General features: G+C 60.6%; 50 protein-coding genes and 1 pseudogene (1 of these 51 only partly in view). 22 read left to right on the top strand and 29 right to left on the bottom strand.

The features are described from left to right. Both ODQ19_RS19295 and ODQ19_RS19290 read right to left on the bottom strand, forming a co-directional pair. Positions 1-548, bottom strand: the 5' portion of a protein-coding gene (locus ODQ19_RS19295; RefSeq protein ID WP_330210957.1) for a TonB-dependent receptor. The gene continues 1,579 nt to the left of window position 1, outside the view; 548 of the gene's 2,127 nt are visible here — the first part of the coding sequence; its start codon is at positions 546-548; its stop codon lies off the left edge, out of view. A gap of 91 nt (positions 549-639) precedes the next feature. After that, a complete protein-coding gene (locus ODQ19_RS19290; protein WP_116665688.1) occupies positions 640-1,029 on the bottom strand; it encodes a DUF2946 domain-containing protein in 390 nt (129 codons plus the stop codon). 93 nt (positions 1,030-1,122) lie between these two features. Between ODQ19_RS19290 and ODQ19_RS19285 the strand changes: the two genes are divergently transcribed. The 6 genes from ODQ19_RS19285 (at position 1,123) to ODQ19_RS19260 (ending at position 9,941) form a co-directional block, all read left to right on the top strand. Further along, entirely contained in the window at positions 1,123-1,560 is a 438-nt protein-coding gene (locus tag ODQ19_RS19285) for a DUF3995 domain-containing protein (protein WP_116665687.1), read from the top strand. A gap of 310 nt (positions 1,561-1,870) precedes the next feature. After that, positions 1,871-3,037, top strand: a complete 1,167-nt coding sequence (locus tag ODQ19_RS19280; protein WP_330210956.1) for an efflux RND transporter periplasmic adaptor subunit — start codon at positions 1,871-1,873, stop codon at positions 3,035-3,037. After that, positions 3,034-6,210, top strand: coding sequence for an efflux RND transporter permease subunit (locus ODQ19_RS19275; protein WP_116665685.1), 3,177 nt, complete (start codon positions 3,034-3,036; stop codon positions 6,208-6,210). Before ODQ19_RS19280 ends, ODQ19_RS19275 begins: the two co-directional genes overlap by 4 nt. After that, entirely contained in the window at positions 6,207-7,658 is a 1,452-nt protein-coding gene (locus tag ODQ19_RS19270; RefSeq protein ID WP_330210955.1) for an efflux transporter outer membrane subunit, read from the top strand. The genes ODQ19_RS19275 and ODQ19_RS19270 overlap by 4 nt, the downstream gene beginning before the upstream one ends. A 519-nt stretch (positions 7,659-8,177) precedes the next feature. Next, complete coding sequence (gene zapE / locus ODQ19_RS19265) at positions 8,178-9,284, top strand: cell division protein ZapE (RefSeq protein ID WP_330210954.1); 1,107 nt, start codon at positions 8,178-8,180, stop codon at positions 9,282-9,284. A gap of 165 nt (positions 9,285-9,449) precedes the next feature. After that, positions 9,450-9,941, top strand: coding sequence for a GNAT family N-acetyltransferase (locus ODQ19_RS19260; RefSeq protein WP_116665681.1), 492 nt, complete (start codon positions 9,450-9,452; stop codon positions 9,939-9,941). A gap of 102 nt (positions 9,942-10,043) precedes the next feature. Here ODQ19_RS19260 and ODQ19_RS19255 read toward each other — a convergent pair whose 3' ends face one another. The 4 genes and pseudogenes from ODQ19_RS19255 to ODQ19_RS19240 form a co-directional block, all read right to left on the bottom strand. After that, on the bottom strand, positions 10,044-10,256 hold the full coding sequence (locus ODQ19_RS19255; protein WP_330210953.1) for a hypothetical protein: 213 nt from the start codon (positions 10,254-10,256) through the stop codon (positions 10,044-10,046). Between the two features lie 141 nt (positions 10,257-10,397). Then, positions 10,398-12,657 (bottom strand): annotated as a pseudogene (locus ODQ19_RS19250) (TonB-dependent siderophore receptor). A gap of 128 nt (positions 12,658-12,785) precedes the next feature. Then, positions 12,786-14,528 carry a phosphoethanolamine transferase CptA gene (locus ODQ19_RS19245; protein WP_116665678.1) on the bottom strand — a complete coding sequence of 581 codons (1,743 nt, stop codon included), beginning with the start codon at positions 14,526-14,528 and terminating at the stop codon, positions 12,786-12,788. A gap of 157 nt (positions 14,529-14,685) precedes the next feature. Further along, complete coding sequence (locus ODQ19_RS19240) at positions 14,686-14,862, bottom strand: DUF6026 family protein (RefSeq protein ID WP_256660388.1); 177 nt, start codon at positions 14,860-14,862, stop codon at positions 14,686-14,688. A 259-nt stretch (positions 14,863-15,121) separates the two neighbouring features. Here ODQ19_RS19240 and gnd point away from each other — a divergent pair, with 259 nt between their 5' ends. Genes gnd through ODQ19_RS19225 form a run of 3 tightly spaced genes read left to right on the top strand, consistent with a single transcriptional unit; the run spans position 15,122 to position 18,446 of the window. Continuing rightward, entirely contained in the window at positions 15,122-16,105 is a 984-nt protein-coding gene (gnd, locus tag ODQ19_RS19235; RefSeq protein ID WP_057702872.1) for a phosphogluconate dehydrogenase (NAD(+)-dependent, decarboxylating), read from the top strand. Beyond that, entirely contained in the window at positions 16,102-17,625 is a 1,524-nt protein-coding gene (gene zwf / locus ODQ19_RS19230; protein WP_073525153.1) for a glucose-6-phosphate dehydrogenase, read from the top strand. The genes gnd and zwf overlap by 4 nt, the downstream gene beginning before the upstream one ends. After that, positions 17,622-18,446 (top strand): HAD family hydrolase, encoded by an 825-nt coding sequence (locus ODQ19_RS19225; RefSeq protein WP_330210952.1) that lies wholly within the window; start codon positions 17,622-17,624, stop codon positions 18,444-18,446. Before zwf ends, ODQ19_RS19225 begins: the two co-directional genes overlap by 4 nt. 66 nt (positions 18,447-18,512) lie before the next feature. On the opposite strand, the gene ODQ19_RS19220 is transcribed toward ODQ19_RS19225, so the two are convergent. Then, positions 18,513-18,773 (bottom strand): hypothetical protein, encoded by a 261-nt coding sequence (locus ODQ19_RS19220; RefSeq protein ID WP_116665677.1) that lies wholly within the window; start codon positions 18,771-18,773, stop codon positions 18,513-18,515. Positions 18,774-19,117: 344 nt separating this feature from the next. Here ODQ19_RS19220 and ODQ19_RS19215 point away from each other — a divergent pair, with 344 nt between their 5' ends. After that, complete coding sequence (locus tag ODQ19_RS19215; protein WP_116665676.1) at positions 19,118-20,440, top strand: sigma-54 dependent transcriptional regulator; 1,323 nt, start codon at positions 19,118-19,120, stop codon at positions 20,438-20,440. A gap of 146 nt (positions 20,441-20,586) precedes the next feature. Here ODQ19_RS19215 and ODQ19_RS19210 read toward each other — a convergent pair whose 3' ends face one another. From ODQ19_RS19210 to ODQ19_RS19180, 7 genes are all read right to left on the bottom strand, one after another. Further along, complete coding sequence (locus ODQ19_RS19210; protein WP_330210951.1) at positions 20,587-21,894, bottom strand: hypothetical protein; 1,308 nt, start codon at positions 21,892-21,894, stop codon at positions 20,587-20,589. A 49-nt stretch (positions 21,895-21,943) separates the two neighbouring features. Next, on the bottom strand, positions 21,944-22,687 hold the full coding sequence (locus ODQ19_RS19205; protein ID WP_116665674.1) for a hypothetical protein: 744 nt from the start codon (positions 22,685-22,687) through the stop codon (positions 21,944-21,946). 37 nt (positions 22,688-22,724) lie between these two features. Beyond that, positions 22,725-23,405, bottom strand: coding sequence for a C39 family peptidase (locus ODQ19_RS19200; protein WP_019817800.1), 681 nt, complete (start codon positions 23,403-23,405; stop codon positions 22,725-22,727). A gap of 62 nt (positions 23,406-23,467) precedes the next feature. Continuing rightward, positions 23,468-24,202, bottom strand: coding sequence for a hypothetical protein (locus tag ODQ19_RS19195; protein WP_330210950.1), 735 nt, complete (start codon positions 24,200-24,202; stop codon positions 23,468-23,470). A 68-nt stretch (positions 24,203-24,270) separates the two neighbouring features. After that, complete coding sequence (locus tag ODQ19_RS19190) at positions 24,271-24,822, bottom strand: adhesin (RefSeq protein ID WP_330210949.1); 552 nt, start codon at positions 24,820-24,822, stop codon at positions 24,271-24,273. Continuing rightward, positions 24,822-25,280: a hypothetical protein gene (locus ODQ19_RS19185; protein WP_116665671.1), complete on the bottom strand. Its 459-nt coding sequence runs from the start codon at positions 25,278-25,280 to the stop codon at positions 24,822-24,824. The genes ODQ19_RS19190 and ODQ19_RS19185 overlap by 1 nt, the downstream gene beginning before the upstream one ends. A 314-nt stretch (positions 25,281-25,594) precedes the next feature. Further along, positions 25,595-26,593, bottom strand: a complete 999-nt coding sequence (locus tag ODQ19_RS19180) for a FecR family protein (RefSeq protein ID WP_330210948.1) — start codon at positions 26,591-26,593, stop codon at positions 25,595-25,597. A 149-nt stretch (positions 26,594-26,742) separates the two neighbouring features. On the opposite strand from ODQ19_RS19180, the gene ODQ19_RS19175 reads away from it, so the two are divergent. Further along, a complete protein-coding gene (locus tag ODQ19_RS19175; RefSeq protein WP_014718736.1) occupies positions 26,743-27,012 on the top strand; it encodes a PepSY domain-containing protein in 270 nt (89 codons plus the stop codon). 195 nt (positions 27,013-27,207) lie between these two features. Continuing rightward, complete coding sequence (locus tag ODQ19_RS19170; protein WP_116665667.1) at positions 27,208-28,233, top strand: Ldh family oxidoreductase; 1,026 nt, start codon at positions 27,208-27,210, stop codon at positions 28,231-28,233. A gap of 41 nt (positions 28,234-28,274) precedes the next feature. Here ODQ19_RS19170 and ODQ19_RS19165 read toward each other — a convergent pair whose 3' ends face one another. Continuing rightward, positions 28,275-28,595, bottom strand: a complete 321-nt coding sequence (locus tag ODQ19_RS19165) for a DUF883 family protein (RefSeq protein ID WP_019817806.1) — start codon at positions 28,593-28,595, stop codon at positions 28,275-28,277. A 164-nt stretch (positions 28,596-28,759) separates the two neighbouring features. On the opposite strand from ODQ19_RS19165, the gene ODQ19_RS19160 reads away from it, so the two are divergent. Next, positions 28,760-29,014: a hypothetical protein gene (locus tag ODQ19_RS19160; RefSeq protein ID WP_003190904.1), complete on the top strand. Its 255-nt coding sequence runs from the start codon at positions 28,760-28,762 to the stop codon at positions 29,012-29,014. Here the strand turns inward: ODQ19_RS19160 and ODQ19_RS19155 are convergent. Then, complete coding sequence (locus tag ODQ19_RS19155; RefSeq protein ID WP_330210947.1) at positions 28,986-29,906, bottom strand: LysR family transcriptional regulator; 921 nt, start codon at positions 29,904-29,906, stop codon at positions 28,986-28,988. The genes ODQ19_RS19160 and ODQ19_RS19155 overlap by 29 nt on opposite strands. Before the next feature lie 91 nt (positions 29,907-29,997). Between ODQ19_RS19155 and ODQ19_RS19150 the strand changes: the two genes are divergently transcribed. Continuing rightward, entirely contained in the window at positions 29,998-30,924 is a 927-nt protein-coding gene (locus ODQ19_RS19150) for a carbon-nitrogen hydrolase family protein (protein ID WP_330210946.1), read from the top strand. Positions 30,925-31,098: 174 nt separating this feature from the next. On the opposite strand, the gene ODQ19_RS19145 is transcribed toward ODQ19_RS19150, so the two are convergent. Together ODQ19_RS19145 and ODQ19_RS19140 are read right to left on the bottom strand one after the other, a co-directional pair. Further along, the gene (locus ODQ19_RS19145) at positions 31,099-31,560 is read right to left on the bottom strand and encodes an LEA type 2 family protein (protein WP_116668210.1); all 462 of its coding nucleotides are present in this window, start codon (positions 31,558-31,560) and stop codon (positions 31,099-31,101) included. A gap of 12 nt (positions 31,561-31,572) precedes the next feature. Beyond that, positions 31,573-33,003: a nucleobase:cation symporter-2 family protein gene (locus ODQ19_RS19140; RefSeq protein ID WP_003190912.1), complete on the bottom strand. Its 1,431-nt coding sequence runs from the start codon at positions 33,001-33,003 to the stop codon at positions 31,573-31,575. A 233-nt stretch (positions 33,004-33,236) separates the two neighbouring features. Here ODQ19_RS19140 and ODQ19_RS19135 point away from each other — a divergent pair, with 233 nt between their 5' ends. Beyond that, on the top strand, positions 33,237-34,862 hold the full coding sequence (locus ODQ19_RS19135) for a methyl-accepting chemotaxis protein (RefSeq protein WP_330210945.1): 1,626 nt from the start codon (positions 33,237-33,239) through the stop codon (positions 34,860-34,862). A gap of 123 nt (positions 34,863-34,985) precedes the next feature. Here ODQ19_RS19135 and ODQ19_RS19130 read toward each other — a convergent pair whose 3' ends face one another. The 5 genes from ODQ19_RS19130 to ODQ19_RS19110 all read right to left on the bottom strand — a co-directional run bounded on the left by ODQ19_RS19130 (position 34,986) and on the right by ODQ19_RS19110 (position 40,160). Continuing rightward, positions 34,986-35,963, bottom strand: a complete 978-nt coding sequence (locus ODQ19_RS19130; RefSeq protein WP_330210944.1) for a 2-hydroxyacid dehydrogenase — start codon at positions 35,961-35,963, stop codon at positions 34,986-34,988. Continuing rightward, positions 35,960-37,252 carry an MFS transporter gene (locus ODQ19_RS19125; protein ID WP_330210943.1) on the bottom strand — a complete coding sequence of 431 codons (1,293 nt, stop codon included), beginning with the start codon at positions 37,250-37,252 and terminating at the stop codon, positions 35,960-35,962. The genes ODQ19_RS19130 and ODQ19_RS19125 overlap by 4 nt, the downstream gene beginning before the upstream one ends. Positions 37,253-37,297: 45 nt before the next feature. Then, positions 37,298-38,239 carry a sugar kinase gene (locus tag ODQ19_RS19120; RefSeq protein WP_330210942.1) on the bottom strand — a complete coding sequence of 314 codons (942 nt, stop codon included), beginning with the start codon at positions 38,237-38,239 and terminating at the stop codon, positions 37,298-37,300. Beyond that, positions 38,232-39,014, bottom strand: coding sequence for a sugar phosphate isomerase/epimerase family protein (locus ODQ19_RS19115; protein WP_330210941.1), 783 nt, complete (start codon positions 39,012-39,014; stop codon positions 38,232-38,234). The genes ODQ19_RS19120 and ODQ19_RS19115 overlap by 8 nt, the downstream gene beginning before the upstream one ends. An 84-nt stretch (positions 39,015-39,098) precedes the next feature. Beyond that, complete coding sequence (locus tag ODQ19_RS19110) at positions 39,099-40,160, bottom strand: LacI family DNA-binding transcriptional regulator (protein WP_330210940.1); 1,062 nt, start codon at positions 40,158-40,160, stop codon at positions 39,099-39,101. Positions 40,161-40,421: 261 nt separating this feature from the next. On the opposite strand from ODQ19_RS19110, the gene ODQ19_RS19105 reads away from it, so the two are divergent. The 4 genes from ODQ19_RS19105 to ODQ19_RS19090 all read left to right on the top strand — a co-directional run bounded on the left by ODQ19_RS19105 (position 40,422) and on the right by ODQ19_RS19090 (position 46,384). Beyond that, positions 40,422-41,666 carry a hypothetical protein gene (locus tag ODQ19_RS19105; RefSeq protein WP_330210939.1) on the top strand — a complete coding sequence of 415 codons (1,245 nt, stop codon included), beginning with the start codon at positions 40,422-40,424 and terminating at the stop codon, positions 41,664-41,666. Between the two features lie 178 nt (positions 41,667-41,844). Further along, complete coding sequence (locus tag ODQ19_RS19100; RefSeq protein ID WP_330210938.1) at positions 41,845-42,714, top strand: hypothetical protein; 870 nt, start codon at positions 41,845-41,847, stop codon at positions 42,712-42,714. Next, entirely contained in the window at positions 42,662-43,846 is a 1,185-nt protein-coding gene (locus tag ODQ19_RS19095; protein WP_330210937.1) for a hypothetical protein, read from the top strand. Before ODQ19_RS19100 ends, ODQ19_RS19095 begins: the two co-directional genes overlap by 53 nt. A 273-nt stretch (positions 43,847-44,119) precedes the next feature. Then, entirely contained in the window at positions 44,120-46,384 is a 2,265-nt protein-coding gene (locus tag ODQ19_RS19090) for an autotransporter outer membrane beta-barrel domain-containing protein (protein WP_330210936.1), read from the top strand. Between the two features lie 60 nt (positions 46,385-46,444). On the opposite strand, the gene ODQ19_RS19085 is transcribed toward ODQ19_RS19090, so the two are convergent. The 6 genes from ODQ19_RS19085 to ODQ19_RS19060 form a co-directional block, all read right to left on the bottom strand. Then, a complete protein-coding gene (locus ODQ19_RS19085) occupies positions 46,445-46,906 on the bottom strand; it encodes a hypothetical protein (protein WP_330210935.1) in 462 nt (153 codons plus the stop codon). A gap of 251 nt (positions 46,907-47,157) precedes the next feature. Next, entirely contained in the window at positions 47,158-47,757 is a 600-nt protein-coding gene (locus ODQ19_RS19080; protein WP_148853729.1) for a LysE family translocator, read from the bottom strand. Positions 47,758-47,811: 54 nt separating this feature from the next. Further along, the gene (locus ODQ19_RS19075) at positions 47,812-48,651 is read right to left on the bottom strand and encodes an AraC family transcriptional regulator (RefSeq protein ID WP_116668200.1); all 840 of its coding nucleotides are present in this window, start codon (positions 48,649-48,651) and stop codon (positions 47,812-47,814) included. A 72-nt stretch (positions 48,652-48,723) separates the two neighbouring features. After that, complete coding sequence (locus ODQ19_RS19070; RefSeq protein WP_330210934.1) at positions 48,724-49,365, bottom strand: DUF1345 domain-containing protein; 642 nt, start codon at positions 49,363-49,365, stop codon at positions 48,724-48,726. Between the two features lie 179 nt (positions 49,366-49,544). Continuing rightward, positions 49,545-52,643 carry an efflux RND transporter permease subunit gene (locus ODQ19_RS19065; protein WP_330210933.1) on the bottom strand — a complete coding sequence of 1,033 codons (3,099 nt, stop codon included), beginning with the start codon at positions 52,641-52,643 and terminating at the stop codon, positions 49,545-49,547. Between the two features lie 6 nt (positions 52,644-52,649). Beyond that, a complete protein-coding gene (locus ODQ19_RS19060; RefSeq protein ID WP_330210932.1) occupies positions 52,650-53,792 on the bottom strand; it encodes an efflux RND transporter periplasmic adaptor subunit in 1,143 nt (380 codons plus the stop codon). A gap of 171 nt (positions 53,793-53,963) precedes the next feature. Between ODQ19_RS19060 and ODQ19_RS19055 the strand changes: the two genes are divergently transcribed. The 3 genes from ODQ19_RS19055 to ODQ19_RS19045 all read left to right on the top strand — a co-directional run bounded on the left by ODQ19_RS19055 (position 53,964) and on the right by ODQ19_RS19045 (position 56,899). Next, positions 53,964-54,665, top strand: coding sequence for a response regulator transcription factor (locus ODQ19_RS19055; protein ID WP_003190934.1), 702 nt, complete (start codon positions 53,964-53,966; stop codon positions 54,663-54,665). Positions 54,666-54,668: 3 nt separating this feature from the next. After that, positions 54,669-55,970 carry an ATP-binding protein gene (locus ODQ19_RS19050; protein ID WP_116668196.1) on the top strand — a complete coding sequence of 434 codons (1,302 nt, stop codon included), beginning with the start codon at positions 54,669-54,671 and terminating at the stop codon, positions 55,968-55,970. A gap of 143 nt (positions 55,971-56,113) precedes the next feature. Continuing rightward, positions 56,114-56,899, top strand: coding sequence for a sulfite exporter TauE/SafE family protein (locus tag ODQ19_RS19045; protein ID WP_330210931.1), 786 nt, complete (start codon positions 56,114-56,116; stop codon positions 56,897-56,899). Positions 56,900-57,000: the final 101 nt, after the last annotated feature.

Raw genomic sequence — 57,000 nt, 5'->3', positions numbered from 1 at the left:
GCCATGCCCGCGGTGTCATAGCTACCATAGCTCAGTTGGCCTTCGACAGCCTGTTCCTCGCGGGTCGCAAGCTTTGTCACGTAGTTCAGCGAGCCACCCACGGAACCTGCACCGTTGATCAAGGAGGAGGGACCGCCCACCAGCTCGACGCGGTCGTAGATCCATGCATCCACCGGCCGTGCCAGGCCCGTGGCGACATTGATGCCGTTGAACATCTGGGTAATCTGGCTGCTGGTAAACCCTCGATACGAGACAAAACCACCAAACCCAGGTGGTGCGCTGGCGTTGACGCCGGGCAGGGTATTGGCCGCATCGCGAAAGGTCTTGGCGCCGTGGCGCTCGATATCGTTGCGGTTGGCGATGGCCACCGACGCCGGGGTTTCCCGCACGCTCAGGCCCAGACGCGAGGCCATGCCGCTGGATTGGTCCAGGACCAGACCTGGCTCGGCACTTTGCTCGCCGTCAATGGTGGTCGGCGCCAATTCAAGGGCTGAGGCGCAAACAGGCAGGCAGCCGAACAGGCCCGCCAGCAGGGGTAAATGTTTCATGGTTGAATCCTGAAAACTTGGCTCGAAAACAACGCACAGCTACCCGTACTCCTGACGGAAACGAGGCGATGCAGATCAGTAAGCGCAGGGATCAGGCAAGGGCAGGTGGCGCGCGCGGATTAGCCGCAGGCCAGGTGAAGCGGGCGGGAATGTCGGCGGCAAGCACCACCGCTGCGGGCGGCGCATGGGGTTGCGGCAGGACTGCCACATTCAGGTGGGAGTTGAGCGCCGGGCCCATGCCGCCGGTAGAACACAGCGGGCAACCAAACGCCTTCGACAGCGTTGGCAGGTTCTCGTCCGTCGAGTTGCTGGGCAGCGGGGCCTGGGTACGTGGGTCGACCGTACAGAACTGGCCGCTGATGCCGTTGAGCTGCATCCCCACCATTTGCCCATGACCAATGCTGCAGGCGAACACATTGAACAGGACGCAGCAATAGAGCATCCAGGCAATGAGTGAGCGGTCGGCACGGGCGAGTTTCATGGGGCGGCACTTTATCATCAGCGACCGACGAAATGCCTGCAAAAAATCTCAGGGCGACTATCCTCATTCGCACATTTTTGTGGAGCGCCGACCATGAGCTTTGTCATTGCGCGATGGATCGTCGGGGTATTTACCTTCATCAGCATGGTGCATCTGTATTGGGCTGCGGGTGGCAAGCTCGGCAGCCTGGCCGCTATGCCGCAACTGCCCGGAGAGTTTGCCAGCGGGCCCAGGCCGGCGTTCAAACCGTCGGCGCTGGGCACTTTTCTGGTGGCGATGGGGCTGGTGGCGATTGCCTTGCTTGTGTGCCTGCGCGCCGGGCTGTATTTCTCGCCGGTGTCCCACGGGGCGTTGCAGTGGGGCATCAGTGCGATTGCCGTGCTGATGTTTGCCCGAGCGATAGGGGATTCGGAGCTGGTGGGGTTTTTCAAGAAGGTCGGTGGCTCGAGGTTTGCTCGCCTGGACACCTATTTCTATTCGCCATTGTGCCTGGTGTTGGGCGCCGGCTTGCTGGTGGTGGCGTGGAGCTGAGCCCACAGATACCTGGCTGACACTGCGCATCCAAATGTGGGAGCTGGCTTGCCTGCGATGCAGACACCTCGGTCTATCAGCCAAACCGGGTTGATCCCTTCGCAGGCAAGCCAGCTCCCACCTTCAACCACGCTCGACAGGTAACCCCGAGCGCCACCAGGCCCCTCTGGCCGCCATTTGATTCCCCTCCAAGTATTTCCCAGACAAAAACACACCCCCCGGTTTTATAGCGCTTGACCTTCCCAGTATGGCAAGCCGGATAAAAACCCCAAGTGTCGGTTTGTCTTGAAAATTCCAAGGAGGGTGAACGATGTACACCAGACCAGTAAGCCTGATCACCGGGGCGTTGGCCGTAGCGTTGACGCTGGGCGGATGCTCGGACAATTCACCGCCAGCCGCAGCCGCCAAGCCCCCTGGCGTGCCAGTGGCCCAGGTGGTGGCGCGGGCGGTGACGCCATTTGTGGAGTACACCGGTTCGTTGACCGCCATCGACCAGGTTCAATTGCGCCCGCGAGTCAGTGGTTATCTGCAAAGTGTCAGCGTGCCCGAAGGTCAGTTCGTGGCTAAGGGCAGCCCGTTGTTTGTGATTGATCCGCGCATGTTCCAGGCGGCAGTGAACGCAGCCAAGGCGCGTTTGCGCGAGGCGCAGGCCAATGCATTACTGGCCCAGGCCGAGCATGGCCGCGCCGAGCAGTTGTTTGCCAAGAAGGTGGTGGCGCGTGATCGTCTCGACACCGCCACTGCCTCGTTGAATGCCGGCAGGGCCCAGGTCGAGGCTGCCAGGGCGGCATTGGATACGGCGCAATTGGACCTGAGTTATACCCACGTCACCGCGCCTATCAGCGGGCGTATCGATCGTGCCCTGGTGACTGAAGGCAACTATGTGACCCGTGGGGAAACAGCGCTGACCACGATTGTCTCCATCGACCCCTTGCATGTGTACTTCGATGTGGATGAACGCACTTACCTGCATTCGTTGGCAGCGACGCGGCAGCACGCCGGGTCCAAGGGCGAACAAGCCGCCAAGGTCATGGTGGCGATGCTCAACGATACGACCTATGCGCGGGCGGGTCGCGTGGACTTTCTGGCCAACTCGGCCGACCGCAAGACCGGCACGGTGCGCGTGCGTGCGGTGGTCGAAAACCCGGATGGGCGCTTGACGCCGGGGCTGTTCGCCAAGGTCAAGCTGGACACCGGCGCGGCGCAATCGCGGGTGTTGATTGCCGACCATTCCATCGGCACCGACCAGGGCCGCCGCTATGTGCTGGTAGTCGGTGAAGGCGACAAGACCGAATACCGCCCGGTCGAACTGGGCCCTGTGGTCGACGGCCTGCGGGTCATCGAACAGGGCCTGCAACCGGGCGAGCGCATTGTCGTCAAAGGGCTGGTGCGCCCCGGCATGCAGGTGACGCCGCTGGCTGCCAGTATTGAGGGCAAGCCGCTTGAAGCTCCGCTGGCGGTGGGGGGCGTGCAATGAGCTTCCCACGCTTTTTCATTGACCGACCGATCTTCGCCATCGTCCTGTCGGTATTGATGATGATTGGCGGCATCGTGGCTTTCTTTCACCTGCCGTTGAGCGAATACCCTGCCGTCACGCCGCCCACCGTGCAAGTGACCGCGTCTTACCCAGGGGCCAACCCGCAGGTGATTGCCGAGACGGTGGCGGCGCCGCTGGAACAGGTGATCACCGGGGTCGAAGGCATGCTTTACATGACCTCGCAGTCGGCCACCGATGGCCGCATGATCCTGACTGCGACCTTCGCCCAGGGCACCAACGCGGACATGGCGCAGATTCAGGTGCAGAACCGTGTCTCGCGGGCTTTGCCGCGCTTGCCCGAAGAGGTGCAGCGCCTGGGCGTGGTCACGCAGAAGACCTCGCCGGACATCCTCATGGTGGTCCACCTGCTGTCCCCCGACCAACGTTATGACCCGCTCTACATCTCCAACTATGCCTACCTGCAGGTGCGCGATGAGTTGTCGCGCCTACCGGGGATCAACGATGTGCTGGTGTGGGGCGCGGGTGAATACAGCATGCGCCTGTGGCTCGACCCGGACCTGATCGCCGCCCGTGGCTTGACCGCCGGTGATGTCATCACCGCCGTGCGCGAGCAGAACGTGCAAGTGGCGGCCGGCTCGGTCGGCCAGGCGCCGGATTCCACTGCCGCCTTCCAAGTCACGGTCAATACCCTGGGGCGCCTGACGGATGAAGAGCAGTTTGGCGACATCATCATCCGCACCGGCGATAACGGCCAGGTCACGCGCCTGCGTGATGTGGCCCGTATCGAGATGGGCGCCGATGCCTACGCGCTGCGCAGCCTGTTGGACGGTGAGCCTGCGGTGGCCTTGCAAATTATCCAGAGCCCAGGGGCGAACGCGCTGGATGTGGCGCAGTCGGTGCGCGACACCATGCAGCGACTGCAAACCAACTTCCCCGAGGGGTTGGTGTCGCGGATTGCCTATGACCCCACCGTGTTTGTGCGCGCTTCGCTGGAGTCGGTGGCCATCACGCTGATGGAAGCGATCCTGCTGGTGGTGATCGTGGTGGTAGTGTTCCTGCGCAACTGGCGTGCGTCGCTGATTCCTTTGATGGCCGTGCCGGTGTCGATCATTGGCACCTTTGCGGTCATGCACCTGATGGGCTTCTCCCTCAATACCTTGTCGCTGTTCGGCCTGGTGCTGTCGATTGGCATCGTGGTCGACGATGCAATCGTGGTGGTGGAGAACGTCGAGCGGCATATCGAGAACGGCGAGGAGCCGATGCAGGCTGCGCGGCGGGCGATGGGCGAGGTCACCGGCCCTATCATTGCGATCACCTCGGTGCTGGCGGCCGTGTTCATTCCCACCGCGTTTCTCAGTGGCCTGCAAGGCGAGTTCTATCGGCAGTTTGCGCTGACCATCGCGATCTCCACCATCCTCTCGGCGGTCAACTCGTTGACCCTTAGCCCGGCGCTGGCCGGCCTGTTGCTGCGGCCACGGCATGCCGCCGTGGCGCATGACCCGCGCAGCCTGCGGGGTCGCGCCACGCGGCTGCTTGAGGTGCTGGGCCGGCCGTTCCAGCGTGCGCCGCAAGCCTATGGCAACACCGTGCGCAAGGTCGTCGGCCGTCGCGGCGTGGCGCTGTTGGCCTACGGCGGTTTGCTCGCGTTGACCTGGTTCGGCTTCAACGCGGTACCGGCCGGCTTCGTGCCGATGCAAGACAAGTACTACCTGGTCGGTATCGCCCAACTGCCGAACGCGGCCTCATTGGAGCGTACCGATGCGGTGGTGCGGCAAATGTCGAAAATCGCCTTGGATGAGCCGGGGGTCGAGAGTGTCGTGGCGTTCCCGGGGCTGTCGGTCAACGGCTTCGTCAACGTCCCGAATGCGGCGGTGATGTTCGTGATGCTTGATCCGTTCAAAGAACGCACCTCGCCGGATATGACAGCGGTCGCCATCGCCGGGCGCCTGCAAGCCAAGTTCGCGAGCATCCCCGACGGCTTCCTCGGGGTGTTCCCACCGCCGCCGGTACCGGGGCTCGGGGTAACCGGGGGCTTCAAGCTGCAGGTCGAGGACCGTGGCGGCGTCGGGCTTGAGGCGCTGGTGCAGCAGACCCAGATACTGATGACCAAAGCCACTGAGTCAGGCCAGGTGGCCGGGCTGATGACCAGTCTGGACGTCAACGCGCCGCAACTGAATGTCGACATCGACCGCACTCAGGTCAAGAGCCAGGGCGTACGCCTGGCGGATGTATTCGAGTCGCTGCAGGTCTACCTGGGCTCGCTGTATGTCAACGACTTCAACCGGTTTGGCCGCACCTACAAAGTCACGGCCCAGGCCGATGCGGACCACCGCATGCAGGCCGAAGCCATCGGCCGTCTGCAGGTGCGCAACGCCGCCGGGGACATGCTGCCGTTGTCGGCGTTTGTCACGGTCACGCCGAGTTCCGGGCCTGACCGGGTGATTCACTACAACGGCTATCCCTCGGCGGATATCTCTGGCGGCGCGATGCCAGGCGTGAGCTCGGGGCAGGCGGTCGCCCTCATGGAGCGCCTGGCCCAAGAGGTACTGCCCGAGGGCGTGACCTATGAATGGACGGACCTGACCTACCAGCAAAAGCTCGCCGGGTCATCGGCCCTGTTTATTTTTCCGCTGTGTGTGTTGCTGGCGTATCTGATCCTCGCCGCGCAGTACAACAGCTGGCTGCTGCCGTTGGCGGTGTTGCTGATCGTGCCCATGTGCCTGCTCAGCGCAATCCTCGGCGTGTGGCTGGTGGAGGGCGACAACAACGTGTTCGTGCAGATCGGGTTGGTGGTGCTGGTGGGCTTGGCGGCGAAGAACGCCATCCTGATCGTCGAGTTTGCCCGCAGCCTCGAAGCCGAAGGCGCCAGCCCATTGGAAGCGGTGATCCACGCCTGTCAATTGCGCCTGCGCCCGATCCTGATGACGTCCCTGGCGTTTATCGCCGGCGTAGTCCCGCTGGTATTTGCCAGTGGCGCCGGCGCCGAGATGCGCCATGCCATGGGGGTTGCGGTGTTTGCCGGGATGTTGGGCGTGACGCTGTTCGGCCTGTTCCTGACGCCCGTGTTCTATGTGGTGATGCGCAGCCTGGCGCTGCGCGTGGAGCGCCGGGGGGCGAGTCCGAAGGTGCAGCTAAAGGAGAGCGCATCATGAAACAGGCGTATCCAGTTTTTCTGTTGTCGTTGACCCTGCTGGCCGGTTGCGGTTCGGTGGGGCCTGATTACTCCGCACCGGTGCTGCCCGCCGCACAGCGGCCTGCGAGCTTCGGTGCGCCCATCGCCGGGCTCGGTACGGGCGAGGTAGAGGTGCAGTGGTGGCAGGTGTTCGACGAGCCGGCACTGAGCCAATTGATTCAGCAGGCACTGGCGGCCAACCATGACATCGGCATCGCCGCCGCACGCCTGGACGAAGCCAAGGCGCTGCTGCGCGAAAGCCGCCAAGGCTTCCTGCCCAGTGGCGGCGCTGCCCTGGGCTACGAGCACCGCCAGCGCAGCGAGGTCGAGACTCCGTTCGGCGAGCAGCGCTCCATTGAAACCACCCGCGCGGCGGTGGATGCGGCCTGGGAAATCGACTTGTTTGGCCGCGTGCGTCGCTCGGTGGAGGCGGCCCAGGCCCAGGCGGGGTCGCGTCAGGCATTGCTGCGCAGCGTGCAAGCGAGCGTCGCGGCGACGGTCGCTGCCACCTGGTTTGACCTGCAAGGCATCGAAGCCGAACAGGCGGTGGTCGCCGATATCAGCCAGAGCCAGCGCGACAGCCTGGACCTGGTGGGGCAGATGGTCAGCGTCGGCGCCGCCACCGAATTCGACCGGTTGCGTGCCGAGGCCTTGTTGCGCAATGTCGAGGCGGTAGCGCCTGACCTGGAGCGACGTCGCGCCAAGTCAACCAACGCGTTGGCGGTGCTGTTGGGTCAAGCGCCTCAAGGGTTCAAGGTACCCCAGGCCCGTCCTGGGCGTGAAACCTTGAACCTGCGCACGCTGCAGGTGGGAGACCCGGCCGGCTTGCTGGCGCGCCGCGCCGATATTGCCGCGGCCGAACGCACGCTGGCGGCCGCGACTGCGCAGATCGGCGTGGAAACCGCTGGCTTGTATCCGGACATTCAGGTGCAGGGTTCCATCGGCTTACTGGCCGGAAGTCTCAGCGCTTTGGGCGATGCGGGCATGCAGTCGAACTTTATCGCCCCGGTGATTCGCTGGTCACTGCTGGACACCGGGCGCGTACGTGCGCGGATTGCCGCCAGCGAAGCGCGCACCCAAGCTGCCTTGATCGCCTATGACCAGACCGTATTGCGGGCCCTGCAGGAAACCGATGATGCGTTCCAGGCCAACCGTACAGCCGGTAATGCCTTGGGCTTGCGGCTGCTGGAAGCGGCGGCCAATCGTGAGGCAGCCAGCTTTGCGCGCGAGCGGTTTGCGCAAGGTGAGGGTGTGTACCTGGATGTGCTTGAGGCCGAACGCGCGGACTTCACCAGCCGCCGGGCGTTGACGGCGGCGCGCACGGAACAGCGCTTGGCGGTGGTGGGGATCTATAAGGCGCTGGGTGGTGGGTGGGAGGTCTGTGAGCTGGCGGGGCAGGCGTGCAAGGGGGCCACGGTGTTGCGCTAACGCGGACCTGTGGGAGCTGGCTGCCTGCGATGGCGGCCCGACAGCCGACGCCTATCTACCTGACACCCCGCGATCTAAATGTGGGAGCTGGCTTGCCTGCGAAGACGGCCTGACAGTCAACACAGTTGGACCGTGTACATATCCATTCCTGCGGTAACGGCCACTTAGGGTTCCGCCCAACGGCGGTTCACTTTGCAAAAGCCGGGATGCCGGCCCAGGCCAAAGTAAGCAAAACGCTCTTGCCCCACCACTCGGCACCTCGCTTAGGCTCGGTGTGCCCGTAATCCGCCAGTGATTTGGGGGGCCGCCGCCACGCGCCATCCATGGCGCGGGGCGGCTAAACCGGCATCCCTGCCGGTTTACCCCCCAAATCCCTGTCGAATTCCGGCCAGCGTGGTTTAACGGGGCGCCTGAGATCAAGATCAAAAGCAGATCAAGAGCGGCTCGCTTCGCATCGTGGTTACCGTCGGCAGCAAGATTTCGCGCCTCGACAGCTCTACGTCCGTCATACTGGCAGCTATGACTTTCGACTCGCCTCTCGCCGCTTACCAACATGCCATCGCCCAGCCAGGTTTCGTCGCCGACGACGCCCAGCGCCGGGCGGTACAAGCCTTGCAAGCCTGTCACGAGGCCTTGCATCAAGGGCGTTCGTCGATTGCTGGCGTTTACCTGTGGGGGCCGGTGGGGCGTGGCAAGACCTGGTTGATGGACCAGTTCTACCAAAGCCTGCGCGTGCCTGCGCGGCGTCAGCATTTTCATCATTTCATGGCCTGGGTACACCAGCGCTTATTCCAGCTCACGGGCACCCAGAACCCCTTGCAGGCGTTGGCCAGGGAGCTAAGCCAGGCGGTGCGTGTGCTGTGCTTCGATGAGCTGTTTGTGAATGATATCGGGGACGCGATCATTCTTGGCCGTCTGTTCCAGGTGATGTTCGAGGAGGGTGTGGTGATGGTGTGCACATCCAACCAGCCGCCCGACCAGCTGTATGCCGATGGCTTCAACCGTGAGCGTTTCCTGCCGGGCATCGATGCGCTCAAGCAGCATATGCAGGTGGTGGCCGTGGACGGTGGCGAGGATCATCGCTTGCATCCCGGCGTGGGCATGCAGCGTTACTGGGTGAGTCAACCCGAGGCACTGGCGGCGGTATTCCGACAATTGAGCCAAGGCCAAGCCGTGAGCAGCGGGGCGGTAAGCGTAGGGCACCGCACCATCATGACGGTGCAGGCCAGTGACACCGTGCTTTGGTGTCGCTATGCCGACCTGTGTGAGCAACCCCTGGCGGCCATGGATTTCATGCTGTTGTGTGATCGCTTTCACGCCATCCTGCTGGGAGACGTCCCCAACCTCAGTGCACAGAAACGCCCGGGCCGGATTGCCCGTGGCACCGAAGACGGCGCCGAGCGCGTGGTGGCCGGGGATCGAGAGTTGCCGCAGCTGTCGGTGCACGATGACAGCGTGCGACGTTTTATCGCGTTAGTGGACGAATGCTACGACCGCAAAGTGCCACTCTTTATCGACGCCGCGGTGCCGTTGCACAGCCTGTATACCGAAGGCTACCTGGAGTTTCCTTTCCGCCGCACCCTGAGCCGTCTGCAAGAGATGCAGCTGCAACGCTTCGCCGCCTAGGAAAAGTCGCCGCTCCAAAGCTCATTGCACACTTTGATGCGCGCAACCTTCGCACTTTCTGTCAGCTATTTGTCGCTTATCTCCTTCATCTACTGCCGACTCCACGCTTACAATCGCACCTCTCAAAGGGAAACGATTCCCTGGTTGTCGCTATCGAGGAAGGAAATGGACACCCCAGACATCCTGGTGCTGCAAGCCAGCTATACCAACGCCGTGCACGCCGACGCCATTGGCCTGCTGCTCAACCATTACGCTGAAGATCCGATGGGTGGCGGCCACAGCCTGCCAGCCGATCTCTTGCAGCAACTGCCAGGCGAACTGGCCAAGCGCCCACACGCGTTCAGTGTGCTGGCGTTTGTCGGGGGTGAGCCAGCAGGGTTGGTCAATTGTTTCGAAGGTTTTTCGACCTTCGCCTGCCGGCCCTTGGTCAATGTCCATGATGTGGTGGTGAAAGAGCAGTTTCGGGGGTTGGGGTTGAGTCAGAAGATGCTGCAAAAGGTCGAGGAAATCGCCCGGCAGCGCGGTTGCTGCAAAATCACCCTCGAAGTGCTGGAAGGCAATGCACTGGCGCAATCGGCCTATCGCAAGTTCGGGTTTGACGACTCCGTGTTTGATCCCGCCCATGGGCGGATGCTGTTCTGGAGTAAACCGTTGTAATAATTAACCGGCAAAAAAAAGGGCGCCATTAAAGGGCGCCCAATAAACCTTTGCCAACGGAGCAGAATGGCGCAGGGTACTACGGATTAAGTAAGCATTAACTCAGCTGTTCGGTTGCGCCTGATCAACCGTGTCGCCCTTGACCGACTTGCCATCGGCGCTGGCAACTTGCTGCTCAGCCTTGCCGTGGGTTTTTTCCTGAATGAAGCTGAAGTTGTTGTAGAACTCCTTGGAGCGCTCTGCGCCGCCCTCTGCAAAGGCGGCGGCAGAGGTCAGGGTCATCAGGCTGGCAAGCATCAAGGTCGAGAGTTTCATAGTGGTATCCCCATTAAAAGTGATAGGTGTCCGGTCGCTCCGTGATCAGAGCATGGAGCGACTATGGCGTTATCTTATTAAGTGGGAATTAACGGGAAATGCCGTTGAAGTTAACAGTTTTGTTAACTTCAACGGGCGAGGCTATAACTTCCAATCCAATGCCAGCGTGACGGAACGCGGCTCGCCCCAATACACGCCGTTATAAAAACCAACGCGCTCGTAATATTTCTTATCAAAGAGATTATTCACGTTGACCGACGCCGAAACCTGTTCGTCGAACTGGTAGCGTGACATCAGGTTGACCACGGTGTAGCCCTGTTGCGTGATTTTCGCTCGGGTGGTTATTGGCCGGCCTTCGCTGTTGCGCTGCCCGGTCGGGCGGTTGCTGAAGTCGTAGGTTTCGCTCTGCCAGTTCACGGCGCCGCCGACGGTCAGGTTGCGCCAGGCGCCCGGCAGGCGCCCGGCAGGCGCCCGGCAGGCGATAGGCGCTGGAGATCTTCACCAGGTTCAACGGTTGGCTGGTGTTATTGCGTTTGTCCGAGCCATTGACCGAATGGGTGTAGGTATAGCCGGCGGTCAGGTTCCAGTCCGGCGTGATTTCACCGGCGGCTTCCAGCTCGAAGCCGTTGACCTTATTACCTTTGCCGCCGGATCTGTAGTACTCCTCGCCCGTGACCGGGTTGGGCGGGACTGAGTCATCCCGCTCGGCGACGTTGTCCTGGGTACTCCAGAAGTACGCGGCGGCCAGGTTCAAGCGCTCGTTCAGCACGCTGCCCTTGAGGCCCACTTCGTAGTTACTGCCGACCACGGGCTCCAGGTACTTCTTGTTGGCATCACGGTAGTCCTGGGGTTTGAAGATGTCGGTATAGCTGGCGTAGACGGTGTACTGCGGCGTGATGTCGTAGAGCAGGCCGGCGTAGGGCGTCCACATATCATTGTGGGTCTGGCTGGTTTTGCCCGAAGCAGTCAGTTGGTCGTTGGCATTGTATTCGGGCGTGGCGCTTTCCAGTTCCCAACTGCCGTAACGGCTGCCCAGCACGGCGTGCAAGCGGTCAGTGAGGCTCAGCCGCGTGGCCAGGTAACCAGCTTTCTGTTGTTTCTTGCTGTGCTCGCCCTTCAGGTCGGTTACCTGGTCGGTGAACTTGCCGATGCCACCCATGTGCTTCCAGTCCTGAATGGGGTAGTAGCTGGCTGGCAGGTCGCTGCGCATGAAGGGCGAGACATCCCGTTGGGCGGCTTCGCCATAGCCCATCATCAGAGCGTGTTCACGGCCCAGCAGCGTATAGCTGCCGGCCAGGTTGAGGTCGATGGCCTCCATGCGCGAGGTCCCGCGCATATGGCTGGCCCAGGCCGTCATGCCGCTGCGGTCGGGGTTGGGGAAACCGGCGCCGCCGTAATACACCTTGCCATCGGTGTCGCTCTGGCGATGGGTGTAGGCGGCCTTCAGGTGCCAGTCGCCGCCGAGCCGATGGTCGAGGGTGGCGAAGGTGGTCTTGTCAGTCAGCGGCCAGGAACTCCAGTGCGCCGCCATGTTGGTGGCACGCGGCAGCCTTGCCTTGCCGCCCTGGCTGTTCCAGTAGGGCACGGTGCCCCAAGACGTGCCTTGCACCTGCTTGTCCTGGTAATCGAAGCCGACGGCCAGCACGGTATCGTCGGAAAGATCGCCCTCGAGAATGCCGTATCCCACTGCCCGCTGCAGCCCATAGTTGTCACGAAACGACTTGCTGTCGCGGTAAGCCAGCACGCTACGCCCGCGCAGTTTGCCGTCGAACGCCAGCGGGCCGCCCACGTCAACGTAGCTGTAGTAGTTGTCATGACTGGCGCCACTGATGCCGGTCTTGGCCTGCCACTGGGCGGTAGGGCGCTTGCGCACCATGTTGACGGTGGCCGAAGGGTCGCCTGCGCCCGTGGTCAGGCCCGTCGCGCCGCGTACTACTTCGATGCGGTCGTAGATGATGGTGTCGGCGTCGGTCTTCATGTAGCCGAAAGTGTTGAGCATCCCGTCAACCTGGAAGTTGCTGATGCCATAGCCTCGGGCGGAGTAGTAGACACGATCGGAGTCGTAATGCTGAACGTTGACGCCCGTGGTCTGGCGCAACACATCCGTCAGGGTATTGAGATTGAAGTCGTCCATCTGCTGGCGTGTGATCACCGAGATCGATTGCGGGGTCTCCTTGACGGAGAGGTTCAGCCGCGTGGCGGTGCTCATCGAACCAGTAGTGTAGGCGCCGGTGTGCTCGGTGGTGGCGCCCAGGCCGTCGGCGCTGATGGTGGTCGCGCCCAGTTCCAGGGCTTTGGCGGGGGGTGTATCGGGGGCGGTGTCGGCCAGCGAATCCGGGCTCAGCGCCAGGCTGAACAGGCCGAAGGTGAAGGTCATGGAACGGGTGAAGGGCGCAAACATCGCTGCAGACTCCTTGTCGTCTTTGATACCTCCCCAGGCAGGGAGGGCTTGGTTCAAAGACGAAAGGAACTGCGGAACTTTAGGCTCAAACGAGAATGATTGTTATCTTTCTGTTACGAGACCTTGGCTTACTTGGCCACCACTTCGGCGCCGTCGGCCTTCTTGGGCTTGATCAGGCTGAAGTCGATCAGCGCCTTCTGCTTGGTCTCGTAAGGGTTGCCGATCAACAGGGGACGTGGCTTGAAGCTGTCGCTCACCAGGCTCTTGCTGTGGTCCAGCTCATCGAAACTCAAGCCTGCCATGTCGGCCCAGGTGTGGATCAACTGCGAACTGCTGTAAGGCCGTTGCAAGTCGCCGGCGAAGCTCCAGTCGTGGCTTTCGCGCCATTTGGGCGAGGCGTAGGCCATGAACGGGATGGTGTACATCGGCGCGGTCGGCTTGCCTTCGTTACGGCCCAAGGTGTCGTGGCCGGCGGAGTCGAACACGTCTTCGCCGTGGTCCGAGAGGTACAGCAAAAAGCCGTTGGGGTCGGTCTTGGCGTAGTCCTTGATCAGGCTGGAGACCACGAAATCGTTGTACAGCACCGCGTTGTCATAGCTGTTGTAGGTCGGCAGCTGCGCATCGCTGACACCCGCTGGCACGCCCTGGCGGTCGGTGAACTTGTCGAAGGTTGGCGGGTAGCGGTACTGGTAGCTCATGTGGGTGCCCAGCAGGTGCACCACGATGAACTTGCGTTCGGCGGTATCGGCCAGGGCCTTGGAAAACGGCGCCAGTACGTCGCCGTCGTACTGACGGGCGTTCTGGTTGCGGTTGTTGTTCAGGTACACCTGCTCGTCGGCCTGTTCGGAAAAGGTCGTGAGCATGGTGTTGCGTTTGGTCATGGTCTGCTGGTTGGTGATCCAGAAGGTCTTGTAGCCGGCTTGTTTCATCACGCTGACAATCGACGGCGTCTTGAGGTACAGATCCGGGTTTTCTTCGTCAGCGAAGGTCAGCACCTGTTGCAGCGCTTCAATGGTGTAGGGGCGCGGGGTGATGACGTTATCGAACACGGCCAGTTGGTCGCGCAGCTTGTCCAGTTCCGGCGTGGTGTTGCGCGGGTAGCCGTAGAGGCTCATGCGCTGGCGGTTGGTCGACTCGCCGATGACCAAGACAAGTGTGGACGGCTGGCCGGCCATGCTGTCCTTGAGGTTGTTCAAGGGCGGGATCTTACTCGCACTGGTGAGCATGCCTTGCATGTTGTCCAGCTGCTCGGTGTAGCGACGGTACGCGACGATCATCTGCCAAGGCACGGCAGGCTCGATGCGGGTTTCGAAACGGTCGATGGCCAATTCCATGGTTTCGCTGGTGGCGATCTGCTTGACCAGTGGGTAGCCCACCACCGCCAGGACGATGGCAATGGCTGCCACGATCGACTGGCCGCGAGGCAGGTACACCGGGCGCAAGCGCGTCCACAGGAGGATGGCGAAGGCGGTGTGGGCAATGAACGCCAGCACGATCCACCAGGCAAAGTATTGGGTGGCATATTCGCCGGCTTCAGAGATGTTCGACTCGAACATGATGAAGATGACGCTCTGGGAGAACTCCTGCTGGTAAATGAAGAAATAACCCAGGCTCGCCATGGAGCAAGCCCACAGCACCACGCCGATCAAGGCGGCGAGCAGGCGCGTACGACGCGGGAACAGCAACATCGGCGCCAGCCACAGCGCACTCATGAAGAAGGCCTGGCGGAAGCCACTGAAGCCGGAGGTGCCGGTCAGTTGGATAAGAAGTTGGGTAATACCCGAGAAATACCAGAAAAACAGGAATAACCAGCCAAGGCCGGCCCAATCAAAGCCTTTCGCAGTCGTCGTGCTGCGTTTGAACATCGCCATCCAGCGCCCCATCAGAAAAAGATTGTCGCGCACAGGCGCGCAACATCGGGCCGCCCAGGAAGTGAGCGGCATCGCGGAACGGGAGTATCAAGAGGGGAATGTGAAAACTTCGTGAGTTTTCTGTAGGTATTGCCTTACAACGCGTTCGGCCCGGGCTTCAGCACAGGGCTGGCTTGGCATCCGACGGTTGATCGAGCTGGGCTTGAAGGTGCAAGCGCAGGCGCAGGACTTCCTGTTGCAACTGATCGCGCTCGTCTTTCAACTGGCGCAGTTCATCGCGACGGATGGTGACGTAGAGGGTCTGTGGCGGACGGGTCATCTGTGCAGTGCTCATTGCTTACCTCGCAAATAGCCGGTAGATCGCGGTGCCAAAACAGGTTTTTGGCAACAGTCGGAAGCAAGTTTGAATTCTTTTTCGCAGCAAGGGAACTTTTTTATTTTTGGTGGTCGTGTGACTTTTGTCGGGGTGATGGTGAAACGATGGCCACTTTTTTGTCATGAAACTACATGGATCCGCTCTGGACTAACCCTCATTAGCCTCATTGCGCTATAAACTATGTCACACATTTTTTAGAAGTTAGGAGCATCAGCACATGCAACTGGGGATTATCGGACTAGGCCGCATGGGCGGTAACATTGCGCGGCGCCTGATGCTCAATGGGCATACCACCGTTGTATACGACCGTAACGAAGCCTTCGTCAAAGCCCTGAGCGAGGAGGGCGCCACCGGCGTCGCCGACTTGAAAGCGCTGGTGGCCGGCCTGCAAAAGCCCCGTGCTGTCTGGGTCATGTTGCCAGCGGGCGCGCCCACCGAAGACACCATCAACGCATTGAGCGAACTGCTGGAAGACGGCGATGTGATCATCGACGGCGGCAACACCAACTACAAGGACGACGTGCGTCGCGGCAAAGCCCTGGCTGAAAAGGGCCTGCACTATGTGGACGTGGGCACCTCGGGCGGCGTCTGGGGCCTGGAGCGTGGCTATTGCATGATGATCGGTGGCGACACCGAGACCGTGAATCGTCTCGACCCGATCTTCAAAAGCCTGGCGCCGGGCCTGGGTAACATCCCGCGCACCAAGGACCGTTCGGCCTCTGCCGACCCACGTGCTGAGCAGGGCTACATTCACGCCGGCCCAGCGGGTTCGGGGCACTTCGTCAAGATGATCCACAACGGCATCGAGTACGGAATGATGCAGGCGTTTGCCGAAGGTTTTGACATCCTCAAGACCAAGAACTCGGAAAACCTGCCGCAAGACCAACGCTTTGACCTCAACGTTGGCGACATCGCCGAAGTCTGGCGTCGTGGCAGCGTGGTGTCGTCCTGGCTGCTGGACCTGACCGCCGACGCCCTGGCCACCGACCCGAAACTCGACGGCTACTCGGGCTCCGTGGCCGACAGCGGTGAAGGCCGTTGGACCATTGAAGCAGCCATGGAGCAGGCCGTGCCGGTTCCGGTGTTGTCGACCTCGCTGTTCGCGCGTTTCCGTTCCCGCCAGCAGAGCACCTACGGTGACAAAATGCTGTCTGCCATGCGCTTCGGCTTTGGCGGCCATGTGGAGACTTCCAAAAAATGACCGCCAACGGCAAGAAACCCACGGCCGAACCCGCTCCACCCACCACGTTGTTTCTGTTTGGCGCCCATGGCGACCTGGTCAAGCGCCTGCTCATGCCGGCGCTGTACAACCTGAGCCGCGACGGGTTGCTGGGTGATGGCCTGCGTATCGTCGGCGTTGATCACAACGCCATCAGCGATGCGGACTTTGCCAAGAAACTCGAGGACTTCATTCGTACCGAGGCCTCCAGCAAGGTCAGGGGCAATGCTGAGAACGCCCTCGACCCCGCGTTGTGGGCGCAATTGGCCAAGGGCATCAGCTACGTCGAGGGCGATTTCCTCGACGACAGCACCTATGCCGATATCGCCAGCAAGATCGCTGACAGCGGCACCGCCAATGCGGTGTTCTACCTGGCCACCGCTCCGCGCTTTTTCAGTGAAGTGGTGCAGCGCCTGGGCAGTGCCGGTTTGTTGAATGAAACCGACGATGGCTTTCGGCGCGTGGTGATCGAGAAACCGTTCGGCTCCGACCTGGCTACCGCCGAGGCGCTCAACGCCTGCCTGCTCAAGGTGATGAGCGAGAAGCAGATCTACCGCATCGACCACTACCTGGGCAAGGAGACGGTGCAGAACATCCTGGTCAGCCGTTTCTCCAACGTGCTGTTCGAAGCGTTCTGGAACAACCACTACATCGATCACGTGCAAATTACTGCTGCTGAAACCGTCGGCGTTGAAACCCGGGGCAACTTCTTCGAGAAGACCGGCACACTGCGGGACATGGTGCCCAACCACCTATTCCAGCTGCTGGCGATGGTCGCCATGGAGCCGCCGGCAGCCTTTGGTGCCGACGCGGTGCGGGGTGAGAAGGCCAAAGTGGTCGGTGCGATCCGCCCCTGGTCGCTGGAAGATGCGCGGGCCAACTCGGTGCGCGGCCAATACACCGCCGGAGAAATTGCCGGCAAGCCATTGCCCGGCTATCGCGAAGAAGCCAACGTCGCGCCGGACAGCAGCACCGAGACGTTCGTCGCGCTCAAAGTGATGATTGATAACTGGCGCTGGGTCGGTGTGCCGTTTTACCTGCGTACCGGCAAGCGCATGAGCATCCGCGACACCGAGATCGTGATCTGCTTCAAGCAGGCGCCTTATGCGCAATTTCGCGATACCGAAGTCGATGAGCTCAAGCCCACTTACCTGAAGATCCAGATCCAGCCGAACGAAGGCATGTGGTTCGACCTGTTGGCTAAGCAGCCGGGGCCGACTCTGGAGATGGCCAATATCGAATTGGGCTTTGACTACAAGGACTTCTTCGAGATGCAACCGTCGACGGGTTACGAAACCCTGATCTACGACTGCATGACCGGCGACCAGACCCTGTTCCAGCGTGCAGATAACATCGAGAACGGTTGGCGTGCGGTGCAGCCATTCCTGGATGCGTGGAAGCAAGATGATGGTATCCAGGCTTACAAGGCTGGTGAGGATGGCCCAGCGGCGGCCGATGCCTTGCTGGCCCGCGATGGCCGCGCTTGGCATAGCCTCGGATGAGTGACGCGACGATTCATCCCATCCGGTTTGTCCTCAGTGATGTGGACGGGACGCTATTGCATCCCGACCACAGCCTCAGCCAACGCACCGCCGATGCCATTCGCGCGATGCGCGAGGCCGGGGTACTTTTCAGCCTGGCCAGCGGGCGTCCGCCCAAGGCCATGCGGCATTTGATCGAGACCTTTGGCATCGATGTGCCGGTGGCCGGCTTTAATGGCGGTACGTTGGTCAACCCGGATGGCAGCATCCTGGTTGCTCATCATCTGCCGGCGGAAGCGGCGCTGATCACCCTGGCGCTGTTTTCGGCCGAGCCGGACGTGGAAGTCTGGGTATTTGCCGATGGCGACTGGCTGCGCCGTGATCCGCCCGGGCCCATGGTGCAGCGCGAAGCCGATGGCTTGGGCTATGGGCCGGTGGTGGTGGAGAGTTTCGAGCCCTATCTGGACCGGGTCGACAAGATCGTCGCCGCCACCAACAACACCCAGTTGTTGGTGGAGCTGGAGGCACAATTGCAGCCGAAAGTGCAGGGGTTGGCCCAGGTGTCGCGTTCGCAGCCGGTGTACCTGGACGTGACAGCGATGCTGGCCAACAAAGGCGAAGCCTTGAAAACCCTGGCCGAGCATCTGGGCGTGCCGCTTGCGCAAACGGCCGCGATTGGCGACGGTGGCAATGACCCGGCGATGTTTCATGTGGCGGGTTTGTCGATTGCCATGGGCCAGGCCGAAGAAACCGTCAAGCGCCAGGCCAACGTGGTCACCGGCAGCAATGTCGAGGACGGCGCTGCCGAGGCGTTCGAGCGCTTTATTCTCGCCGCACGTTAAGCGTCGAAGTGTGGCTGCACAACTTCCAGCTCAAGTTTTACTTGGGCTGGAAGTTGCTGCATGCAATTACTTCGGCATTGCCCAGTGTTGCAACTGGTGGCCATCTTTATCGAGCTCGGCGCGGGCCTGCAATAACAGGTTTTCAAGTTGGGCCGGGTCGGTATACGCAGTGGAGGACAGCTGTTTGCTGCCGATGCGGGTATTGGTACGGTCGATGACGCTCAGGCTGAGGGCGCCAACGCCATCGTGCCAGGCCACGCACTGAAAGGGCTGGAAAGCACGGTCTGCAATCAAAAGAGCTTCGTTGATGCGCAGCGGAGCGTTCATTTGGGTCTTCTCTCTGTATGCCCATTCAAGTGAGTACCGGCGGTTGGGCTGACCGTGCGGTGGGTTACTTGTACTGATGCACGATGGTGGGGTGCGGGTCACATGCTAGGGCAAGAAATTTTAACTTTCCCTGATTGACGTCATGTAAGCGGCTGTTTTGAAAGCGCCATAAGCCTTTCACTGGCGAGCAACTTCTGGCGTGCTACGAAACAGGCATGGCTTTTTGCCCACACTTATAGCGAAATGGTACAAGGTAAGCGTCAAGATCTTGCTAGGGTTACCAACAGTCGCCACAAACTGTTGTTTCTAAATAACTTTAACAATATTGGCGCCAAGGAATAGTCATGATTGCGACACCCGCCCAACGCCGCTTATTGGTGGTCGACCCCTGTGACGACTGCCACGGGCTACTACCCGGGTTACGCACTGCCGGCTGGGAAGTAGACAGCTGTGCCTTGGAGGCTGTGGGGGAGCGCTCCTGCGATGTGGGCCTGCTGCGCTTGCAGCGGGATCACCTGGAGCGCCCCGAAGCGGTCAAGGAGTTGATTGGTCGCAGTGGCACCGAGTGGATCGCCGTGCTCAGCCAGGATGTGCTGCGCTTGCAGAATGTCGGCGATTTTGTCTGCGAATGGTTTTTCGACTTCCATACCTTGCCCTTCGATGTGTCCCGGGTGCAGGTGACCCTGGGTCGCGCGTTCGGCATGGCGCGCCTGCGCGGCAAGGGCTACGCCCCGGTGGATGAGCCCCACGAGTTGCTGGGCGAGAGCCGCCCCATTCGTGAGCTGCGCAAATTGTTGTCCAAGTTGGCGCCCACGGAGTCCCCAGTGTTGATCCGCGGTGACAGCGGAACGGGCAAAGAGCTGGTGGCCAAGACCTTGCATCGCCAATCCCAGCGGCATGCCAAACCCTTTGTTGCGATCAATTGCGGGGCCATCCCTGAACACCTGATCCAGTCCGAGCTGTTTGGCCACGAAAAAGGCGCGTTTACCGGCGCACATCAGCGCAAGATCGGGCGTATTGAAGCGGCCAACGGCGGCACCCTGTTCCTCGATGAAATCGGCGACCTGCCGATGGAGCTGCAAGCCAACCTGTTGCGCTTTCTTCAAGAAAAACACATCGAACGCGTTGGCGGCAGCCAGCCGATCCCGGTGGATGTACGGGTGTTGGCCGCCACCCACGTCAACCTTGAGGCTGCGGTGGAGAAGGGCGCTTTTCGCGAAGACCTGTATTACCGTCTGAATGTGCTGCAAGTGGTCACCGCGCCGTTGCGCGAACGCCATGGCGACGTGGCGATGCTGGCCAACCACTTTTCACGTTTCTACAGCCAGGAAACCGGGCGGCGCCCGCGCAGTTTTAGCGAAGAGGCCTTGGTGGCGATGGGGCAACACCCGTGGCCGGGCAATGTGCGTGAACTGGCCAACCGCGTGCGCCGCGGCCTGGTGCTGGCCGAAGGGCGGCAGATCGAAGCGGTTGACCTGGGGCTGCAAGGCCAACAAGTCATGTCGGCGCCGATGGCGACATTGGAAGACTATAAACACCGCGCCGAACGTCAGGCGCTGTGCGATGTGCTCAACCGGCACAGCGACAACCTCAGTGTCGCCGCCCGCGTGCTAGGGATTTCCCGGCCGACGTTCTACCGGTTGCTGCACAAACACCAGATCCGCTAGGGCCGATAGCGCCCCAAGGCCCTCTGTAGGAGCGAGCTTGCTCGCGAAAAACGTCAACGATAACGCGTGCTTCCTGAATGAACGCGGCGCCTATGAGTTTTTCGCGAGCAAGCTCGCTCCTACATTTTTTTGCGTTCGCCTCTCGATCAGAAGTAATACGGGAATTTCAGGCTGAACGTAAAGTCCGGCGCATCATCGGTCATGCCAATCGCCAGGTTCGGCACGATGGTCAGGTTATCCGAAGCAGCAATCGTCATCCCCACGTTGAAATAGCCAGCGTTGGCATCGCTGGACACCACCGACTGCCAATCGCCGCCATCCGGCTTGAGCTTGCTCTTGCGCTGCACCAGGTCGGAAACCGAGAACGACATGCTCATCTTCTCGTTCAGGGCAAAGGCGACGCCGACCCCGAACTGGAAGCTGTCGCCCAGGCGTACCTTGCCTCCCACCTTCTGATTGACTTGACTGCTGATGTCATCGAAAGAGTCTTCAAAGTTATGGGTGTACGACAACGAACCGAACAGCACGGCCGGGTCGAAGGTCTTGACCAGGGAGATGCCCGGTGTGACCGACCAGACCCCGTTGCCCGTAGGCAGGCTTTCGGGCACGTAGAGGTTGTCGTTGTTCGGTTGCTGGACCAATTTGATGCCGAAGGGCTCCTTGCCGGTCGGTGCCTTGACGCGCACCGACACCACCGCATCCGGCAAGGTCGAGGTTTCGTCGAGGAACTTGTACGCCACCCCAAAGTTGACATCGCCGATGGTCGGGTCGCGGGTCACGGAGCCTTCGGAGGTGGCGGTGGCGTCGTTGCCGGCGCCCCCCGACTGGTAGGTGGACTCGCGGTACACCACCGGCACGTTCAGGTCGAACTGCCAGCGGTTGTCGACGTTGTAGCGCCCGGTGAGGTCCAGGGTCCAGCTGTCGGACTTGATCCGGTCCAGGTTGATGTTGCCCAGGAAAATCGAGTCCAGCGCCAGGAAACCATTGAGTGTCAACTGGCGCGCGTCATAACGGGCATAGGTGATGCCGGTTTCCACGCTGAACTTGCCATTGCCGAAAAAGCCGCTGGCCTCGTTGTACAGGTTGCTCACACTTTGCGCAGGGGCCGAGTCGTCCTTGAGAGCCTGGCCGTAGGAGCTGCCACCCCCGCCAGCGCCACCAGATGCCGCGGCGGCGCCCGTACCGCTAGCCGCGACAGTGTTAGCGCCGTTCTTGAAGTCGGCCGGTGATTTGGCCAGGCGCCTGGGGGCGGGCGTCGCCGGTTGGTCCTCGACCTGACGCACACGTTGCTCCAGCACGGCCAGGGCTTTTTGCTGCACGTCGTAGCGTTGCTTGAGTTCCAGGAGTTCCTTCTTCAGGGTTTCGATGTCAGCGTCTGGCGCGGCATACAGCACGGATGCGGGCAAGAGCGTACTCAAACAAATCACCGCACGTAGCGATAACGATCGATGCATGAAATAAGCCGTCCTTTTCTAATGCGAAAGTGTCGAGGGTCAGCGTAGTTCAATAACCGAGCGTGCGTAGGCCTTTGAGTTGATCCAGGTTGCAGTTCAACGCGGCGTTGTTCAGCCCGTTATTGTTCATCACGACATTGATCTGAGTGATGTTTCTGACAAGGTTGCTATCGCCGGTCAATACCGTGCCCTGCAGCACATTCCCCGCGCCGATCTGTTGCAGGCTGTTGCCCTGGTTGTGATTGGCCTGGATGGCCATCTGCACGCCGCCACTGTTGGCCGATACGCTGACACGGCCCGCGGCGCTGTCCCCTGTCACTGTGCCGCCTGCCACAAGCACCTGGCCGGACTGCAGGTTATTGGCGGGGGTAACTCCATTTTCGACGTTGATGCCCACATTGTTGTAGGCGGCGTTGCCATCGCCGGCGGTGCGTACACTTTGGGTCACGCCCTGGCCGCTTCCGAGGCCGGCACCACCGACCACATTTCCGGTGCCTGTGTTGGGGCGCGTGCCGGTACCGGTCGAGCCGGTGGTTTGCACGTAGAACTGTGGCGTAATGGTGGTCTTGTCGATCTGCATGTTGGCCGTGCCGGTGATGTTGTCACCGACGGCATTGGTCCAGGTGCTGCTCATGACAATGCCAAAGCTGATGATGCGCCCCGGCATCACGTAACGGCCACGCAGCTCGGCCATTTCGGCGTCCTTGAGTTCGATGGGCTTGAACCCCGAGGACGCATAAGCAGGCATTGAGGCGGCCAGACACAAGACCGTCAGCCAACGGGAAGTGTTCATCTGCTGCTCCTGGGGCGTCCTGCCCCTTATTGCGCTTCTAGAAGAAGTCGCTCTGGATAAAACCGAAATCCATCAGCTCGGCATCGCCCACAGGCCGGAACTCATTCATCTGGCTCTTGGCGGTCAGCGGCAGGGGCGGGTCGAGCAACACGTTGGCCTTGTCGTAACCCTCGCCCAGTACGGCGAAGACAATGCCATTCCAGCCTTTGACGAAATCGTCATGGGAATAGCGCTTGTGGCCCAATACGGGGTCGCCGATGTACACCCAGTCCTTGTCGGCCCGTTGCAACACCACGAAGTGCTTGTAGCCGCGGATTTCCAGCAGCACCACCACGGGGATTTTCACGGTCAGCAGGGTCTCGGGCGCGATCTTGTAGCCCCGGGCACGCATGCCGATGCTTTCGAGGTAGCGCTTCATGTCCAGCATGGAAAAACCCTGGGTTCGTACCAGGTCCTGGTCGGCGGTGACCAGCATGCCTTTGATGATGTGTGCTTCGTCGACGTCCAGCCAATAGGCCTGGCGCAGGATGGTGGCGAGTGCCGCGGCACCGCAGCTGAAATCGGTTTTCTGTTCCACCAGGTTGGCGAACCGGCGCTCGCGAATACTCTCGACCTTCTTGAAAATCACCGCACCGCCGGGCATGGCGGAGATTGCCATGGTGCCTGCCCAGGTCGTGCCGGTGAGCAACATCAAGAGGGTAAGGGTCGCGATACGCATGATCGAATGACCTGTTGGACACTGGAATAAAAAAAGGGCCTTGTCGCCAAGGCCCCGTTGAATCAGAAGCGCACACCGCTGGCGCAGACGCTGCAACCTTGGCCGATCGACAGGCTGTTGCTGCCTTGGTTGCCCGCACCGGATTGCAGGTTGACACCTACGTTGCCGGAGTTGCGGTTAACCGAGTTGTCGAGGCTTGCGTTGTTGGACACGTACTGAGGCTTGCCATAACCATGGCTGCTGGCGGCCGTGTTCAGGTAGCTGTTGTTGAGCGAATTCTGCTCGGTGTTGGAAGCCGCTGCGATGTTCTTGCCGTCAGCGGTGGTGATGGCCAGGTTGTTTTTACCCTGGTTGCCCTGGCCGGCCTGGCCGTTGTAACCCACGTTGCCCGAGTTGCCGGTGATGGAACCGTCCAGAGAGGCGTTGTTTTGCGTGCCTTTGTTGACGAAGTTGTTATGCGAGCTGCCTTGGTCGACATCGATCACTGCAAACACGGTGGCGAAGTCGCCTTTGGCACTGGAGATGGCGCCGGCGTTGTCAGCCTGGTTGCCGGAACCTGATTGTGCGTTGACCCCGACATTACCGCTGTTGCTATTTACCGAGTTGTCGGCTGACGCGTTGTTCTCGGTGTTGGTGTCGTCGAATTTGTTGTGTGAGCTTTTTTGTACGTCAGTGACCACAGCGGCCACAGTACCGGTAGGTTGTGGGGTTGGATGCCAGCCACCCGCTTGAGCAGCAGCAGCCATGAGTGCGGCGAGAGCGAAAACCATTGGTTTCAGAGCCATTTGAGGTTTCATGGTGTTTCTCCTTGCTTCTAATTAGTTGGTTAAGTGTTGGTACGGTCTAACGAACGTCTACCAAGCGGTTACTTGATAGTGATGCCCAGGGTGTTAGCCACTCGGTTCCCCACCCCGGCACTCTGGTTCACCTGTGTCACTCCTCGGCTGCCGGTGAAGGCCTGGTCGCTGGTCACGACCTGGCGGCTGCCAGTGGTGGGGGTGAGCCCTGAGTCGGTTGTCAGCGTCGTCGTGTTCTGTTGCAACAGGACGCTGTCATCGATGCTCTGCGGGCCAGGGTTGAGGCTGATCCGCACAGCGTTGATGGATTGGTTATTAGCCCCGGCAGACTGGTTGATGCCCAGCACACCGTTGCCACTGCTGAATGAGTTGCCCTGGATCGCGGCCTTAGCGTTCAGGGACGGGTCGACCTTGCCGTCGACGCGCTGGATGTCGACGTTGGTGGCCTGGCCACCGAGCGCGATGGCGCGGCTGTTGGACATTTGTTGCCCCGTGCCGGCGGCCTGGTTGATCGACAGCACACCGTCGTATTGCTGGCCGCTGTGGTTGATCACGGCGCTGTTGTCGGCCATTGCCGAGGCGCTGCCCAGCAGGGCAAGTACTAACAGGGCGCGCTTCATCACTTGCCCCCCATCATGCTGCCGAGGTTGTTCAACGGCGCCATGCCACGCTGGACCGAGTCGCTGATCTGCCCGCCCATGCTGCTGCCGCTGCCCGCACCATGGCCTGCCGCTGCGCCAGCGCCAAGTGTCGACATGCTGTTTTGGGTGGCGCCCAGGCCCGACAAGCTGCCGTTGGGCTGCAGGGAGCGGGCGAGGCTGGAACCACTGCTGATGCCGCCGATGTCCCTGTCACTGAGTTCGCCGGTCAGGGCGCTGTTGATCTCTTTGCTGGGGTTGGCGTTGGCGGTATTGGGGTAGGGGTCGGGCAGGGAGGTGCGCCCGTACATGTGGCCCTGCACCGTACGCCCGGTCACGATCACACCGTCACCTGCCTGGCTCGTCAGGCTGACACCTGCACTGAGCACGCAACTGATCAGCAGTACGTTTATCGACGAGGCGTGTGTGAATGTGTTCACGGCGGCAGTCCTTATTCTTAACGCTGACCCTAAACAGCGTTGTCAGGGAAAGAGCAGAAGGCGTGCCGCTTTTTATTAGATGTTGATATTCAAGGGGTTGGGCTTAAGTCGAGGCAAAGTGATGGCAACCCTGTTTCAGGTTTGAAACAGTCGTGGCCGCTTGAGATATGCCTGTGCTCACCTCACGCTGTCTCAGCGATGTAACACTGCCTGTGACAGAACCATGAATCCGCACACGGCGGGCGATGCAGGTGAGGGAGGTGTTTCAAAAATGGACACCCGCGGCCCAAACGTACCGCTTCGTGGAAGCGGGCTCAGCCCTTGGGGGTTTTACGCGGAATGGAATTGAGCACGGGGTTGCCGTCCTGGTTTTGGGTCAGGTAGACCGGCAACACCTTGGGCAGGGAGGGCACGAGGTTGTTGACCTCGTTGATATTGTAGATACCGCCGATGCGAATCGCTCCGGTACTGGCGTCTGCGAGCATCACCGGCTTTTTCAGGTAGCGGTTGATCAGGGGCAAGGCGTCCGTGAGGGTCAGGTTGTCGAGCACCAGCTTGCCCTGGCGCCATGCCAGCGCGGTGTCATCGGGATTAATAGCGGCGACCTGCGGGGTGGCGTCACCCTGGCGGAAACTGGCTTGCATGCCTGGGCTAAGCGGCACACTGGCATGCTCGCCGTCGCTGGAGATCTGCACCGAGCCCTCCAGTAACATCACCCGCACCTGATCTTCATATTCCCAGACATTGAACTGCGTGCCGGTCACTCGCACCTGGCCTTCGCCGGCCCGCACGATAAACGGGTGGTTACTGTCGTGGGTGACGTTGAAGAACGCTTCGCCCTTTTTCAGGGTGACACGGCGCTGGTCCTTGTAATGGCTGTAGACCAACTCGGTGCCCAGGTTCAAATCCACTTGGCTGCCATCGCCCAGGGTGACTTTTTTCAAGCCATTGGCTGCTTCGAACCGTTCATATGAGCTGGGCAACCAGCCCGCTTCCCAGCCGGTGAAGGCAGCAAGCGGCAATGCCGCCAGGCACACCGCTGCGGCCACCGCGTAGGTGCGCATGCGGCTGCGCGGCTTCTTGAGGGGGACCACCACCGCCTCAGGCTTGTCGCGGGGCAGATGATCGGCCACGTCCCAGATCTCAAGCATGGCCGCATATTCGAAGGCGTGCAGCGGATGGGCATCGTGCCACTGGGTAAAAGCCTGACGTTCGCCCGCCGTGCAATCTGCAGCATGCAGGCGCATGCACCAATGCGCGGCGGCGTCGGTGATGGCGTCATATTCGGTTTCTGAAAGGGGCTTTTCGCTCATTAACTCATCCTGATTTCCCACATTCTAACCTCCCAAGGTGGACGGCGAGAACCGCCATCATGGCGATTGCACATCAATTGGAACTTATTCTTGTTTGCGTGCGCCTAAAAAATCAGGAATTAACCTGTCGTCCACTATGGAGTACGAAAATGTTGAAGAAAACCTTGATCGCCCTGTGTGCTACTTCCGCGCTATTGAGCGCTGGCGCCGCCATGGCCGACAAGCCGGGTGCAGGCTGGATCACCATTGAGAAAGCCATCGAGGTGGCGAAAACCAAGGCCGGCTACATTGAGGTCTACGCCGCTGAAGCGGATGACAATGGCTATTGGGAAGTCAAAGGCCGCAAGTCCGATGGCATCGTGTATGAGGCGCGCATCGACGGCGCTTCCGGCAACGTGCTGCGTGACCAGAAAGACTGATTGACCCGCTGGGGGCCTGCTCAGGCCCCCACATCAGAAGAGAGACCACCGACGCTCTGCGTCGAGTGAGTAGACGTGCATCTCTGGCCGGCAGGCGCAATTCTGCAAGTTGACAGCGGGCGTCGTGCGTGGTGTCTAATCGATTGTCTGGATCTCCATTCGTTGCCCCTTCCAATCATAAAAACGGAGCTTCAAATGTCTGCGCAGTCTCCGACCGTTTCAACGTCCATCGACTTCAAAGAGCTTGTGGCATTGCTGCAACAGGTTTTCGTCAAGCACGGCACCTCGCATGAGGTGGCTGGCGTACTCGCCCATAATTGCGCCAGTGCTGAACGCGATGGTGCGCACAGCCATGGTGTGTTCCGTATTCCCGGCTACGTGTCCACCCTCAACAGCGGCTGGGTAAATGGCAAGGCTGTGCCGGTGGTTGAGGACGTGGCCTCGGGATTTTTGCGTGTGGATGCCGATAACGGCTTTGCCCAGCCGGCACTGGCGGCGGCGCGCAGCCTCTTGGTGCAGAAGGCGCGCAGCGCCGGGATCGCCTTGCTGGCTATTCGTAACTCTCACCACTTTGCCGCGCTGTGGCCGGATGTAGAGCCCTTTGCCGAGGAGGGGCTGGTGGCCCTGAGCGTGGTCAATAGCATGACGTGCGTGGTGCCCCATGGCGCCGATCGCCCGCTGTTCGGCACTAATCCGATTGCGTTTGCCGCCCCCCGGGCCGATGGGTTCCCTATCGTGTTTGACCTGGCCACCAGCGCCATTGCCCATGGCGATGTGCAGATAGCCGCCCGCAACGGTGAGCGCGTGCCCTTGGGCACCGGTGTTGACAGCCTGGGCCAGCCGACCCAGGACCCCAAGGCCATCCTTGAAGGCGGCGCGTTGCTGCCGTTCGGTGGGCACAAGGGCTCGGCGTTGTCGATGATGGTCGAACTGCTGGCGGCGGCCTTGACCGGCGGCAATTTTTCCTTTGAATTCGACTGGGCCAATCATCCTGGCGCTCGGACACCTTGGACCGGCCAGTTGCTTATTGTGATCGATCCAGCCAAAACTGCCGGGCAAAGCTTCGCCGAGCGCAGCCAGGAACTGGTGCGGCAGATGCATGCGGTGGGGCTGCGGCGGTTGCCGGGGGATAGACGCCATCGCGCACGGGCGAAGTCGTTGCAGGAGGGGATTGTGTTGGACTTGACAGTTCTGCAGCAGTTGCGCGAACTGGCGGAGTGAAATAATGGCGTGGCAGCGGTGCACCGCTGCCACGCCATGGATCAGTTACGGCGACCCAGCAACAGGCCAACCACCAGGCCAAAGCCTGCGGAAATGGCCACGGTCTGCCATGGGTGCCCACCGATGTAAGTCTCGGTGGCATCCACGACCGGCTTGCTGCGTTCACGTACGTTGGACACCGATTCCAGGGCTTGCTTGAGTTTGATGGCAACCTGCTCGCGCAGAGTTTCACCTTCCTCGCCCACCAGGGATGCGCTGCTTTTGAGCAGTTTGTCCGATTCTTCGATCAACGCGCTCAGTTCGCTGAACGCTTGGTCCTTGATTTGATCTTCGACAGCTTGGGCGGCGGTTTTGCGGGCCATTGAGTGACTCCTTGCAGGTGGATGTGGCAGTGAACAATGGAGTATCGGGCGGTGGCAAAAGTTGCAGTTTTTTTGCCGGGGCACTCATCCGAGGCAAAATCCGGATCGGGAACTTTGGACCTACAGTGTAAGATGTCACCTATTTGTGCAGCAGGTAATTCAACATGAGCTTCAATCTCGCCAACAAGACCCTCGCCGAACGCGCCGAGCTGGAAGATGAAAAGTCGCGCCTCTACGACCTGTGGCAAACCAACCTGGGCAAGGCCAAGGGCGAAGCCGCGCGGTTGTTCGGTGAGCGCGCCAAGCGCAAGGGCAAGTGGGCCGAATGGGTGCGTGCCGAACTCGACGGCATGTCGCCGCCGGAGTTTTCCAACATGGTACGCAGTGAAGTCAATAAGCTGATGGCGGCGGCGAAGTAAAGCACGCCACAATCGCTTCGCGCACCTTGAGCAGCAACGGGTCCAGCTGAGCCTGGGTACGCCAGCCCAACTCCACCGGGTAATGCGGCAGCGCCAGCGGGCAGGGCAGCACGCGCAGGCCGGTCATTTGCGCAATGGCGTGGGCCGCATGCCCGGGAATGGTTGCTACTGCGGTACCGCCTTTGAGCAGATACGGCAGCGCGGCGAAGTGGCTGGTGGACGCACACACGTGGCGGCGCAGCCCGTGCGCCGCCAAGCCTTCATCGGTAATGCCGATAAACCCACCTGACGACACCAGCACATGCTCGCGAGTGACAAACCCCTGCAGGTCGATAGTCTCCTGGCCCGGCGCCAGGCTATGGGGGTCTACCAGGCAACGATAGTCACCTTCCCCCAGCACCTGTCGGCTCAGCCTGCGCTCGGTAAAACCGCCCGCGGTAATGGCCAGGTCCAGCGTGCGGTCGAGCAGGGCGGCGGCGACGATCTGGCTGTAGGTCTGGCGAAAGATCACCCGTAGCTTGGGCAGGCGCAGTGCGATGGCCTCCATCAGGCTTCGGCCATAGGCAATCTCGAAGTCATCCGACAGCCCCAGCACCACCGAGCGCCCCTCGTAGTGCAGGTTTTGCGGGCTGATCATCGCCAGGCTCTGGCGGCAGCGATCCAATGCCTCACTGATCACCGGTTTCAACTGGTTGGCCCGCAATGTCGGTGCCAGGCCGCGGCCGGTGCGCACGAACAAAGGGTCGCCGTACAGCTCACGCAAGCGCCGCAAGCCCGCGCTGATCGCCGACTGCGTCACACCCAGGCGCAGCGCCGCACGGCTGGCACTGGACTCGTCGTGCAGGGCTTCGAAGGTTTTGAGCAGGTTCAGGTCAACCTGGGCGATATTCATTTGGCTCATATCATTTAGCACTGAGGTGGGCTTTATTCATGATCGAGTCTGGCCGGAGAATGGGCAACCCCTATCTATCGGAGTGAGCCTGATGCCTGTATCGACTGTCGCAGCCCTGCAAATCGGCGCCTTGCCTGGCGGCAAGGCTGACACCCTGGCGCAGATCCTGGCCTATGAGGATCAAATCCAGCGCAGTGGCGCGCACTTGGTGGTTATGCCCGAGGCGTTGCTGGGCGGCTATCCCAAGGGCGAAAGCTTTGGCACGCAATTGGGGTATCGCCTGCCCGAAGGCCGGGAAGCCTTTGCGCGGTATTTTGCCAATGCCATCGACGTACCGGGGCCAGAGACCGAGGCGCTGGCCGGGTTGTCGGCGCGTACCGGTGCCAGCCTGGTGCTGGGCGTGATCGAACGCAGTGGCAGCACGCTGTACTGCACGGTGTTGTATTTCGAACCCTCGGGCGGCCTGGTGGCCAAGCACCGCAAACTGATGCCGACCGGCACCGAGCGGCTGATCTGGGGCACGGGCGACGGTTCGACCCTGCCGGTGATCGACACCGCAGTGGGGCGTATCGGCGGCGCGGTGTGCTGGGAAAACATGATGCCGTTGTTGCGCACCGCGATGTACGCCAAGGGCGTTCAGGTGTGGTGTGCGCCCACCGTGGACGAGCGCGACATGTGGCAGGTGAGCATGCGCCATATTGCCCATGAAGGGCGTTGCTTTGTGGTCAGTGCCTGCCAGGTGCAGACATCGCCCGAGGCCTTGGGTGTGGAGGTTGCCAATTGGCCGGTGGACCGTCCGTTGATTGCCGGCGGCAGCGTGATCGTCGGGCCCATGGGCGACATTTTGGCGGGGCCATTGGTGGGTGAGGCGGGTTTGTTGACGGCGCAGATCAATACCGATGATCTGGTGCGGGCACGCTACGACTACGACGTAGTGGGGCATTACGCCCGGCCGGATATTTTTGAATTGACGGTGGACGAGCGCGCCAAGCCAGGCGTTCGCTATATCTCTGACTAAACGCAATCAACCTGTGGGAGCTGGCTTGCCTGCGATAGCGGCGTGTCATTCAATTCATCTGTTACTGACGCACCGCCATCGCAGGCAAGCCAGCTCCCACACTAGGTTCCGTTCGCCCACTCTGCGCGGGTGATCACCCAGAGTTCCCGAGGGAAAGTGTCGGTTGGAGGCTGATTACCAAGTGGCGGTGTTCGGCAAGTCCAGGGTGCCACGCTCTACAAAACGCATGGTGCCAAACAAGCCCCCCGCCAGTTTGCCGCGCAGCACGTAGGGCAGGTTGTTCAGGCTTTGGGTCTGGCTCAGGCCCAGGGTCTGGCGCAACACCGAAAACGCCGAAACGCTGACCGGCACCATCAGCACGGTTTCAGAAAAACGTGGGATGCTGCCAGCCTGATCGCTGACGCCAGAAGCGAGTGGCCGGCCATTCACCTCCAGGTCCAGCGCCACGCCGTTGTAGTCGATTGCCGCTTCATTGGGGTTTTGCACCCGCAGCTTCACGGCAAAGCGCACTTCCAGGTCCTGGCTTTGCAGCGGCTCGATGCCCACCACATTGATGTTCACCGGGTCACGGTTGGGGAACAGTGCGCACGCGCTCAAGCTCAGCAGCAACAGCGATAGAACCATGAGCTTGCGCATAGAGAAATGCTCCTACTTTGGGGTGACGTCCGGGTCCTGCATGACCTTGAGGGTAGAGGACTCCGGCTCGAATTCATCTTCTTCCAACTCTATGAACTCTTCGGGCAGGAAAATGTTCAGCAGGATTGCACAGAATGCGCCCACGGTGATCGGCGATTCGAAGATGTTGTGCAGCGCCTTGGGCAGCTCGCGCAGCACTTCCGGCACCGCGGCGACGCCCAGGCCCATGCCGAGGGAGATCGCCACGATCAGCACATTACGCCGATGCAGGCCCGCTTCAGCGAGGATCTTGATGCCGGCCACGGCCACGGTGCCGAACATGATCAGGGTCGCGCCACCCAATACGGGCTTGGGCATCAGTTGCAGCACCGCGCCGATCATCGGGAACAGCCCCAGCAGCACCAGCAGGCCAGCAATGAAGTACGCCACGTAGCGGCTGGCCACGCCGGTCAATTGAATCACGCCGTTGTTCTGGGCAAAGGTCACCATCGGCAGGCTGTTGAAGGTGGCGGCCATTGCAGAGTTGAGACCGTCGGCCAGCAGGCCGGACTTGATGCGCTTGATATACAGCGGGCCCTTGACCGGTTGCTGGGAAATCATCGAGTTGGCGGTCAGGTCACCGGCGGCTTCCAGGGGCGAAATCAGGAAGATCACCGCCACCGGGATAAACGCTACCCAATCGAACGAGAAACCGTACTTGAACGGCACGGGCACGCTGATCAGCGGCACTTGGGGCAGGGCGGCCATGTCGACGCGGCCCAGCAGCCACGCCACTACAAAGCCCAGGGTCAAACCGATCACGATCGAGCCCAGGCGCAGGAACGGGTTGTTGAAGCGGTTGAGCACCACGATGGTCAGCAGCACCAAGGCCGCCAGGCCCATGTTGCCTGCGGCGCCCAGGTCGCTGGCGCCATAGCCGCCAGCCATGTCGGTGACCGCCACCTTGATCAGCGACAAGCCCATCAAGGTGATGATGGTGCCGGTCACCACCGGGGTGATCAGTTTGCGCAGTTTGCCGATGAACTGGCTGAGCACCACTTCGATAAACGCCGCGAAAAAGCAGATGCCAAAGATCGTCGAGAGAATCTCATCGGTGCCGCCGCCCCGGGCTTTGACCATAAACCCGGCGCTCAAAATCACACTGATAAAGGAAAAGCTGGTGCCTTGCAGGCACAACAGCCCCGAACCCACCGGCCCGAAGGTGCGCGCCTGCACAAAGGTGCCAAGCCCCGAGACGAACAGCGCCATGCTCACCAGGTACGGCACTTCGCTTTCCAGCCCCAGTACGCCGCCGACGATCAGGGTGGGCGTGATGATGCCGACAAAACTCGCCAACACATGCTGCAACGCGGCAAAAATCGCGGCGGTGAAGTGCGGGCGGTCTTCCAGGCCGTACATGAGGTCGGATTTATAGCGCGGGCGGGGGGCTTGAGCGTCAGACAAAATGATGGCTCGGGTCAGAAAATGGAGGCGCAGGATGCCAGAAAGTGCCAGGCGCCTGAAGTGTAAAAAAATATTTATAAAGACCCTGCGCTAAAGCCGTGCCCCAGCCGATATCAAGCATAGGCCCACACTACAACGACAACAGTGGTGACCAAGGTCTGGGCAGCGCGTTGACGCTGACGGATCGTTTCGCGGCAAGGACGCTCGCAAACACTACTTCTGAGAGCAGCCCTATGTCCCTCCGTCACCTGAATATTGCCCCTCGCGCGTTTATCGGTTTTGCCTTCATTGCGGTTCTGGTGGTGCTGTTGGGCGTGTTTGCGGTCAACCGTATGACGCAAATGCGCCAATCCTCCCAGGACATGAGCGCCAACCAACTGCCCAGCATGACCCACCTGGGCACCATCACCGAAAACGTGCTGCGCATGCGCATCCTGTCGTTTCGCGTGCTGGTCAATCGCGAACCTGCCGCCCTGCAGGAAGCCGAGACCCGCATTGGCGTGCTGGCTGACAAGGTCAAGACCGCCCAGGCCAAGTACGCCACGCTGCCTGCCGGCCCGGAGGAGGCTGCGCTGTACAAGGCCTTTGGCGTCACCTTGGACAACTACCTCAAAGCCCAGGCCGAGATGGTGGCATTGTCCAAACAAGGCAAGGTCGATGAGATGCGCGCCCTGATCAACAGCCGCATCAAGGACGGCACCGACCAGATGGGCGAGCAACTGAACAAGCTGATCGCCATCAATGCGGCCGATGCCAAGCAAGCCGACGCAGATGCCGGGCAAAGCTACGAGGGCGCGATCACCGGAGTGGTGGCGGTCTCCGTGGTGGCGGCATTGCTCACCGTGTTGCTGGCCTGGTTGCTGACCCGCAGCATCGTGACCCCGTTGCGCAAGGCCGTGGAAGTGGCTGAAACCATTGCCGCCGGCAACCTCAGCAAAACCATCGAGGACGATGGCAAGGACGAACCGGCGCGGTTGCTCAGTGCGCTGTCGACCATGCAAGCCAGCCTGCGCCAGACCATCCAGCACATCGCCGGTTCGGCCACGCAACTGGCTTCGGCGGCGGAAGAGTTGAGCGCGGTCACCGAGGAGGCGTCCCGTGGCCTGCAACAGCAGAACAATGAAATCGACCAGGCCGCCACGGCCGTCAATGAGATGACAGCGGCGGTGGAGGAAGTGGCGCGTAACGCGGTTTCCACCTCCGAGGCGTCCGGGCAGTCCAACCAGGCGGCGCGGGAAGGCCGTGATCGGGTGATGGAAACCGTCGGTGCGATCCAGACCATGACCCAGGACGTGCAGAACACCTCCGCGATGATCGAAGGCCTGGCCGCTCAGGGCCGTGATATTGGCAAGGTGCTGGATGTGATCCGCGCGATTGCCGAGCAAACTAACCTGCTGGCGCTTAACGCGGCGATTGAAGCCGCCCGTGCCGGCGAGGCCGGACGTGGCTTTGCCGTGGTCGCCGATGAAGTGCGCGCCCTGGCCCATCGCACCGCGCAGTCGACCCAGGAAATCGAGAAAATGGTCGCCGGCATTCAGAACGGCACCGGTGAGGCGGTGCAGTCCATGCAACAAAGCAACCAGCGCAGCCAGACCACCCTGGAAATGGCACGCGCGGCCGGCGCTTCACTGGAGCAGATCACGGCGTCCATCAGCCTGATCAACGAACGCAACCTGGTGATTGCCAGCGCTTCGGAAGAACAGGCTCAGGTCTCCCGCGAGGTGGACCGCAACCTGGTCAACATCCGCGACCTGGCAACCCAGTCGGCGGCGGGCGCCAACCAGACCAGCGCGGCCAGCCATGAGCTGTCGAGGTTGGCGGTGGATTTGAATGGGATGGTGGCAAGGTTCGTCGTCTAGCAGCCGCCACAAAACCCTGTGGGAGCTGGCTTGCCTGCGATAGCAATCTAACAGTCAGCACATCATGGTTTGGCTTACCGCTATCGCAGGCAAGCCAGCTCCCACCTTTGCTCTTGTGCTGTGTCAGTGCCTCCATGCCCCTGGATTCACCAAGTTTACCGGCTTTTCGCCAGCCAGTGCCGCCAACAGATTATCCACCGCACACTTGGCCATCGCCTCCCGCGTCTCATGGGTGGCCGAGCCGATATGCGGCGTGGCTACCACATTGTTCAACCGCAACAACGGCGACGCGTGATCCAGCGGCTCCTTCTCAAATACATCCAACCCCGCCGCGCGGATAGTGCGTTGCTGCAACGCTTCCACCAGTGCTGCCTCATCCACCACCTTGCCTCGGGAGATATTGATAAAGATCGTCTCTGGCCCCATCAGCGCAAACTCCTCGGCGCCAATCAACTTCTCGGTCTCAGCGGTCAACGGCAACGTCAGGCAGACAAAATCCGCCTCTTTGAGCAAATCCTTGAGGCTTCGGTACTGCGCGCCAAAGCGCGCCTCCACCGCCGGCTTGGGTGAGTGGCTGTGATAGATGACCGGCATGCCGAAGCCAAAATGGCCGCGCTGGGCCAGGGCTTCGCCGATGCGGCCCATGCCGATGATGCCCAGGGTCTTGCCATGTACATCACTGCCAAAATGCGCCGGGCCGATGTTTTTGTTCCATTGCCCGGCGCGCACCATGTCGGCCAGTTCCACCACGCGCCGGGCTGTCGCCAGGATCAGCGCAAAACCGGTGTCGGCGGTGGTTTCGGTGAGCACATCCGGGGTGTTGCTGAGCAGGATGCCGCGTTGGGTCAGGTAATCGATGTCGTAGTTGTCGACGCCCACCGAGACGCTGGCTACTGCTTCCAGCTTGGGTGCCAGGTCGAGCAACTGGGCATCCAGGCGCAGGCTTGCACCCAACAGGCCATGGGCGGTGGGCAGTGCATCGCGCAGTTTGGCCAGGCCGGTCTCATCCAGTGCATCAATCAGCGTGACCTCGGCCTGCTCATGCAGGCGAGCCATCAGCGGCGCGGAGAGTTTCTTGTACAACACAACGGACTTTTTCATGAGGTCTTTACCTTCAACTCCAGGGTTGGCGCCGGCGCGCGATCACTGGCGCCGGGCTTGAGGAAAATCGTCAGCACCACCGAAAGCAGCAGCGCGCCGCTCATCAGCAGGTACGAAGCGCCGGGCGAGCCGGTGCTGCTGTTGAGGTAACCCACCAGGTACGAGCCACCGAACGAGCCCAGGGCGCCCATGCTGTTGATCAGTGCCATGGCGCCACCGGCGACGTTGGCCGGCAGGATTTCCGGGACAATGGCGAAAAACGGACCATAGGGTGCATACATGCACGCCCCGGCGATCACCAGCAGGGTGTAGGACCACCAGAAGTGTTCGGCGCCCAACACGTAGGACGCGTAGAAGGCAATCGACGCAATCAGCAGGGGCGGCCAGACAAAACGTTTACGTTTTTGCAGCTTGTCTGAACCCCAGGACACCACGAGCATGCCAATCACCGCTGCCAGGTAGGGCAGGGCCGAGAGCCAGCCGGCTTCGACCATGTCCATCTGCAAGCCGGCCTTGAGGATCGATGGCAACCACAGCACGAAGCCGTACACGCCAATGCTCCAGCAAAAAAACTGCAGGGCGAGAATGATCACCTTGGGCGAACGGAACGCCTCGGCGTAGTTCTTCACGGCCTTGATTCCCACCTGCTCGGCGGCGAGGGCGGTTTCCAGGCTGCGCTTTTCGGCGTCGCTCAGCCACTTGGCATCCTTGGGGCGCTCATCGGCCAGCTTCCACCAGATAAACGCCCACAACACCGCCGGCAGGCCCTCGATGATGAACATCCAGCGCCAGCTGAAATGCTGCACCAGGTAGCCCGACACCACCGACATCCACAGCATGGTCACCGGGTTGCCGAGGATCAGGAAGGTGTTGGCCCGCGAGCGTTCGGCACGGGTGAACCAGTGGCACAGGTACACCAGCATGGCCGGCATCACGGCGGCCTCGACCACCCCGAGCATGAAGCGGATGACGATCAGCATGTAGGCGTTGGACACCACGCCGGTCAGCGTCGCCAAGCCGCCCCAGAGGATCAGGCTGACGAAGATCAGTTTCTTGACGCTGCGCTTTTGTGCGTAGATCGCCCCCGGCACCTGGAAGAAAAAGTAGCCAAGGAAAAACAGCGCGCCGAGCAGCGAAGACATGCCCGGCGTGATCATCAGGTCCTCGGCCATGCCGGACGCCGCGGCGAAGCCGTAGTTGGCGCGGTCCAGGTAGGCCAGGCTGTAGGTGATAAACACGATAGGCATGATGTACCACCAGCGACGGGTGGCGAGTTTCACGGTTTCCATGGGGTTGCTCCTGAGCTTGTTGTAGTTGTGGCAACAGGTAATGGGTCACGCAACGGATCGGGTGGGTAGTTCTGCGCGGCTGGGCAAACCTTCCATATCGCCGCGGCTCTGCACGGCGCGGCTGCCGATCCAGTTACCGCGCTGTACGGCCTCGGGGAAGCTTAAGTTTTCCAGCAGGGCGCTGATCATGCCCACGGCAAAGCCATCGCCGGCACCCACGGTATCCACCACCTTGGCCACCGGTATGGCGGCGACAAAACCCTGGTCCATATGGGTGCGGTAATAGGCGCCCTCGGCGCCGAGCTTGATCGCCACGGCTTCGGCGCCCTGGTCGAGATAGAACGCGGCGATGTCTTGCGGGTCGTCAAAACCAGTGAGCAGGCGACCCTCGCCCAAGCCCGGCAGGACCCAGTCGGCCAAAGCGGCCAGGGCATTGATTTCGCGGATCATCTGCGCCTGGCTGGCCCACAGGGACGGGCGCAGGTTCGGGTCGAACGACACGCTGCGCCCGGCCTTGCGCATTTGCGCCATCAGCTCGAACGACAGTGCGCGAGTGGCATCGGACAGCGCTGGCGGAATGCCGGTGGCGTGTAGATGGCGGGCTTGCAGCAGCGCTGGGTGGATGGCATCGATGGACAAGTGGCTGGCCGCCGAGCCTCGGCGAAAATACTCCACTTGAGGATCTGCGCCGGCTTCCTCACGGGACTTGAGTTGAAAGCCGGTGGGGTGCAGCGGGTCGACGGCCACATGGCGGCAATCGAGCCCCTCTTTGGTCAGGGTATCGACCACAAAACGCCCGAGGGAGTCGTTACCCACGCGGCTCAGCCAGGCCACGTTGAACCCCAGGCGCGACAGGCCGATGGCGACGTTGCTGTCGGCGCCGGCAATGCGTTTGTGAAACTGCCCGACCTGGGCCAGGTCGCCGGTCTGTTCGGCGACAAACATCGCCATGGTTTCGCCAAACGAGAGGATATCGATCTCAGACATGGGCGTTCTCCACATGGGGTTGGCCAAGGCGGGCAAGGGTCGTTACCTGTTGTGCGGTGACCTCGATCAGGTCATCGCCCTGCAACGGAAATTCCACCGCCCGAGTAATACCTTGAGTCATGTGTTTAAGCAGTTGTTCCCACAGATGCAGGTCGGTGGCGCCCGGCGGCAAGGCCACGAGCTTGCCGTCAGCGCGACGGGCCACGGCCTTGCAGTGCAGGTAATCCACATGCCGGCCCAGCAACCGCGCAGCAGTGAGCGCGGACTGGTCTTGCCACTGCCAGTTGCCGATGTCGAAGGTCATCTTCACCGGCAGGCCCAGGCGTTCGACTTCGGTGAAAAACCGTTGCATCGGTTCAATGCGCCCGCCGTGCAGGGTTTGGTCGTTTTCCACCAGCAGCTTGACCGGGTGGCGATTGAGCAGGGCGTGCAGGCTTTCCAGATCGTTGGTATCGGTGAAGTAACCGAGCGAGACCTTCAGCCAGCCCGAGCCAAAGGCCTGGGCGCGGTCCAGGGTAGCGGCCAGCTCGGCATTGGGCTGGGCACGGCCGGCGACCCACAGCTCCAAGGGCGAGGAAAATACGGATTCCAGGCCTTGTTCTGCAGCGGCCAGGGCCAGTTCGGCCGGTTGCTCGGTGGTGAGCAGTTCTTCACGCCATTCAATGCGCTGGGCACCGGCGGCGCTCAGCAGCGCGACAAAACTCAATTGACCCTGCTGGCGAACCAGGTCGGCGCCGTAGCTGGAAAGGCTGATGGAGACGGGGTATTTATGCATTGTTGTTTACCTCTGAAACCGGTTTCATTTTTATACGCAAAACAAAATGTGGGAGCGGGCTTGCTCGCGAAGGCGGTGTGTCAGTTAGCGCCAGAGTGGCTGATCTATCGCGTTCGCGAGCAAGCCCGCTCCCACAGGGGATTGTGTCGAGCCGCGAATAATCAGCTCGGGTAAAAAATCCAGGGTGCGCGTGGGGGCGGTATCGCCGCGCAGGCGCTTGAGCAAACAGTCAAAAGCGCTGGCGCCAATCGCTTGCGTCGGTTGGGCGAGGGCGGTAATCCCATTACCCACCAGCGGGTACCAGTCCAGGTCATCCAGGGCGATCAAGCCCACCTCGCCGAACAGGTCGCAGCCCAGCGCCTTGAGTGCACGGGTGCAGGCCAGTGCTGCCACGCCGTTGGCGCAGAACAGTGCCTTGGGGCCGGGTTTGGCGAGAAAGGCTTGCAGACGCTTTTCCAGTTCACCATCCAGTTCAACCACGGCACCTGTCAACGCCGGGTGTTTGGCAATCTCGGTGTTGAAACTCTCCAGACGCTCCAAACGTGAACTGGTGCCATCGGTGGCCTCGCTCACCAGCAGCACGTCGCGGTAACCCTGCTGCTCCAGGTGTTCCACCGCCATACGCACCGCCGCCGGGTTATCCAGGCCCACCAGGTCGCTGTGCAAGGGGGCGACCTTGCGGTCCACTAACACCAGGGGCATTTCCCGTTGCAGTTCCAGCAGTTGGTCGAGGTGATGGCCCAGGGTGTTCACGATCAGCCCTTCGATGTTGTACGAGCGCAGCGCCGCCAGGTGTTGCTGCTCTTGCTCGTCATCGCGGTCGGTGTTGCACACCACCAGGCTGTAGCCGTGCTGGCGGCACGCGGTTTCGACGCCGTGCATCACGGCAATGGAATAGGGGTTGCGGATATCGGCCACCAGCATGCCGATCAGGCGCGTGCGCCCTCGCTTGAGGCCACGGGCCATCTGGTTGGGGCGATAACCGAGTTCGTCGATGGCCTGTTCGATGCGCAGGGCGATGGCATCGGATAGCAGGGCGCGGTCATCACCGATGAAGCGCGACACGCTGGCCTTGGACACGCCCGCGCGCTCGGCGACGTCGAGCATGGTCACGCGGCTGCGCTGGGCGGCGGAAAATGGAGTCACGGCAAAGCCTTTCTTATTGGAATGAGTAACGGGATGAAACCGGTTTCAGAAAACACTAGCCCATCGTCTTCGTCAAGAGAATCTTGGTCGTGTGAAGCCACTGGTCAGCCGGGAGAGCCGACGAGCGGTGGTCCTACCTGTGAGTTTTGACAGTATCGGCTGGGCCAGAGGAGGTGTTCAATGGCCCCAACAGAACCTCTGGTATTGGCATGCTAAGAGCAGGGGGCGGTTTAGAAAATGCTTGAATGACGGGAGGTTTAAATGACTACTTCCACCGCTGGCCAGAGTGCCAATGGGCCTACGGGCTCAGGAGGCATCCTTGTGCTTGAGGCGCCAACAGTCGTCGACGCATTGCCAGATGGATTATTACCCGCTCGATTCAATTTCACTGATCTACGCATCTTGCTTGAGACACCTTGGGCGGTTTTGCCCGGCCCCGGAAGGTTTCAGTACGTGATTTTCGAATGGCATGTCCGAGGTGCCAGGTCCGTTGATACCCCACCCGTTGAGCTGCCTGGCCCACTGACGGATGCCGACTTCCCTCTGTCCATGACGATTCCTCAGGCTTTCCTGCTGAGCAGTGCCATCGTTGACCTGCGCTACCGGATTCATAACACCCGGCCAGATAGCCCGAGTGTCGATACCTCGTCGCCCGTGACGATTAGAATCGACCGCGACGCCCCAGGCGTGGGCAGTCTACTTGCGCCCGCCATTTTTCCGATCGATCCGATCACCCAACCCTATCTGGATGCTAACCCTTTGGTGCGCATGGAGGTCCCCGAGGGCTATCTGGGACGTGAAGTCGGGGACAAGGTGCTGATGTACTTTTCGGATATGAACATGCTGCCAACCGGCCTACCCACTCTGGTTTCGCCACCGCTGACCAGTGATAGCGGCCGCATTTTTGTGGACGTGCCCAATGACGTGTTCCGCGCCTACCCTGGCGCGCTATGGCTTTTCTGTTTTTATCGTTTGGAGGATCGCGCCGGTAATGTGAACCCGACCTTTTCATTGTTGGCGCGGGTCGGGTTGGCAACCGATCTTCCACCCATCCAGTTCACTCGGCCTGAATTTCCTCAGGCTTTGCTTCACCCAAACCGGTTTTTGACCTGCAGCACCCAACCGCCAATCTGGTACGGAGTCGAGGTGGCAATCCCGGCAGACCCGAACATCCAGCACGGGGATTTGATCACGCTGAGGTTCCAGGGGTATGGCCAATATCCGGACGTCGACCCAGATCCGAATGTTGTGGAAACCCTTGAGCATTACTGGGATGCAGTGGCGGATGCATCCGGCTACAACTTCTGGATTCGTGACGTCGAGCGCGTAATCCGGCCATTGAAAATAAATGCCGGTGGAGAAGCAAGCTACCTCGTTTCAAGAGCGGGCACGATTATTGGCCGTTCAGCTTCCAGGTTTGTGCAGTTCGATCGTGTGGTGCCTACATCGCCACCACCGCCCAACCCGGTTTACTGCTGGGAAGGCGGCAATGGTCCCGAGCCCTGAGCCAGGGTGCGAGTTTATTAGAGCATTTTGAACTGAACGTAGTTGGTCGAAGAATCATTCGGCTGAAGAGAGTGTGTCCCGGTTTCAGTCTCCTGGCCGTAACTCAAGTGACTGAACGAGCGTTTGCGGCCCGCCAGAGCGCGCGGTGCCTATTCTAAAGCAGCAAGGAGAGACTGAAATGAGTAGAAAACGTGGTTCGACTACGACACCAGCGCCTTTGGTTCTCAATGCACCCACGATTGACGAGGCGTTGGATGATGCCACTGGCCTTATCCCGGCGGTCGTCGCCCGTGTTGGCATTAACGTTCAGTTACGGACCGGGACAGCATCAAGGGGCACGGACTGGATGGGCATTGAAATCCGGGATATCACTGTGAGCCCGCCTACCTGGACCACCTTGGTGGCGCCTTATCAAATCAACCTGACGCCCGTTCCTCCGATAATCAGCAGGTTTATTCCCGCGCGGGTACCTGAATTTCCACATGGCTACTACGAGCTCAGGAATACTCAATACCGTAATCAGGCCGGCATACCAGGCCCCTCCCTTGACTCCTCCAACCCGGGTGCTTTTCGGGTTGATACCATTGCACCCTATGCCGTAGCGACTTCACGCGAGCAGCCGGTTGTTCCAGTCTTCGCAAATGTGCCGCCGGGCACGGTCATTAACGATGCCTTCCTGATCGATCAAGGCGGCCTGGAGATTGAGATCCCCTCGAATGACTTTGGTCCACAGACTGGGCGATTCGAAGCGGGGGATATGATTAACGTGTACTTCAGCCCGGTGATGGACCCGCGCCCCGAATATCTGGTGAGTGGCTCAGGTGTGCCTATGTTGCCATCCCCTGATGTAAGCACTTTTTTCCTGGCCAGGGACCAGATTGTCCTGAGCGGGCAATATTATATTTTCTACACCATCACTGACCGGGCAGGTAACGTCAGCCGTCCCTCGTTCAATGATTTTCGAACAGTCTCCTTGTTGGACGATCCCGCGGCCCTTGGCGCCGTTCCTGCCCTTGGCGCCGGCACCAAGTGCCGGCAGCACGGATGATCTTCTCGATATTCAGGATTATCGGCAGGGGATTGAAGCCCACGTTGAAGATTATCCTGACCACGCCACTGGCCTGGACAAGTTCGAGATGCAGTGGGAAGCACAGCCGTTTGGGCCGCAAACCGCTGAGCTGGTTGATTTTCCGGTGGTCTTCAGCAATATGAATGATGCGATCAAAGCCGCGTACACCGCGACGCTGGGGCCGCAGACGGTGACCCTGCGCTACCGTATCGACCGAAATGGCGTGTTTTTCCCTTCTCCTGATAAAACGGTACGTCTTGACCTGTCGGTGGAGGGGCCTGTGCTTCCAGGCACTCTTGAGCCCGGAGATGTAAACCCAGCGTTGAACCTGGCGCAGGTGTTTGGCGGGGGGCCCACCCCAGAGTTGAACACCCTGCGCATTGGCGACGCGGATCAACCTGTCACTATTGTGATCCCACTCTGGAGCATTGCAGCGCTGCCCCATGCGAATAACGAGTTTGTCCTGTTGTGGGGGGCTACGAAAGAGCGAGTCGGGCCTTTCCCCCTCAGCACGACAGTGCCCGGAGCTGACGCGACGTTCACCATACCCTGGGAGGTCGTTGCCCGTCACGGCAATGACCTGCAGCCTGTCAGCTATTTGGTCATTGGCCCCGGCACCACGAATGAAAACCCGTCGGGCGTTACCATGGTCGATGTGATTGATGCAGTGAGGGTCGTACTGCCGCCTGCTAAGTTCTTAAACCTTGACGCCAACAACGAGTGGAGTTGCCAATCGCTGCGAACCCTCGCGCCCGGAGCACCACCGACGCTTTATGCCGAGCTCTTCATTCCAGGCGATCCGAGGTTGGAGGTAGGCAATAGCGTGACGGTAACCGTTACGATCTCCAGTGAAGCCTTTGGCTTTCCACCGGGTCCATTCACGCAGACCTTTACCCACCCATCGTTGAGCCAAGGGGATAAGGACAATGGATTTGTCGTTGAAATCCCTTATCGTCCATTCCTGACCCAGTCAGTGCTTGGGCCTTGCGAGGTTACCTACTCGACGATTGTCAACACCGGGGCAACCGGTAACGGTGAATTGGCTTATGTGTACACTGTATTTTCCAATCCTGAGACATACTGTGATGGGGTAACTATCGTAAGACCTTGAACTCAATGATAAACGCTAAATACAAAAGGGAAGCACGGCTTCCCTTTTGTGTGTCTGACAGTTACGTATTGCTCCTTGTAGGAAAGACCTTCAGCTTTTTTATTAAGTATCTTTTTCCATCACTCTAAAATATCAACCGCTACATCCATCTAAGATAAATCCTACAGCCATGGGTATGTTCGCTGCGTAACCTCTGCGCCGCACCGGTAAGGCTTCATTCCGAGGGAACGAGCCAAACCGTTTCGAAGGCTCTAACCCAGAGGATGAACTCACATGCGACTGTTAACTGAATTCGAGCTCAAACCTTTGAGCAAGATGATGAAAGTTCCTACTATTACGTTTTTTATGTTTGCGGCTGTGCATTCCACCGCCCAGGCAGGCCACCTGATTGGTGAATCAAAAACCATTGAAAGCAACGAACTCAATAATGACTGGCAGTTGGATTTCAGGTCCGAACTGACCGTCAATGGTGCTCGGGCCCAACATATCCTGGTCAACGATTCGGCACTGATTGTCAATGCGGGCAGCCGCATCAATGACATCCGAGCCACCCAAGGCTCTTTAGTGAGCCTCGACGGCGCCACCGTTGATTCAAGCCACGCAGTGTTTGGTGCGGTGCGTCTGGATGACAGCGATGCGCTTATTAACGGCAGCAACATCACCAGCCATACCACCATGGGTCTGCAAGCGTTCCAGAGTCACGACTCTGACAAGGGTGGGGTAGCCGAAGTATTCAATAGCACCATCCGTGGTCACATCGGTGGCGCAGTGGCGACTGGCAACAGTGAGCTGCACTTTAACGACCACACGTTGGTCGAAGGTACCGGCGTCGATAGTTTTGGCGTGTTGCTCGATGGTGCAACGGCAACTGCCAGCCAAAGCAGGATTATCGGTGGCAAGAACGGCGTGGTGTTCACCAATGACCTCAACAGCGCGAATACGGGCAAGTTGGTATTGGATAACTCCAGCGTCGAAGGTCGCAGCGGTGCCGCCATTGCCGTCAATGGTTTTCCCGACGAGGCCATGGCCGTTGAGATCGATATACGCAACGGCTCGACCTTGGTCGGCGGTAACGGTTCATTGCTGGAAGTCAACGGCGGCGCCGTGGCGAGCATGAATGTCGATAACAGCGACCTACGTGGCAACGTTATCGTCGAGGACGGCAGCACGGCGCATTTGAGCTTGCAAAACCGTGCCGGGCTGACGGGGCAACTGCAGAATGTCACAAGCCTTGCCATCGGCGATCAGTCTTATTGGGCGTTGACTGGTAATAGCCAAGTGGGCGCCTTGAGCCTCGCCGGCGGTACAGTGAAGTTCGGTGATACCGATGCGTTCTACCAGTTGGACGTAGACAGCCTTGAGGGTAATGGCACCTTCGTCATGGGGACCGATTTCGCCCGTGGCATTACGGACTTCTTGAACGTTGAGGGCGAGGCCAAAGGCGACCACAAGCTGTTGCTCGCAGCCAGCGGTGCGGAACCGACCAACCCGCAAGATATCCGCGTCGTTCACACCGGCGGCGGTGATGCGCAGTTTTCCCTGGTGGGCGATGTAGTCGATGTCGGCGCTTATTCCTATGGCCTGAAAAAGGAAGGTACCGATTGGTTCCTCGACCCGAACAACCGTGTGATCAGCCCCGGTACCCGCTCGGTATTGGCGCTGTTCAACACCGCACCGACTGTGTGGTACGGCGAGGCGACTTCCCTGCGTTCGCGTATGGGCGAGCTGCGTTTCGAGCCTGGACAGGCTGGCGTGTGGATACGCGGTTATGGCAACAAGTACGAAGTGTCCGACAGCACCGGGATTGGCTACAGCCAGAACCAGCGGGGCTTTACCCTCGGTGCAGACACACCCTTGGCCGACAGCCAGTGGCTGGTGGGCGTAATGGCCGGTCACAGCACCTCTGACCTGAACCTCAAGCGCGGTACTTCGGGGAACGTGAAGAGTTACTACCTGGGTGCGTATGCGACCTGGCTGGACGAGGAGAGCGGCCTGTATTTCGATGCGGTGGCCAAGGTTAACCGCTTCCAGAATGAGTCCAAGGTGGGCCTGAGTGACGGCACCTCATCCAAGGGCAAGTACAACAATACCGGTGGCGGCCTGTCGGCTGAGTTCGGTCGTAACATCAAGCTGGACGACGGGTTCTTTATCGAGCCTTACGCGCAAATGTCTACGGTGGTGATCCAGGGTGCCAATTACAGCCTGGATAATGGCTTGGAGGCCAAGGGGGAGCGTACGCGCTCGATCATGGCCAAGGCCGGCGCGACCGTCGGGCGGGATATCCAGCTCGACTCCGGCAGCGTTGTGCAGCCTTACCTGCGCGCAGCGATGGTGCATGAGTTTGCCAACAACAATAAGGTCTCGGTGAACAACAATGTGTTCAACAACGACCTTTCCGGCTCGCGCGCCGAATTCGGGGCGGGTATGGCGGTGAAGCTCTCGCAGAACCTGCAGCTGCATGCCGACCTTGAGCACAGCAGCGGCGGCCGGGTTGAACAGCCTTGGGGCGCTAACGTAGGGGTGCGTTACACCTGGTAAAGACGTAACACACAACAACGCCCGTATCGAAAGATGCGGGCGTTTTTTTTGCGAAGATCATCAACTGGTCAGATCGAAGTCGACGTCCAGAACGTGCCCATGCCCGTTAACATCATGATCGGTTGTAGCATGCAGCGTACCTTTGATTTTAATGACGCCGGCCGCGAGTCCCCGAATGATCAAAGTACCCTCAATGGCGCTCACTGTATAATGATCCTGGGGTGACTTTACTGAATACCAGATCTTAACATTCGTGAACTCTTGTTTTTCCAGGTCGATCTCCTGGCCTACCCGAACGTTGTCGGGTATCTGAATGAATATTTCTTTTATGGTCACTGAGTTATCGGCGTGTCGGCCATTGATTCTATAGACAGCTTGTTCGAAGTCGTGCACCACGGTGGTGGTTTGAAATTCGACGGGGGATAAATCGACCTTCGCCTCGAAGAGGCCAGTCGCAACAATTCGTTTGGGACGTAATGCCTTTTGTTGCGCCAAGGTTAACGGTTGCGCTAGTACGGTCATGATCGCTTCTCCATCGCTGATGATTGTGCGAGTAAAAGAGGTAGATGGGGCTCTGCCAGGTTCATGTAACAGCAGTGCATCGACGCCGTAAACTGTCAAAACTAACAGTATACAAATCTTGCTGCGTGTGGCTCTCTGGCGCCCGGTTTGCTTGGGCGTACGATGTATTAAATGCTTCTTGACGGGCGTGTCTACTGTTAAGAATGACAGTCTGGAAATTTAACTCTGTTTAGATCCCCTACCGAAGAATCTCACATGATCGTACTTATCCAGGTTGAACTCATGAGCAACAACGCCATGCATTGATTGAAACGTCGCTGCGCATGGGGGGACGCCAGCCATCGATTGGAGCCTGCCCCCAAGACTGCCCAGGCGCTGAGGCAAGGCAGCGATATCAAAAAAAATATCAGTGACAAAGACATTACCCGTTTTTGCTGCTCTGCACCGTTGCCGGCAAATACGCTGACCACAGCGAGTGCCATCATCCAGGTCTTGGGGTTTATCAGTTGCAAGCACGCTGAGCCGAACAGGCCGAGTCGCCTGTGCGCAGACTGCTCCCCTATGACATGCGGCGGTGCGCTGAAGATCTGCCAGGCCAGGTAACTTAGCCAGGCCATGCCGACCCACTGCATCGCCGTTTGCACTCTGGGCATCTGCGCCAGCGACTGGCCCACACCGGAACCCACCAGCAGCACAATCCCCGACGCCCCCACACCAGCCCCCAGAATAATGGGCAATGCAGCCTTGAAGCCGTAACGGGCGCTGTTGCTCAGCACCAGGATATTGGTCGGGCCGGGGGTGATGGAGGCGACAAAGGCGAACAGCATGAAAGGCACGAACGTGGACAGCATGACGGGGGACTCCGGCGGGCTCATTTAGAGCGCCCATCTTCACAAGCCCGGGCGTTACCGGTCTGGAAGATTTGTGCAGCATTTGCGGTACGCGGCCGGTGTCAGCCCATAAGCCCGCATGAACCAGCGGCCCAAATGACTTTGGTCAGCGAACCCCAGGGCCATCGCCACGTCTGCCGGTTGATCGCCCTTGGCCAATAGATACCGCGCACGGGCCAGGCGCAGTTGCACCAGATACGCGTGGGGCGGCAGGCCGAAGGCACTCTTGAAGGCGCGGCTCAGGCGAAAGCGGTCGACGCCGCAGGCCAGGGCCAGCTCATCCATGCCGACGTCCTGATGCAGATGGGCGTGCAGGTATTCCCGGGCCTTGTGCGCCACCTGCGGCAAACGTGGGTCATCCCGGTAGCGCATGCGCCAATAGAGCTGGCCGGTGAGGCGTTCCAGCAAGTAGTCCAGCGCGCTCTGTCGCACGATCCGCAGCTCACCGTGGTGCAAACTCTCAAACGCCTGGCTGGTGGCCAGGGCCAGGCGCGGTTCGCTGGCCAAGGTGCGGGCGAAACTCAGCTGATGATGGGCGGGTGCTTCCTCGAAGACACTGGCGATCTCCCGTTCCAGCCACTGCGGGTCAAGGTAGAGCATGCGGTAAGTGAAACCGTCGACCGTCGGGGCATTGCCGTCGTGGAGCTCCCCTGGCTCCAGCAGGAATACCTGCCCCGGCACGCTGTCATGGCGCATGCGCCGGCAGTTGAATTGCTGCACGCCTTGTTCGGTGACGCCCACCAGGTAGCTGTCGTGCCAATGGGGGTCATACGCATGGCCTTCGAAATGCGCGCGCAGGGTCTCGATACCGGTGTCGGCGTCCTGGGACAAGTCGATCCAATTGTGCGCAGGCATACAACACCGAGGCGGAAAGTGAAGGGCTATTAGCGGCGACACCGGGGTGGGCGTCTAGAAGGTTTGTGCAGTCTAGCCAAACAACCCGGCGGCGATGTTGATCGAAAAGCCCAGAATAGCGGTGTTGAACAAAAAACCGATCAACGACTGCCCCAGCACCACCTTGCGCAGGCCACGGGTGGCGACGCCCACATCCGAGGTTTGTACCGCTACGCCGATGGTGAAGGAAAAGTACAGGAAGTCCCAATAGTTGGGCGTGAGCAAGCCTTCGGCAAAACGTAGGGCGGGCTCCTTGCCTGGCCAAGTGTAATAGAGCCTGGCGTAGTGCACACTGAAAATCACCCCGATCAATAGCCACGAGCCGATTACCGTCAGCCCGGTAAAACCGTAGTGCAGCAGGCGCTCGGAAGCAGCCAGGTCCTTACTGCCGACCAGTTCGTAGGTGATGGTCGCCAGGCTGGCGATGGCGGCAATGCACACCATGAACAGCACCAGGCCTGCGTTCTCGTCTTCGATTTCGGCGATGCGCTTGACGTCTTCGGCCTTGGCGCGAATGGTCAACCACAGCATCAGTATCAGGTAGGTCCAGACCCCGGCGTTCCAGCCGATCAGGATTTTGCTGGCAAGGGTGTCGGCCGGCACCAGGAGGCCGACGGCAAGGCCCAATACGGCGGCGGATGAGAGGCGAGGGTGGGTGCGGGCGAGGAAGGGCATGGCGGCTCACAGATAACTATGTGTGAGCACCATAGCTTATTCGGATGTACCTGATCATGAATGCAATCAATAACCCTGTGGGAGCTGGCCTGCGATAGCGTTGGTTCAGGCAACACTTATGTCGCCTGTGCCGCCTTCATCGCAGGCAAGCCAGCTCCCATATTTGGCAGCGGCGTTGATCAGTTTGGTTTATGGCGCTTGCGCACCAGCTTCATCACCACCACGAAGAACACCGGCACAAACACCACCGCCAATGTCGCCGTGATCATCCCGCCAATCACACCGGTACCAATTGCCTGCTGGCTGGCCGAACTGGCCCCGGTGGCAATTGCCAGTGGCACTACGCCGAGGATAAACGCCAGGGACGTCATGATGATCGGCCGCAATCGCAACCGCGCCGCCTTCAAGGTGGCGTCGATCAAGTCCTCGCCCTGGTCATACAGGTCCTTGGCAAACTCGATGATCAGGATCGCGTTCTTCGCCGACAGGCCGATGATGGTGATCAAGCCGACCTTGAAGAACACGTCGTTGGGCATCCCGCGTAGCGACACGGCCAACACCGCGCCCAGCACCCCAAGCGGCACCACCAGCAACACCGAGGTAGGGATCGACCAGCTTTCATACAGTGCGGCCAGGCACAGGAACACGATCAGCAACGACAGGCCCAACAGCAACGGTGCCTGGGAGCCGGACAAGCGCTCTTGCAACGACAAGCCCGTCCATTCCTGGCCCAGCCCGGCAGGCAACTGGCTGACCAGGCGCTGGATTTCGTTCATGGCCTCGCCGGTGCTGTGCCCCGGCGCGGCTTCGCCGCTGATGGCGATGGCCGGGTAACCGTTGTAACGGGTCAACTGCGTTGGGCCCTGGGTCCACTTGGCTTCGACAAAGGCTGACAGCGGCACCATCTTCCCGGCGTTGTTGCGCACGTGGATTTTCATCAGGTCGGCCACCTGGCTGCGCTGGTCGCCTTCGGCCTGCACCACCACGCGCTGCATACGGCCTTGGTTGGGGAAGTCGTTGATATACGCCGAGCCGATCGCCGACGACAGCACGTTGCCCACATCGGCAAACGACACACCTAGGGCGTTGGCCTGCTTGCGGTCCACTTCCAGCTGCACTTGCGGGGCTTCGGCCAGGGCGCTTTCGCGCACGTTAGCCAGGATCGGGCTTTTCGCTGCAGCGTCCAGCAATTCGGTACGCGCGGCCATCAAACCTGCATGGCCGACGCCACCACGGTCCTGCAAGCGGAACTCAAAACCACTGGATGTGCCCAGGCCATCTACCGGTGGCGGCAGAACCGCGTAGGCGATCGCGTCCTTGAGTTCGCTGAAGGCCATGTTGGCGCGATCGGCAATTGAGGAAGCGGAGTCATCGCTGCCACGTTCCGACCAGTCCTTGAGCGTGGTAAACGCCAGGGCCGCGTTCTGCCCGGAACCGGAAAAGCTGAAACCCATGATCATGGTGGTATCACCCACCCCAGGTTCCTCGGCGTTGTGCGCCTCGATCTGTTCGGCCACCTGCACCGTACGGTTCTTGCTGGCGCCCGGTGGCAACTGGATATCAGTGATGGTGTAGCCCTGGTCTTCCACCGGCAGGAACGAGGAGGGCAGGCGGCTGAACAACAGCCCCATGCCCACCAGCAAGACCAGGTAGATCAGCAGGTAGCGACCGCTGCGCTTGAGGGCATAGGCCACCCAGCCTTCGTAGCGATTGGTGAGTTGTTCAAAGCGTTGGTTGAACCAGCCGAAGAAACCACCCTTGGCATGGTGTTCGCCCTTGGCAATCGGCTTGAGCAACGTGCCGCACAGCGCCGGCGTCAAGGTCAGGGCCAGGAACGCCGAGAACAGAATCGAGGTGGCCATCGACAGCGAGAACTGCTGGTAGATCACGCCCACCGAACCCGGCATGAAGGCCATCGGCAGGAACACCGCCACCAGCACCAGGGTGATACCGATGATGGCTCCGGTGATCTGGCCCATGGCTTTCTTCGTCGCCTCCTTGGGCGACAAGCCCTCGGTGGCCATGATGCGCTCGACGTTTTCCACCACCACGATGGCATCGTCCACCAGGATACCGATGGCCAATACCATGCCGAACATCGTCAATACGTTGATCGAGAAGCCCAGCAGCAACATGGTGGCGAAGGTGCCCATCAGCGCGATCGGCACCACCAGCGTGGGAATCAAGGTGTAGCGCACGTTCTGCAGGAACAGGAACATCACCGCGAACACTAGCGCCATCGCCTCCAGCAAGGTGTAGACCACCTTGGTGATCGAGACTTTGACAAAGGGCGAGGTGTCGTAGGGAATCTTGTATTCCACATTCGCAGGGAAGTAGCGCGACAACTCGTCCATTTTCGCCCGCACCAGCGTTGCGGTACTCAAGGCATTAGCGCCGGGCGACAGTTGCACGCTGACGGCAGTAGACGGCTTGCCGTTCAGGCGCGTGGAGAACTGGTATTCCTGGCTGCCGACTTCCACCCGTGCCACGTCGCCGATGCGCACGGTGGAGCCGTCGGGGTTGGCCTTGAGCACGATGTCGGCGAACTCCGCCGGGGTCGAAAGTTGTCCCTTGACCAGCACTGCCGCGGTGATCTCCTGGGTGTGGGTGCCCGGCAAGTCACCGATGCTGCCCGCTGAGACCTGGGCGTTCTGGGCGCTGATCGCGGCGTTGACGTCGGCCGGCGTGAGGTTGAAACCGATCAGTTTCTGCGGGTCGATCCAGATACGCATGGCGCGTTCGGCGCCATACAACTGGGCCTTGCCGACCCCGTCCAGGCGCTTGAGCTCGTTCATCACGTTGCGCGCCAGGTAATCACTGAGCGCCACGTCGTCGAGCTTGCCGTCGTTGGAGGTCAATGTGACCAGCAGCAGGAAGCCGGCGGAGACTTTTTCCACCTGCAAGCCTTGCTGAGTCACGGCCTGCGGCAGGCGCGGCTCGACGACCTTGAGGCGGTTCTGCACATCCACCTGGGCCATTTCCGGGTCGGTGCCCGGCTGGAACGTGGCGGTAATGGTCGCCGAGCCCAGGCTGCTCTGGGATTCGAAATACAGCAGGTGATCGGCGCCGTTGAGCTCCTGCTCGATCAGGCTGACCACGCTCTCATCCAGGGTCTGGGCCGAGGCGCCGGGGTACACCGCGTAGATTTCCACCTTGGGTGGCGCGACGTTGGGGTACTGCGCCACCGGCAATTGCGGGATCGCCAGGAAGCCCGCCAGCAGGATAAACAGGGCCACCACCCAGGCGAAGATCGGGCGGTCAATAAAGAACTGCGGCATGACGGGTTATTCCTTTACGAGCGGGCTGTCGTCCACTTCAACTTTTTCACCGGGGCGTGCGTGTTGCACGCCCTCGACGATGATGCGGTCACCGGGCTTGAGGCCACTGGTGACGATCCAGCGGTTGTCGATCACCGCACCCAACTCCACCGGCTGCTGGCTGACGGTTTGCTCGGCGTCCAGCAGCAACACCATTGGGATACCGGCGCTGTCACGGGTGATGGCGCGTTGCGGCACGCTGAGGCCTTGTTTGTCCACGGCCTGTTCCACGCGCACCCGCACAAAGCTGCCGGGCAACAAGTCGAGGTCCGGGTTGGGGAACTCGCTGCGCAGGATGATCTGCCCGGTGCCAGGATCGACGCTGATTTCGGCGAAGAGCAATTTACCCGGCAACGGGTACAGGCTGCCGTCGTCCTGGATCAAGGTAGCCTTGGCCTGGTCCTGGCCGACCTGCTTCAAGCTGCCGGCACGAAAGGCGCGGCGCAGGTCGTTCAGCTCACGGGTGGACTGAGTGAGGTCGGCGTGGATCGGGTCCAGTTGCTGGATGATTGCCAGCGGTGTGGCCTCGTTCTGGCCGACCAGCGCGCCTTCGGTCACCATGGCGCGGCCGATGCGCCCGGAAATCGGTGCGGTCACGGTGGCATAGCCCAGGTTCAGCCTGGCACGCTCGACGGCGGCCTTGTTGGCGGCCACTTCGGCGTTGGTCTGGCGCAGGGCGGCGCGGGCGTTGTCGTACTCCTGGCCGCTGATGGCGTTGCCTTCGACCAATTGGCTGTAGCGCTGTTCTTGCAGGCGCGCCTGGAATGCATTGGCCTCGGCCTTGCTCAGGTTGGCCTGGGCACTGTCCAGGTCGGCCTTGAACGGCGCCGGGTCAATACGGAACAACACGTCGCCTTGCTTGACGTCGTGGCCTTCGTTGAACACCCGCTGCATGACCACCCCGGCGACCCGGGCGCGTACTTCGGCGATACGCGGTGCGGCGATGCGCCCGCTCAGTTCGCTGGTAATAGAGAGGGGCTTGGCCTGCAGGGTTTCGATCCGCACTTTGGCCAGGGGCATTTGTGGCGCCTCGTCTGCCGACTGACCACACGCGCTCAGCGCCAGTGTGAGGGCCAACAGGCAAAACGGCGCAAATAGATTCTTCGACATGCTCTTATCCCAATATTGACTGGCGCATCCTAGGGGCACCTGCGCCGTGGTGCTGTGAAGCTGTGTAGCGGGTCTGTGAAGAAGTGTAAGGTACGGCGCACGTGGCGTCGGGGGCGTATATCCTTGCACAATCCTGCAACACACCAACAAACAGCATTATTTGGAAACACCATGCCCAACATCCTCCTGGTGGAAGACGACGCCGCACTCTCCGAGCTGATTGCCAGCTACCTGGAACGCAATGGCTACCACGTCAGCGTGCTCAGCCGTGGCGATCATGTACGCGAACGTGCACGTCTCAACCCGCCGGACCTGGTGATCCTCGACCTGATGCTGCCGGGCCTCGACGGCCTGCAGGTGTGCCGCTTGCTGCGCGCCGATTCGGCGGGCCTGCCGATCCTGATGCTGACCGCCCGTGATGACAGCCACGATCAGGTGCTGGGCCTGGAAATGGGTGCCGACGACTACGTGACCAAACCCTGCGAGCCGCGCGTATTGCTGGCCCGGGTGCGCACGCTGCTACGTCGCAGCAGCCTGTCCGAACCCCAGGTGGCCAGCGACCAGATCGTCATGGGCAACCTGTGCATCGACTTGTCCGAGCGCACCGTGACCTGGCGCGAACAGGCGGTGGAGCTGTCCAGCGGGGAATACAACTTGCTGGTGGTGCTGGCCCGGCATGCCGGCGAAGTGCTCAGCCGCGATCAGATCCTGCAACGCCTGCGCGGTATCGAGTTCAACGGCACCGATCGTTCGGTGGACGTGGCCATCTCCAAGCTGCGGCGCAAGTTCGACGACCATGCGGGCGAGGCGCGCAAGATCAAGACGGTGTGGGGCAAGGGGTATCTGTTCAGCCGTTCCGAGTGGGAATGCTGAACCATGTTTCGCGTACTGCTGCGCCTCTACCTGATCACCATCGTCACCTACAGTGCGGCGATTTACCTGATTCCCAAGCTGGTGATCCAGCTGTTCGAACACCGCTACCTGGACTACAACATCGAACAGTCCCGTGGCCTGCAAAAGCTCATGGTCAAACAGTACCAGCGGGCACCGGTGGAGCGTTGGTCCCAGGTCACCGACCAATTGAGCCGCGATTTTGCACCGTTGAGGGTGCAACTGTTACTGCGCCAGGACGCCCGCTATACCCCTGAGGAAGAACAGTTACTGGAGCAAGGCAAACCGGTGATCCGCCTGGGCGAGTGGGGCTGGATGGAGGAAATCAGTTCGCCGATCAACCAGCAGTTCGCGGTCAAGCTGACCGTGCCGCCAGACCCGTTGGACATGAACCTGCTGTACTGGTCGATGAACGTGCTGGTCGGCGCCGCCTTGCTGGCGTGCCTGCTGGTGTGGCTGCGGCCGCACTGGCGTGACCTGGAGCGTTTGAAAAGTACCGCCGCGTTATTGGGCAAGGGCCATCTGGAGGCGCGCACGGGCCTTGCACCCAGCTCCAGCATCGGCGGCCTGGCGGCGGTGTTCGACACCATGGCCGACGATATCGAGCATCTCTTGAACCAGCAGCGCGACTTGCTCAATGCGGTCTCCCATGAGCTGCGCACGCCGCTCACCCGTCTGGATTTCGGGCTGGCCCTGGCGCTTTCCGAAGACTTGCCCCCGGCCAGCCGCGAGCGCCTGCAAAGCCTGGTGGCGCATATTCGTGAGTTGGATGAATTGGTGCTGGAATTGCTGTCTTACAGCCGCCTGCAAAACCCGGCGCAATCGCCCGAGCGGGTAGAGGTGGCGCTCGACGAGTTTATCGACAGCGTGTTGGGCAGCGTCGACGATGAGCTGGAAAACCCCGAGATCGTCATCGATGTGGCGCTTGATTGTGCTGTTGAGCGCTTCAGCCTCGACCCGCGTCTGACTGCCCGAGCCTTGCAGAACCTGCTGCGCAATGCGACGCGCTACTGCGACAGGCGCATCCAGGTGGGCGTGCGCGTACGCCCCAAAGGCTGTGAAATCTGGGTAGACGACGATGGCATCGGCATACCGGCGGACCAGCGCGAGCGCATCTTCGAGCCGTTCTACCGCCTGGACCGTAGCCGCGACCGCGCAACCGGTGGCTTTGGCCTGGGCCTGGCGATCAGCCGGCGCGCCCTGGAGGCCCAGGGCGGCACCTTGACGGCCTTGGCGTCTCCCTTGGGCGGGGCGCGGTTTCGTGTGTGGCTGCCTAACGTCGCTTGATCAAAGCACCCTTTGGATGCACCCCTTTGCAAAAAGAGTGAAGTTTTCCAAAAAAGCATAAACTCAGATCGCATCGGTATAAGTGGTTATAAGAAAAATCGCTATCCTGCGGCCAGAAATTTATAAGGCCTTGGGTAGCTGGAATGGATGTAGGTAATATTGGTTTCGTGGTTGCCGGCCTGATCGTGGGTTTTATCGTGGGCATGACGGGGGTGGGCGGCGGTTCGCTGATGACCCCTATCCTGCTGTGGTTTGGCATCAACCCAGCCACTGCGGTGGGCACCGACCTGCTGTACGCTGCCATTACCAAGTCCGGTGGCGTGCTGGTACACAGCAAGAACAAGAACATCGACTGGGCCATCACCGGCTGGCTCACCCTGGGCAGCGTGCCGGCGGTGTTGCTGACGTTATGGTTCCTGGCGAGCCTGCACACCGACCCCAGCGCCATGAACGCGGTGATCAAGCAGGCCCTTGGCGTGGTATTGCTGCTGACGGCCCTGGCGATCCTGTTCAAGAAAAGCCTGTTGGCCTTTGCCCAGCGTCATGCTGGCGACTCCTATCATCTGCGCCCGCGTAACCTCAACGCGCTGACGGTGGTGACCGGGGCGATCCTTGGCACCATGGTGGCCCTGACCTCAATCGGCGCCGGGGCCCTCGGCACGGTGGCGCTGTTTATCCTGTACCCGTTCCTGGCCACGCGGCGCCTGGTTGGCACCGAGATCGCCCATGCCGTGCCCCTGACATTGGTGGCGGGCCTGGGCCATGCCAGCATGGGGAATATGGACTGGCATTTGCTGGGCTTTTTGCTGATGGGGTCGTTGCCGGGGATCTACGTGGGCAGCCATATGACCGGCAAGATTCCCGACGGGGTACTGCGGCCGTGCCTGGCGGTGATGTTGATGATGGTGGGGTACAAGTTGGCGTTCTGAGTGAGTGGCCTGACACCCCACGATCCAAATGTGGGAGCTGGCTTGCCTGCGATGACGGCCTGCCAGCCAACGCCTATCTACCTGACACCCCGCGATCCAAC

The organism is Pseudomonas sp. AM4(2022) (genome assembly GCF_036346515.1).
GTDB classification, from domain to species: domain Bacteria; phylum Pseudomonadota; class Gammaproteobacteria; order Pseudomonadales; family Pseudomonadaceae; genus Aquipseudomonas; species Aquipseudomonas paracarnis.
This window is presented reverse-complemented; position numbering and strand designations above follow the sequence as displayed.

Excerpts from the sequence above, each read along its gene's own strand:
- ODQ19_RS19290 (WP_116665688.1), bottom strand. The coding sequence starts at position 1,029 with ATGAAACTCGCCCGTGCCGACCGCTCACTCATTGCCTGGATGCTCTAT.
- ODQ19_RS19285 (WP_116665687.1), top strand. The coding sequence starts at position 1,123 with ATGAGCTTTGTCATTGCGCGATGGATCGTCGGGGTATTTACCTTCATC.
- ODQ19_RS19280 (WP_330210956.1), top strand. The coding sequence starts at position 1,871 with ATGTACACCAGACCAGTAAGCCTGATCACCGGGGCGTTGGCCGTAGCG.
- ODQ19_RS19275 (WP_116665685.1), top strand. The coding sequence starts at position 3,034 with ATGAGCTTCCCACGCTTTTTCATTGACCGACCGATCTTCGCCATCGTC.
- ODQ19_RS19270 (WP_330210955.1), top strand. The coding sequence starts at position 6,207 with ATGAAACAGGCGTATCCAGTTTTTCTGTTGTCGTTGACCCTGCTGGCC.
- zapE (WP_330210954.1), top strand. The coding sequence starts at position 8,178 with ATGACTTTCGACTCGCCTCTCGCCGCTTACCAACATGCCATCGCCCAG.
- ODQ19_RS19260 (WP_116665681.1), top strand. The coding sequence starts at position 9,450 with ATGGACACCCCAGACATCCTGGTGCTGCAAGCCAGCTATACCAACGCC.
- ODQ19_RS19255 (WP_330210953.1), bottom strand. The coding sequence starts at position 10,256 with ATGAAACTCTCGACCTTGATGCTTGCCAGCCTGATGACCCTGACCTCT.
- ODQ19_RS19245 (WP_116665678.1), bottom strand. The coding sequence starts at position 14,528 with ATGGCGATGTTCAAACGCAGCACGACGACTGCGAAAGGCTTTGATTGG.
- ODQ19_RS19240 (WP_256660388.1), bottom strand. The coding sequence starts at position 14,862 with ATGAGCACTGCACAGATGACCCGTCCGCCACAGACCCTCTACGTCACC.
- gnd (WP_057702872.1), top strand. The coding sequence starts at position 15,122 with ATGCAACTGGGGATTATCGGACTAGGCCGCATGGGCGGTAACATTGCG.
- zwf (WP_073525153.1), top strand. The coding sequence starts at position 16,102 with ATGACCGCCAACGGCAAGAAACCCACGGCCGAACCCGCTCCACCCACC.
- ODQ19_RS19225 (WP_330210952.1), top strand. The coding sequence starts at position 17,622 with ATGAGTGACGCGACGATTCATCCCATCCGGTTTGTCCTCAGTGATGTG.
- ODQ19_RS19220 (WP_116665677.1), bottom strand. The coding sequence starts at position 18,773 with ATGAACGCTCCGCTGCGCATCAACGAAGCTCTTTTGATTGCAGACCGT.
- ODQ19_RS19215 (WP_116665676.1), top strand. The coding sequence starts at position 19,118 with ATGATTGCGACACCCGCCCAACGCCGCTTATTGGTGGTCGACCCCTGT.
- ODQ19_RS19210 (WP_330210951.1), bottom strand. The coding sequence starts at position 21,894 with ATGCATCGATCGTTATCGCTACGTGCGGTGATTTGTTTGAGTACGCTC.
- ODQ19_RS19205 (WP_116665674.1), bottom strand. The coding sequence starts at position 22,687 with ATGAACACTTCCCGTTGGCTGACGGTCTTGTGTCTGGCCGCCTCAATG.
- ODQ19_RS19200 (WP_019817800.1), bottom strand. The coding sequence starts at position 23,405 with ATGCGTATCGCGACCCTTACCCTCTTGATGTTGCTCACCGGCACGACC.
- ODQ19_RS19195 (WP_330210950.1), bottom strand. The coding sequence starts at position 24,202 with ATGAAACCTCAAATGGCTCTGAAACCAATGGTTTTCGCTCTCGCCGCA.
- ODQ19_RS19190 (WP_330210949.1), bottom strand. The coding sequence starts at position 24,822 with ATGAAGCGCGCCCTGTTAGTACTTGCCCTGCTGGGCAGCGCCTCGGCA.
- ODQ19_RS19180 (WP_330210948.1), bottom strand. The coding sequence starts at position 26,593 with ATGAGCGAAAAGCCCCTTTCAGAAACCGAATATGACGCCATCACCGAC.
- ODQ19_RS19175 (WP_014718736.1), top strand. The coding sequence starts at position 26,743 with ATGTTGAAGAAAACCTTGATCGCCCTGTGTGCTACTTCCGCGCTATTG.
- ODQ19_RS19170 (WP_116665667.1), top strand. The coding sequence starts at position 27,208 with ATGTCTGCGCAGTCTCCGACCGTTTCAACGTCCATCGACTTCAAAGAG.
- ODQ19_RS19165 (WP_019817806.1), bottom strand. The coding sequence starts at position 28,595 with ATGGCCCGCAAAACCGCCGCCCAAGCTGTCGAAGATCAAATCAAGGAC.
- ODQ19_RS19160 (WP_003190904.1), top strand. The coding sequence starts at position 28,760 with ATGAGCTTCAATCTCGCCAACAAGACCCTCGCCGAACGCGCCGAGCTG.
- ODQ19_RS19155 (WP_330210947.1), bottom strand. The coding sequence starts at position 29,906 with ATGAATATCGCCCAGGTTGACCTGAACCTGCTCAAAACCTTCGAAGCC.
- ODQ19_RS19150 (WP_330210946.1), top strand. The coding sequence starts at position 29,998 with ATGCCTGTATCGACTGTCGCAGCCCTGCAAATCGGCGCCTTGCCTGGC.
- ODQ19_RS19145 (WP_116668210.1), bottom strand. The coding sequence starts at position 31,560 with ATGCGCAAGCTCATGGTTCTATCGCTGTTGCTGCTGAGCTTGAGCGCG.
- ODQ19_RS19135 (WP_330210945.1), top strand. The coding sequence starts at position 33,237 with ATGTCCCTCCGTCACCTGAATATTGCCCCTCGCGCGTTTATCGGTTTT.
- ODQ19_RS19130 (WP_330210944.1), bottom strand. The coding sequence starts at position 35,963 with ATGAAAAAGTCCGTTGTGTTGTACAAGAAACTCTCCGCGCCGCTGATG.
- ODQ19_RS19125 (WP_330210943.1), bottom strand. The coding sequence starts at position 37,252 with ATGGAAACCGTGAAACTCGCCACCCGTCGCTGGTGGTACATCATGCCT.
- ODQ19_RS19120 (WP_330210942.1), bottom strand. The coding sequence starts at position 38,239 with ATGTCTGAGATCGATATCCTCTCGTTTGGCGAAACCATGGCGATGTTT.
- ODQ19_RS19115 (WP_330210941.1), bottom strand. The coding sequence starts at position 39,014 with ATGCATAAATACCCCGTCTCCATCAGCCTTTCCAGCTACGGCGCCGAC.
- ODQ19_RS19105 (WP_330210939.1), top strand. The coding sequence starts at position 40,422 with ATGACTACTTCCACCGCTGGCCAGAGTGCCAATGGGCCTACGGGCTCA.
- ODQ19_RS19100 (WP_330210938.1), top strand. The coding sequence starts at position 41,845 with ATGAGTAGAAAACGTGGTTCGACTACGACACCAGCGCCTTTGGTTCTC.
- ODQ19_RS19090 (WP_330210936.1), top strand. The coding sequence starts at position 44,120 with ATGCGACTGTTAACTGAATTCGAGCTCAAACCTTTGAGCAAGATGATG.
- ODQ19_RS19085 (WP_330210935.1), bottom strand. The coding sequence starts at position 46,906 with ATGACCGTACTAGCGCAACCGTTAACCTTGGCGCAACAAAAGGCATTA.
- ODQ19_RS19080 (WP_148853729.1), bottom strand. The coding sequence starts at position 47,757 with ATGCTGTCCACGTTCGTGCCTTTCATGCTGTTCGCCTTTGTCGCCTCC.
- ODQ19_RS19075 (WP_116668200.1), bottom strand. The coding sequence starts at position 48,651 with ATGCCTGCGCACAATTGGATCGACTTGTCCCAGGACGCCGACACCGGT.
- ODQ19_RS19070 (WP_330210934.1), bottom strand. The coding sequence starts at position 49,365 with ATGCCCTTCCTCGCCCGCACCCACCCTCGCCTCTCATCCGCCGCCGTA.
- ODQ19_RS19065 (WP_330210933.1), bottom strand. The coding sequence starts at position 52,643 with ATGCCGCAGTTCTTTATTGACCGCCCGATCTTCGCCTGGGTGGTGGCC.
- ODQ19_RS19060 (WP_330210932.1), bottom strand. The coding sequence starts at position 53,792 with ATGTCGAAGAATCTATTTGCGCCGTTTTGCCTGTTGGCCCTCACACTG.
- ODQ19_RS19055 (WP_003190934.1), top strand. The coding sequence starts at position 53,964 with ATGCCCAACATCCTCCTGGTGGAAGACGACGCCGCACTCTCCGAGCTG.
- ODQ19_RS19050 (WP_116668196.1), top strand. The coding sequence starts at position 54,669 with ATGTTTCGCGTACTGCTGCGCCTCTACCTGATCACCATCGTCACCTAC.
- ODQ19_RS19045 (WP_330210931.1), top strand. The coding sequence starts at position 56,114 with ATGGATGTAGGTAATATTGGTTTCGTGGTTGCCGGCCTGATCGTGGGT.